This window comes from Roseovarius sp. Pro17, assembly GCF_035599575.1.
Classification (GTDB): Bacteria; Pseudomonadota; Alphaproteobacteria; order Rhodobacterales; family Rhodobacteraceae; genus Roseovarius.
The window spans coordinates 3,385,001-3,441,876 of the sequence record NZ_CP141179.1 but is presented as its reverse complement, the minus strand read 5'-3'; the positions used below and the strand labels follow the sequence as shown (position 1 = coordinate 3,441,876).

General features: G+C 61.6%; 53 protein-coding genes and 1 tRNA gene (1 of these 54 cut by a window edge). 28 read left to right on the top strand and 26 right to left on the bottom strand.

Going from position 1 to position 56,876, the window contains the following annotated elements; translation table 11 throughout:
- Positions 1-3,309, bottom strand: partial view of an alpha-2-macroglobulin family protein gene (locus U3654_RS16610; RefSeq protein ID WP_324752638.1) — the 5' portion only. It extends 2,100 nt beyond the left edge of the window; 3,309 of the gene's 5,409 nt are visible here — the first part of the coding sequence; its start codon is at positions 3,307-3,309; the stop codon falls past the left edge of the window.
- 143 nt (positions 3,310-3,452) lie between these two features.
- Between U3654_RS16610 and U3654_RS16605 the strand changes: the two genes are divergently transcribed.
- Positions 3,453-5,645 (top strand): response regulator, encoded by a 2,193-nt coding sequence (locus U3654_RS16605; protein WP_324752637.1) that lies wholly within the window; start codon positions 3,453-3,455, stop codon positions 5,643-5,645.
- 7 nt (positions 5,646-5,652) lie between these two features.
- Here the strand turns inward: U3654_RS16605 and yaaA are convergent, their stop codons facing one another.
- The 3 genes from yaaA to U3654_RS16590 all read right to left on the bottom strand — a co-directional run bounded on the left by yaaA (position 5,653) and on the right by U3654_RS16590 (position 8,855).
- Positions 5,653-6,408, bottom strand: coding sequence for a peroxide stress protein YaaA (yaaA, locus tag U3654_RS16600; protein WP_324752636.1), 756 nt, complete (start codon positions 6,406-6,408; stop codon positions 5,653-5,655).
- Between the two features lie 28 nt (positions 6,409-6,436).
- A complete protein-coding gene (gene recQ, locus U3654_RS16595) occupies positions 6,437-8,476 on the bottom strand; it encodes a DNA helicase RecQ (protein ID WP_324752635.1) in 2,040 nt (679 codons plus the stop codon).
- A 91-nt stretch (positions 8,477-8,567) separates the two neighbouring features.
- Entirely contained in the window at positions 8,568-8,855 is a 288-nt protein-coding gene (locus U3654_RS16590) for a YggT family protein (RefSeq protein WP_324752634.1), read from the bottom strand.
- 152 nt (positions 8,856-9,007) lie between these two features.
- Between U3654_RS16590 and U3654_RS16585 the strand changes: the two genes are divergently transcribed.
- The 9 genes from U3654_RS16585 to U3654_RS16545 all read left to right on the top strand — a co-directional run bounded on the left by U3654_RS16585 (position 9,008) and on the right by U3654_RS16545 (position 15,880).
- Positions 9,008-10,345, top strand: coding sequence for an MFS transporter (locus U3654_RS16585; protein ID WP_324752633.1), 1,338 nt, complete (start codon positions 9,008-9,010; stop codon positions 10,343-10,345).
- A gap of 41 nt (positions 10,346-10,386) precedes the next feature.
- Complete coding sequence (gene mepA / locus U3654_RS16580; protein WP_324755315.1) at positions 10,387-11,238, top strand: penicillin-insensitive murein endopeptidase; 852 nt, start codon at positions 10,387-10,389, stop codon at positions 11,236-11,238.
- 303 nt (positions 11,239-11,541) lie between these two features.
- The gene (gene arfB, locus U3654_RS16575; protein WP_324752632.1) at positions 11,542-11,964 is read left to right on the top strand and encodes an alternative ribosome rescue aminoacyl-tRNA hydrolase ArfB; all 423 of its coding nucleotides are present in this window, start codon (positions 11,542-11,544) and stop codon (positions 11,962-11,964) included.
- Positions 11,965-12,074: 110 nt separating this feature from the next.
- Positions 12,075-12,686 (top strand): ribonuclease D, encoded by a 612-nt coding sequence (locus tag U3654_RS16570; RefSeq protein ID WP_324752631.1) that lies wholly within the window; start codon positions 12,075-12,077, stop codon positions 12,684-12,686.
- Positions 12,683-13,300 (top strand): LPS export ABC transporter periplasmic protein LptC, encoded by a 618-nt coding sequence (gene lptC, locus U3654_RS16565; protein ID WP_324752630.1) that lies wholly within the window; start codon positions 12,683-12,685, stop codon positions 13,298-13,300. The genes U3654_RS16570 and lptC overlap by 4 nt, the downstream gene beginning before the upstream one ends.
- Before the next feature lie 44 nt (positions 13,301-13,344).
- Positions 13,345-13,800 (top strand): LptA/OstA family protein, encoded by a 456-nt coding sequence (locus U3654_RS16560; RefSeq protein WP_324755314.1) that lies wholly within the window; start codon positions 13,345-13,347, stop codon positions 13,798-13,800.
- Entirely contained in the window at positions 13,797-14,582 is a 786-nt protein-coding gene (gene lptB / locus U3654_RS16555; protein WP_416384530.1) for an LPS export ABC transporter ATP-binding protein, read from the top strand. Before U3654_RS16560 ends, lptB begins: the two co-directional genes overlap by 4 nt.
- 225 nt (positions 14,583-14,807) lie before the next feature.
- Positions 14,808-15,371, top strand: a complete 564-nt coding sequence (hpf, locus tag U3654_RS16550; RefSeq protein ID WP_324752629.1) for a ribosome hibernation-promoting factor, HPF/YfiA family — start codon at positions 14,808-14,810, stop codon at positions 15,369-15,371.
- A 44-nt stretch (positions 15,372-15,415) separates the two neighbouring features.
- Positions 15,416-15,880, top strand: coding sequence for a PTS sugar transporter subunit IIA (locus U3654_RS16545; RefSeq protein WP_324752628.1), 465 nt, complete (start codon positions 15,416-15,418; stop codon positions 15,878-15,880).
- An 83-nt stretch (positions 15,881-15,963) separates the two neighbouring features.
- Here the strand turns inward: U3654_RS16545 and U3654_RS16540 are convergent, their stop codons facing one another.
- From U3654_RS16540 to cysQ, 7 genes are all read right to left on the bottom strand, one after another.
- Positions 15,964-17,388, bottom strand: coding sequence for a sulfotransferase family 2 domain-containing protein (locus U3654_RS16540; protein ID WP_324752627.1), 1,425 nt, complete (start codon positions 17,386-17,388; stop codon positions 15,964-15,966).
- Positions 17,389-17,391: 3 nt separating this feature from the next.
- Positions 17,392-19,089: a beta-1,6-N-acetylglucosaminyltransferase gene (locus U3654_RS16535; protein WP_324752626.1), complete on the bottom strand. Its 1,698-nt coding sequence runs from the start codon at positions 19,087-19,089 to the stop codon at positions 17,392-17,394.
- Between the two features lie 19 nt (positions 19,090-19,108).
- Complete coding sequence (locus tag U3654_RS16530) at positions 19,109-20,095, bottom strand: glycosyltransferase family 2 protein (protein WP_324755312.1); 987 nt, start codon at positions 20,093-20,095, stop codon at positions 19,109-19,111.
- Positions 20,096-20,261: 166 nt separating this feature from the next.
- Positions 20,262-21,305 carry a glycosyltransferase family 2 protein gene (locus U3654_RS16525; protein WP_324752625.1) on the bottom strand — a complete coding sequence of 348 codons (1,044 nt, stop codon included), beginning with the start codon at positions 21,303-21,305 and terminating at the stop codon, positions 20,262-20,264.
- A 38-nt stretch (positions 21,306-21,343) separates the two neighbouring features.
- A complete protein-coding gene (galE, locus tag U3654_RS16520; protein ID WP_324752624.1) occupies positions 21,344-22,327 on the bottom strand; it encodes a UDP-glucose 4-epimerase GalE in 984 nt (327 codons plus the stop codon).
- 22 nt (positions 22,328-22,349) lie between these two features.
- On the bottom strand, positions 22,350-23,243 hold the full coding sequence (gene galU / locus U3654_RS16515; RefSeq protein WP_324752623.1) for a UTP--glucose-1-phosphate uridylyltransferase GalU: 894 nt from the start codon (positions 23,241-23,243) through the stop codon (positions 22,350-22,352).
- Between the two features lie 196 nt (positions 23,244-23,439).
- Complete coding sequence (gene cysQ / locus U3654_RS16510; protein WP_416384529.1) at positions 23,440-24,237, bottom strand: 3'(2'),5'-bisphosphate nucleotidase CysQ; 798 nt, start codon at positions 24,235-24,237, stop codon at positions 23,440-23,442.
- Between the two features lie 131 nt (positions 24,238-24,368).
- Between cysQ and U3654_RS16505 the strand changes: the two genes are divergently transcribed.
- Positions 24,369-25,190, top strand: a complete 822-nt coding sequence (locus U3654_RS16505; RefSeq protein ID WP_324752622.1) for an ABC transporter permease — start codon at positions 24,369-24,371, stop codon at positions 25,188-25,190.
- Between the two features lie 56 nt (positions 25,191-25,246).
- On the opposite strand, the gene glmM is transcribed toward U3654_RS16505, so the two are convergent.
- Positions 25,247-26,590, bottom strand: coding sequence for a phosphoglucosamine mutase (gene glmM, locus U3654_RS16500; RefSeq protein ID WP_324752621.1), 1,344 nt, complete (start codon positions 26,588-26,590; stop codon positions 25,247-25,249).
- Between the two features lie 56 nt (positions 26,591-26,646).
- On the opposite strand from glmM, the gene U3654_RS16495 reads away from it, so the two are divergent.
- Positions 26,647-27,102 (top strand): VanZ family protein, encoded by a 456-nt coding sequence (locus U3654_RS16495; RefSeq protein ID WP_324752620.1) that lies wholly within the window; start codon positions 26,647-26,649, stop codon positions 27,100-27,102.
- Positions 27,103-27,104: 2 nt separating this feature from the next.
- Here U3654_RS16495 and pncA read toward each other — a convergent pair whose 3' ends face one another.
- Positions 27,105-27,701: a bifunctional nicotinamidase/pyrazinamidase gene (gene pncA, locus U3654_RS16490; protein WP_324752619.1), complete on the bottom strand. Its 597-nt coding sequence runs from the start codon at positions 27,699-27,701 to the stop codon at positions 27,105-27,107.
- A gap of 101 nt (positions 27,702-27,802) precedes the next feature.
- Here pncA and U3654_RS16485 point away from each other — a divergent pair, with 101 nt between their 5' ends.
- A complete protein-coding gene (locus U3654_RS16485) occupies positions 27,803-28,717 on the top strand; it encodes a rhodanese-related sulfurtransferase (protein WP_324752618.1) in 915 nt (304 codons plus the stop codon).
- A gap of 252 nt (positions 28,718-28,969) precedes the next feature.
- Here the strand turns inward: U3654_RS16485 and U3654_RS16480 are convergent, their stop codons facing one another.
- A complete protein-coding gene (locus U3654_RS16480; RefSeq protein WP_324752617.1) occupies positions 28,970-29,197 on the bottom strand; it encodes a DUF1127 domain-containing protein in 228 nt (75 codons plus the stop codon).
- A 257-nt stretch (positions 29,198-29,454) separates the two neighbouring features.
- On the opposite strand from U3654_RS16480, the gene U3654_RS16475 reads away from it, so the two are divergent.
- Both U3654_RS16475 and U3654_RS16470 read left to right on the top strand, forming a co-directional pair.
- A complete protein-coding gene (locus tag U3654_RS16475; RefSeq protein ID WP_324752616.1) occupies positions 29,455-30,543 on the top strand; it encodes an Mrp/NBP35 family ATP-binding protein in 1,089 nt (362 codons plus the stop codon).
- A 58-nt stretch (positions 30,544-30,601) separates the two neighbouring features.
- On the top strand, positions 30,602-31,003 hold the full coding sequence (locus U3654_RS16470; protein WP_324752615.1) for a DUF2177 family protein: 402 nt from the start codon (positions 30,602-30,604) through the stop codon (positions 31,001-31,003).
- Positions 31,004-31,026: 23 nt separating this feature from the next.
- Here the strand turns inward: U3654_RS16470 and U3654_RS16465 are convergent, their stop codons facing one another.
- A complete protein-coding gene (locus U3654_RS16465) occupies positions 31,027-31,545 on the bottom strand; it encodes a peptidoglycan-binding domain-containing protein (protein ID WP_324752614.1) in 519 nt (172 codons plus the stop codon).
- Between the two features lie 288 nt (positions 31,546-31,833).
- On the opposite strand from U3654_RS16465, the gene U3654_RS16460 reads away from it, so the two are divergent.
- Both U3654_RS16460 and U3654_RS16455 read left to right on the top strand, forming a co-directional pair.
- Positions 31,834-32,157, top strand: coding sequence for a 2Fe-2S iron-sulfur cluster-binding protein (locus tag U3654_RS16460; protein ID WP_324752613.1), 324 nt, complete (start codon positions 31,834-31,836; stop codon positions 32,155-32,157).
- A 2-nt stretch (positions 32,158-32,159) separates the two neighbouring features.
- Positions 32,160-32,948, top strand: a complete 789-nt coding sequence (locus U3654_RS16455) for a VCBS repeat-containing protein (RefSeq protein ID WP_324752612.1) — start codon at positions 32,160-32,162, stop codon at positions 32,946-32,948.
- Between the two features lie 58 nt (positions 32,949-33,006).
- On the opposite strand, the gene U3654_RS16450 is transcribed toward U3654_RS16455, so the two are convergent.
- Positions 33,007-33,147 (bottom strand): bestrophin family ion channel, encoded by a 141-nt coding sequence (locus U3654_RS16450; RefSeq protein WP_324752611.1) that lies wholly within the window; start codon positions 33,145-33,147, stop codon positions 33,007-33,009.
- 42 nt (positions 33,148-33,189) lie between these two features.
- Positions 33,190-34,452 carry a phosphoribosylamine--glycine ligase gene (gene purD, locus U3654_RS16445; RefSeq protein ID WP_324752610.1) on the bottom strand — a complete coding sequence of 421 codons (1,263 nt, stop codon included), beginning with the start codon at positions 34,450-34,452 and terminating at the stop codon, positions 33,190-33,192.
- Positions 34,453-34,600: 148 nt separating this feature from the next.
- Here purD and U3654_RS16440 point away from each other — a divergent pair, with 148 nt between their 5' ends.
- Complete coding sequence (locus tag U3654_RS16440; protein ID WP_324752609.1) at positions 34,601-34,750, top strand: hypothetical protein; 150 nt, start codon at positions 34,601-34,603, stop codon at positions 34,748-34,750.
- A 71-nt stretch (positions 34,751-34,821) separates the two neighbouring features.
- Here U3654_RS16440 and U3654_RS16435 read toward each other — a convergent pair whose 3' ends face one another.
- Positions 34,822-34,965 carry a hypothetical protein gene (locus tag U3654_RS16435; protein WP_324752608.1) on the bottom strand — a complete coding sequence of 48 codons (144 nt, stop codon included), beginning with the start codon at positions 34,963-34,965 and terminating at the stop codon, positions 34,822-34,824.
- Positions 34,966-34,974: 9 nt separating this feature from the next.
- Here U3654_RS16435 and xseA point away from each other — a divergent pair, with 9 nt between their 5' ends.
- From xseA to U3654_RS16420, 3 genes are all read left to right on the top strand, one after another.
- Positions 34,975-36,540: an exodeoxyribonuclease VII large subunit gene (gene xseA, locus U3654_RS16430; protein WP_324752607.1), complete on the top strand. Its 1,566-nt coding sequence runs from the start codon at positions 34,975-34,977 to the stop codon at positions 36,538-36,540.
- 274 nt (positions 36,541-36,814) lie between these two features.
- Entirely contained in the window at positions 36,815-37,720 is a 906-nt protein-coding gene (locus U3654_RS16425) for a LysR family transcriptional regulator (protein ID WP_324752606.1), read from the top strand.
- Positions 37,721-37,883: 163 nt separating this feature from the next.
- Positions 37,884-38,420 (top strand): NADPH-dependent FMN reductase, encoded by a 537-nt coding sequence (locus tag U3654_RS16420; RefSeq protein ID WP_324752605.1) that lies wholly within the window; start codon positions 37,884-37,886, stop codon positions 38,418-38,420.
- Between the two features lie 47 nt (positions 38,421-38,467).
- On the opposite strand, the gene U3654_RS16415 is transcribed toward U3654_RS16420, so the two are convergent.
- The 3 genes from U3654_RS16415 to U3654_RS16405 all read right to left on the bottom strand — a co-directional run bounded on the left by U3654_RS16415 (position 38,468) and on the right by U3654_RS16405 (position 40,121).
- Complete coding sequence (locus U3654_RS16415) at positions 38,468-39,706, bottom strand: NAD(P)/FAD-dependent oxidoreductase (protein WP_324752604.1); 1,239 nt, start codon at positions 39,704-39,706, stop codon at positions 38,468-38,470.
- Positions 39,707-39,844: 138 nt separating this feature from the next.
- Complete coding sequence (gene ykgO / locus U3654_RS16410; protein WP_005850168.1) at positions 39,845-39,970, bottom strand: type B 50S ribosomal protein L36; 126 nt, start codon at positions 39,968-39,970, stop codon at positions 39,845-39,847.
- Between the two features lie 76 nt (positions 39,971-40,046).
- Positions 40,047-40,121, bottom strand: a tRNA-Val gene (locus U3654_RS16405).
- A gap of 155 nt (positions 40,122-40,276) precedes the next feature.
- Here U3654_RS16405 and U3654_RS16400 point away from each other — a divergent pair.
- Positions 40,277-41,140 carry an N-formylglutamate amidohydrolase gene (locus U3654_RS16400; protein ID WP_324752602.1) on the top strand — a complete coding sequence of 288 codons (864 nt, stop codon included), beginning with the start codon at positions 40,277-40,279 and terminating at the stop codon, positions 41,138-41,140.
- Positions 41,141-41,143: 3 nt separating this feature from the next.
- On the opposite strand, the gene U3654_RS16395 is transcribed toward U3654_RS16400, so the two are convergent.
- The 3 genes from U3654_RS16395 to U3654_RS16385 form a co-directional block, all read right to left on the bottom strand.
- Entirely contained in the window at positions 41,144-42,400 is a 1,257-nt protein-coding gene (locus U3654_RS16395; RefSeq protein WP_324752601.1) for a DNA polymerase IV, read from the bottom strand.
- 106 nt (positions 42,401-42,506) lie between these two features.
- Positions 42,507-43,205, bottom strand: coding sequence for an orotidine-5'-phosphate decarboxylase (pyrF, locus tag U3654_RS16390; protein ID WP_324752600.1), 699 nt, complete (start codon positions 43,203-43,205; stop codon positions 42,507-42,509).
- A gap of 78 nt (positions 43,206-43,283) precedes the next feature.
- On the bottom strand, positions 43,284-43,583 hold the full coding sequence (locus U3654_RS16385) for a hypothetical protein (protein WP_324752599.1): 300 nt from the start codon (positions 43,581-43,583) through the stop codon (positions 43,284-43,286).
- A 254-nt stretch (positions 43,584-43,837) separates the two neighbouring features.
- Between U3654_RS16385 and clpB the strand changes: the two genes are divergently transcribed.
- Both clpB and U3654_RS16375 read left to right on the top strand, forming a co-directional pair.
- Complete coding sequence (gene clpB, locus U3654_RS16380) at positions 43,838-46,456, top strand: ATP-dependent chaperone ClpB (protein WP_324752598.1); 2,619 nt, start codon at positions 43,838-43,840, stop codon at positions 46,454-46,456.
- 184 nt (positions 46,457-46,640) lie between these two features.
- On the top strand, positions 46,641-48,194 hold the full coding sequence (locus U3654_RS16375) for an MATE family efflux transporter (protein ID WP_324752597.1): 1,554 nt from the start codon (positions 46,641-46,643) through the stop codon (positions 48,192-48,194).
- Here U3654_RS16375 and U3654_RS16370 read toward each other — a convergent pair.
- Positions 48,187-49,836: an FMN-binding glutamate synthase family protein gene (locus tag U3654_RS16370; RefSeq protein WP_324752596.1), complete on the bottom strand. Its 1,650-nt coding sequence runs from the start codon at positions 49,834-49,836 to the stop codon at positions 48,187-48,189. The genes U3654_RS16375 and U3654_RS16370 overlap by 8 nt on opposite strands.
- Before the next feature lie 247 nt (positions 49,837-50,083).
- Between U3654_RS16370 and U3654_RS16365 the strand changes: the two genes are divergently transcribed.
- Together U3654_RS16365 and U3654_RS16360 are read left to right on the top strand one after the other, a co-directional pair.
- The gene (locus U3654_RS16365) at positions 50,084-52,156 is read left to right on the top strand and encodes a glycosyltransferase family 2 protein (protein WP_324752595.1); all 2,073 of its coding nucleotides are present in this window, start codon (positions 50,084-50,086) and stop codon (positions 52,154-52,156) included.
- A gap of 4 nt (positions 52,157-52,160) precedes the next feature.
- Positions 52,161-53,093, top strand: coding sequence for a hypothetical protein (locus U3654_RS16360; RefSeq protein WP_324752594.1), 933 nt, complete (start codon positions 52,161-52,163; stop codon positions 53,091-53,093).
- Here U3654_RS16360 and U3654_RS16355 read toward each other — a convergent pair.
- A complete protein-coding gene (locus U3654_RS16355; RefSeq protein ID WP_324752593.1) occupies positions 53,090-54,229 on the bottom strand; it encodes a hypothetical protein in 1,140 nt (379 codons plus the stop codon). The two genes, U3654_RS16360 and U3654_RS16355, sit on opposite strands and share 4 nt — an antisense overlap.
- A 220-nt stretch (positions 54,230-54,449) precedes the next feature.
- On the opposite strand from U3654_RS16355, the gene U3654_RS16350 reads away from it, so the two are divergent.
- Together U3654_RS16350 and U3654_RS16345 are read left to right on the top strand one after the other, a co-directional pair.
- Entirely contained in the window at positions 54,450-55,307 is an 858-nt protein-coding gene (locus U3654_RS16350; RefSeq protein ID WP_324752592.1) for a hypothetical protein, read from the top strand.
- Between the two features lie 10 nt (positions 55,308-55,317).
- Positions 55,318-56,022, top strand: coding sequence for a hypothetical protein (locus tag U3654_RS16345; protein WP_324752591.1), 705 nt, complete (start codon positions 55,318-55,320; stop codon positions 56,020-56,022).
- Positions 56,023-56,876: the final 854 nt, after the last annotated feature.

Below are 56,876 nucleotides of genomic sequence, written 5' to 3'. Positions count from 1 at the left end.
CTGGCCAAAGTAATGGTCGGATGGATCGGGGCTGTCGAACCCGGTCAGGTTCAGAATGCCCACATCGACGGCGGCCAGCGTGACATAGCCCGTCTCGCCCTCCAGCCCGTCGACCTTGACGGTGGCACTCAGCGGGCCGCGCGGGTCCGAAGTGTCGGGCGCGTCAATGGTGACGGCCAGCTGCCGTTCGCCCGGATCGATTTTCGCATAGGCCAGCCCCAGCGACCGCGCGGGGTTCTGCCCGGCGGAGACGTCCATCGGGCGGATCACCTGTGCGGTGACATAGGCACCTGCGCCCCAATCCTCGGTGATTTCGACGGGGATGACGTTTTCGCCCTCCGTCACTTCGACGGCTTGGCGCGAGATCACCCGGTTCGACATGACGGTGACCAGCGCTGTGCCAGAGTAACGCGGCACGATGCGCAGCCGCGCAGTGTCGCCGGGCGCATAGGTCTCAGAATCCAGCGATAACTCCAGCGTGTCGGGTGTCTGCCTGGCGTCGGCGGGGGCATACCAGCCTGCGTAGAACTGCGTCGAAGAAGCGACATAGGGGCCATCCGTGCGCTCGACCAGCAGCTCATACTGGCCCCAGTCCACCGGGGCGGAAACGGCGAGAGGCGCATCGCCCAGCATCCCATCGCCCGTGGCGATGCGGGTGCGGGTCGTGATCGGTTCCCAGTCCCAATTGCCGTATTGGCGATACCATTGATAGCGCGTCTTGACTCGGTTCAGGGTCCATTTCACCGGCATGTCGGTGCGGGTCAGGTCAGGCGCAACGGCGATCACGTCAAAGCGCGCCTCGCTGCCCTCCTGCACGACATCGTCAAAGGCGGGTTTGATGCCGATGATTGGCGCGTTGGGCGCGACCGTGCGGGTGATCTGCCGCTCGACCGGGCGACCCGATCCCTCGCGCAGGCGCACGACTGCGGTGGCAGTGTAGGGGCGATCGTCGCCTAGACCTTCGGGCATTTCCAATGGCAGGCTCAGCGTGCCGTCCGCCGCGGTGGTTTGTGTGTCCAAGACCGATACTTGCGGCCCGTCCGCGCTATCGTATCGGCCAAAGATGTAGCCGGGGAACCCATCGAGGTCGCGGGCAGGCCTCAGCACCAGCTCGCCCTCGGATTTCAGACCGCCACCGGGCGCACCAAAGAGGTATTTCGCCTCGATTTGCACCCGGGGCGGTGCATCGGCGCTGATCGTGCCGTCGGGCAGGGACAGGGTGAAATCAATGCGCTCAGGCAGGAAATCCTCGACCAGAAGCTGGGTCGACGCCAGCGCAGGCGCGTCCAGATCGGCCTTGATATCCAGCGTCCAGGTGCCGCGCGGAGCCGTTTCGCCCACTGGCAGGTTGAACACGTGGCCGCCCGCTGTGCCATCCGCCGATAGATTGCGGGTATATTCCACGCCGTCCGGGCGCGTCAGGATCGCTGTAAGCGGCAGGCCGGTTATCGCCTCGGCCCGGTCGTCGCGCGCCAGTGCGGTGGCATGGATCACTTCGCCTGCGCGATAGGCACCGCGATCGGTGGCAAGGAACACGTCGACAGGCGGTGCGGGCGCACGGCCCTCGACGCCGCGATCCGACAGATCAAAGGCGGGGTCGGTCAGCGACAGAAATGCCGCATCCTCATCGCCCTTCTTGGCGATGACCAACGCAGGCGCCGCCCCACCGGTGCCGCGCGTCAGGCCCGCGTCAAAGCGTACATGCCCGTCACTATCGGTCGCCGCCGTTCCCAGCACCGCATTGGCGCGCGACAGCAGCGTTACCTCGATCCCGTCCAGCGCATCCGCGCTGGCAAGGCTGCGCGCAAAGACGTTTAGCCCGTCGTTGCCCATCATTGTCGTCAGGCCCAGATCGGTCAGCACAAACCACTGGGTCGCGCCTGCATCATCGTAGGTTTCGACCCCTTTTATGCTGGCTGAAAGGGTGTAGATGCCCGGCGGCTGGTCCTTTAGCACGTCGCCCAGGGGCAGGCGGGTGGTCATGGTGCGGTTCAGTTCATTTTGAACCTCGCCCGTGCCGGTCCAAATGTCCTGCGCGATGTTTTCGGAAAACGAGTCTAGCGTATAGCCGTCCAGCGGGCGGCCAAAATAGCCGTCCTGAATGGCGCGCAAAAGGTTGCGATCGCTCACGCGGCGCAGGCTAAGCTGGACGGAATCGAGGTTCACCGTCTCGACCGGCAGGGCCGCGTCGGCGGCGCGGGGCAGCACGTAGGCGCGGCCCGGAAAGGCGACGTTAGGCTCGCGGTCGCGCACATATGTGGTGATCTCGATATCCTTGACCAGTGCCTGGCCATCGGCAGCGGGCAGCCCCTTGCGGAAGGTGATGCTATAGCGCTCGCCGTGCTGGACGCCGTCGATGCAGATCTGCCGCTTCTCAGGCTGCACGACCATGCCCGGATCAGGCACACGGACGAAGGGGGCGTAATCGGTCCCGGCCTCGATCAGATCCTCGGAAAACTCGGCACAGATACGCGGGGTCGCGGTATCGCTGTCAATGCTATTGTCGGTGATGCGGAAACCGTATTTCGCGACGGCAGCGTCCAGTTGCGACGTGACATCGGCACGCGGTTGCACTTCATAGGCGAGGCGCAGGGCCTGCACCATATCTCGGCCCCGATCGCCCCGCTCTAGCGCGTCAGCCATCACTAACAAGGCATTAATGCGCGCGCCGTCCGAAAGGGCGCGCAAATAGGCATTGGTACTGGCGGATATGGCCTGGCGGGTATGCTTGCTCTTGTCCTTGCCGATCCGGAGGGACAGGCGGGCGTAGTCGGTCCAATGTTCGCTCAGATCGCTGGTGGCGACGGCGGCCCCTGTCCAGCGCATGGCGTTCAGCATGTCACCGCCTGATTCGCGGTTCTGCGCGGCGGCGATCATCGCCTCGATCGTCCAAGCGCCGCCGGAATGAAGCCGCCCGATCTTGTCTGCCTGTTCGCGTGCTTGGCTCAGCGTGCCTGTGCCCAGAAAGCTCAGATCGTTCGCGCGTCCGTCGGACATTGCCAGCACCTGAGAGTCAGTCTCGACAACGCGCCCGGAATAGGCACCCTCGAACAGCTGCTGGTCGCTGACGGCGCTTTTGGGAAAGCAGGCGTTCGATTTGGTGTTGTAGGTAAAGGCGTGGCATTGGGGATCGCTGAGGCAGGCGTTCTGGCAGGCATCATAGGTGGTGTCAAACAGCGCGGTCAGGTCCGCGCCGTAGAAATCCACATCGGCTGTGATGACGGCGCGGCGCTCGGGGATTGCGGTCTGCGCTGTCAGGCCAGCCGCGAATAGCATGAAAAACATCGGCAAAATTATGTTGCGCAGCATCAAAGCCTCCTGACAGCCGTTGTCATATCGTGCCATGCGTCCGGGGGCGGGGCAATGATTCAACCCGCTCTCGTTAAAGAGATGTTCACTTTGCTGGCCCAATATCGCTTGCATCTTATGGATTGGCACGGCGGGGAATCGGCATGACGCTTGCCAACAAGCTGGCACAGGAGCGGCGCGCGCGCCTCGCGGCCGAGCGTCTGCTGGAGCAAAAGCAGGCCGAACTGCATGCGGCCAACCGCAAACTGGGCAAGCATGCGCGCGCCCTCTCGGATGAGATCGTCGTCACCCGTGCCAAGGTGCAGACGGTCGAGGATGAAAACGAGCGGGTGAAATCCGATCTGCATGTCGCCAACGAAAAGGTGCAGGTGGCCGAGCGGCGGCTGTGGCATTCAATCGAGACGATTCAGGACGGTTTCGCCTTTTTCAACGACAGCGGGCGCATGATCGCGGCCAATCCGGCCTATATGTCGGTATTCGATGGGCTGGAGGCGATCGAGCCGGGCATCAGCTATGTCGAGATCTTGCAACTGGCCACCGAGGAGGGGATCGTCGATATCGGCGACGATGCCCCCGCCGCGTGGCGCGAGACGATGCTTGACCGCTGGCAAAGCACCGACCCCGAGCCGACCGTGATCCGCCTGTGGAGCGGCGAATACATCAAGCTGATCGACCAGCGCGGCCATGACGGCGATGTGGTCAGTCTGGCGCTGAACATTACCTCAACGATCCGCTACGAGGAACGTCTGAAAGATGCCCGCGCCAAGGCCGAGGCGGCGAGCCGTGCGAAGTCGTCCTTTCTCGCCAATATGAGTCACGAAATCCGCACGCCCATGAACGGCGTCGTCGGCATGGCCGACCTGCTCAAGGATACCACGCTGACCGAAGAGCAGCGGCTATATGCGGACACGATCAAGAATTCGGGCGAGGCGCTGTTGGTCATCATCAACGACGTGTTGGATTATTCGAAAATCGAAGCCGAAAAGCTGGTGCTCAAGCCTGAGCCATTTGATCTGGAGCGCTGCATTCACGAGTTGATCATGCTGATGCAGCCCAAGGCGCGCGAGCAAGGGCTGGAAATTCTGCTGGATTACGATCTATTTCTGCCGACGCAGTTCATCGGCGATCCGGGCCGGTTGCGGCAGGTTCTGACGAACCTCATGGGCAACGCCGTCAAGTTCACCGAAAAGGGCCATGTGCTGATCCACGTGACGGGCGTCGCCGGGGACGACGGCACAGCGCGGGTGCATATCGCGGTCGAAGATACAGGCATCGGCATCCCTGCGGACAAGGTCGATCACGTTTTTGGCGAATTCAATCAGGTCGATGACGACCGTAATCGCCGGTTTGAGGGCACCGGGCTGGGCCTTGCCATCTCGCAGCAGTTGGTGCGGATGATGGGTGGGCGCATCTGGGTCGAAAGTGAGCTGGGCGTTGGGTCCACCTTTGGCCTTCAGATCACCTTGCCGTTGGTGGATGGCGCCGAAGAGCCGGGACCGATCGGGGGTTGCGGTGTGAGGCGCGCGCTGATCGTGGACGGGCGTGACGCGAACCGCCTGATCCTGGAAAAGCGGCTGAACCTATTGGGAATTGAAACGCAATGCTGCGCGGACGGCGCCGAGGCACTGGAGTGCATGGATGCGGGTGTCGATCTGGTCCTGACCGATCATCATCTCCCCGGCATTGACGGGCTGGAGCTGGCCGAGGCGCTGCGCGCGGCAGGCCATGACGCGCCCATCATCCTGCTGAGCGACAATACCGGCAATGCCGCGCAAGACCCGGCGCGCGTGCATCTTCATGCGGTGCTGCAAAAGCCGGTGTCGCGCCGCGATCTGTGCGCGGCGCTGCAATCGCTCACCGCGCCGGATGCCGCACAAATTTCGGAGGTCGAGGCCGAAGAGGCACCGCCTGAAACTTCCCTGCGCGCGCTGCGCGTGCTGGCGGCAGAAGATAACAAGACGAATCGGTTGGTTTTTTCCAAGATGGTCGGCACTCTGGATATTGAGCTGACCTTTGCCGAGAACGGCGTCGAGGCGGTTGAGCTATATCAGAGCTTTCAGCCCGATATCGTCTTTATGGATATCTCGATGCCCCTGATGGACGGCAAGGAAGCGACCGGGCATATCCGCGATCTGGAAAAGGAAAGCGGCGTGCATGTACCGGTAGTGGCGATGACGGCACACGCGATGGACGGCGACGATACCGACATCTTGGCGGCGGGCCTAGATCACTACCTGACCAAGCCGCTGCGCAAGGGCGCCATCCACGAGCGCATCATGGATGCCTGCCCGCCCGATGTGCGCCCGCCGAGCGCGCCCGTGGCTGAGGCGGGATAGCGCCTGTTCAGTCCGCTGCGCGCAGGAACGCAGGCTTGTCCTTTTCCGAGAGGTTTGGGCTGTGCTTGTAGCCGCCGGTGTCGAAATCCAGCAAGGCGTCGGCGTCTGTCAGCCGATTCTGGATGATGAACCGCGCCATCGCACCGCGCGCCTTCTTGGCGTAAAAGCTGACGATTTTCGGCGTGCCGCCTTTGTCTTCGAGGAACACAGGGGTGATGACCCGCAGTTTCAGCGCATCTCGGTCCACCGCGCCAAAATACTCCTGACTGGCGCAATTGACCAAAACGTCGCCTTTGACGTCGGCGGCGTGGCGGTTCAGCGCCTCGGCGATCCGGTCGCCCCAATACTCATAGAGCGATTTGCCCTTTGGCGTCTTTAACTTGCTGCCCATTTCCAGCCGGTAGGGCTGGATCGCGTCCAGCGGACGCAGCAGGCCATAAAGCCCGGACAGGATGCGCAGATGATCCTGCGCCCATGCCATTTCGTCCGCGTCTAGGCTGCCCGCCTCAAGTCCTTGATAGGTGTCTCCGGCAAAGGCCAGCGCGGCGGGCTTGCTGTCCATGTCGCCGAATTCGGCGAACCGCTCGACGTTGAGCTTGGCCAGATCGGCGCTGATATCCATCAGGTCTTGCAGGTCGGACTGGCTGAGTTTGCCGGCGACCTTTGCCAGTGCGTTGGCATCCTTGGTAAATCCGGGCACCGTGGCGCTTGCATCCGTGGGCGACATATCCAGTTTCTTGGCGGGCGAGATGACGACGAGCATGGGAAATTCCTTTCGGGTTGCCCCTGATCTAGTCCGCCTCTTGCAGAACGTCCAGAAAGGCCGGGCCGAAACGCTCGGCGCGTTTGTCGCCGAGGATTCGGGCCATCTGCGCGGCGTCGCGGGGGCGTGTTTCGGCAATGCGGGTGATCAATGAGGTTGAGCAACTGAGCGGTTTGTCCAGACCCTCGGTACCTCGGGCCAGCTGCTGTTGCGCCTCGTTTAGTCGATCAAAGATACTGCCCGCCGCGCGCCCGGCCAGCTTGCGCCGGGACGGATGCATTTGCGCCGCCTCGCCATTGATGACTTCGAGAAAAGCATTGCCGTATTGCTCAAGCTTTTTCGCACCGACACCCCCGATGCGGGCCATCTGGTCTAGCGTGGCGGGGCGGACCTCGGCCATCTCAATCAGCGTGCGGTCGTTAAAGACTATATAGGCGGGCACGCTTTGCGCCTCGGCAAAGGCGCGACGCTTCGCCTTGAGCGCGGATAGCAATGGCGCGTCCTCGTCCGACACCAGCGCCTTGACCGCCGGGCGGCGCGCATTGCTTTGCATTGTATCCTGCCGCAGGGTGATAGTGCCTTCGCCCTTGAGGATCGGCACGGCGGGGTCCGTCATGCGCAGCGCGCCGTGGCGCTCGGGATCGGGGCGGACCAAATCGTGGCCCATCATCTGTCGGAAAATCGCCTGCCAGCTTTGCTTGGACATATCCTTGCCGACGCCGAAAGTGGGCAGATCATCATGGCCGCGCTGGCGGACCTTTTCTGTGACCTTGCCGGTCAGAATGTCGATCAGATGGCCCGCGCCGAAATATTCGCCGGTGCGCAGGATGGCCGACAGTGCCTTGCGGACCGCCTCGGTCCCGTCGAAGGTCGCGGGGGGTGTGTCGCAAAGATCGCAGTTCTTGCATGGCTCAGTGGTCTCACCGAAATAGCCCAGCAGTTTGACGCGGCGACACTCCAGCGCCTCAGCGAGGCCAAGTAGCGCGTTCAGCCGGGCGTGATCGGCCATGCGGCGTTCAGGTGGTGCTAACCCTTCGTCGATCTGGGATCGGCGCAGGCGGATATCGTCAGGACCATATAGGGTCAGCGTTTCGGCTGGGGCACCGTCGCGGCCCGAGCGGCCGATTTCCTGATAGTAGGATTCGATGGATTTGGGCAGGTCTGCATGGGCGACCCAGCGGATATCGGGCTTGTCCACGCCCATGCCGAAGGCGACGGTGGCCACGACGATCAGCCCATCCTCGGTGTTGAATCGCGCCTCGACTTCGCGGCGCAGACCCGCCTCCATGCCGCCATTGTAGGCGACGGCGTTGTGACCCGCATCGCGCAGCGCCTGCGCCAGCGTTTCGGTGCGCGCACGCGTGCCACAATAGACGATGCCGCACTGACCCTTGCGCGCGGCGGCGAACTCCATGATTTGGCGTCGTGGGGTGTCCTTGGCGGCAAAGGCGAGGTGGATGTTGGGCCGATCAAACCCGTGCAGGAACCGCTCGGGCGCGGCGCCATCGAATAGCTTTTCGATGATCTCGTCCTGCGTCTCGGCATCTGCCGTGGCGGTGAACGCGGCCAGCGGCACATCCAACGCCCGGCGCAATTCACCGATGCGCAGATAATCGGGGCGGAAATCATGACCCCATTGGCTGACGCAATGCGCCTCATCTACCGCGATCAGGCTGACATTGATGCGCCGCAGCATTCCCATAGCGGACCCGGCGGCGAGGCGTTCGGGCGCGATGTAGAGCAGTTTCAACCGACCGGCGTCGAGCGCGTCCCAGACGGCTGCGGTTTCCTCTTCGGTATTGCCGGAGGTCAGCGCACCCGCCTCAACGCCCGCCGCGCGCAGGGCGCGGACCTGATCGCGCATGAGGGCAATGAGGGGGGATATGACGACTGTGACACCCTCGCGCATCAGCGCAGGCAGTTGAAAACACAGGGATTTGCCGCCGCCCGTTGGCATGATGGCCAGCACGTTGCGGCCCCCTGACACGGCGGTGACGATATCCTCCTGCCCGGGGCGGAAGGCGTCGAATCCGAAAATGTCCCTCAGAAGGGTGGCGGCGGGGGGCATGAGATGTCCTGCAAGTTGCTTGGCTGCTCTTACAAGAGTATTTTCACACTAAGATTCGGGGAACAAGTCCCTAGGCGCGCAAACCCTGAGATCATGCAAAGCCAAAGATCACGGGCAGCACATACGCCCGCAGCGATATGACGACGATCAGCGCGACCAGCGGCGCCAGGTCCAGCGGGCGCGTGTCCGGCAGAATGCGGCGAATGGGCTGATAGATCGGCTCAAGCAGGCGGTTGAGGCCGGTCCATATCTGGGCGACCAGCGGCTGGCGCAGGTTCAGCACCTGAAAGTTGATCAGCCAGCTCATGATGATGTGCACGATCATCACGAAATAGATGATGCTGAGGATCAGTTGCAAAGGTCCGTAGATTGCCAGCATGAAAAGTCATCCCTCGAATAAAGCCTGCTCCGAGGTAGGCCGCAGCGGCGCAAAGCGCAAGGGTGGCGAGGAATGGCTTGCCCCATTGGCGCGGGCGCTGTCATATCGGGCGCATCGCCAATTTCAGCCGGTAAACGGATTTCGAGGGCCATATGAGAGGCATCAGCTATCGCCGCCGCATCTGGGGCTGGTTCTTTTTCGACTGGGCCAGTCAGCCGTATAACACGCTGCTGATTACCTTTATTTTTGCGCCCTACATCAGTGAGCTGATCGGCGACGGCGCGCAGGCTCAGACGGTTTGGGCCTTTGGCATCGCCATCGGGGGCGTGATCATCGCGCTGGGCGCGCCGATCCTCGGGGCCATGGCCGACAATTCGGGGGCGCGGATGCAGTGGATACAGGTGTTTTCCGCCATGTATGTCATCGGCGCCTTCGGCATTTGGTGGGCGACGCCGGTGGATCTGAACCTGATCGTCGTGCTCGGGTTTTTCGTGCTGGGCATGGTCGGGATGGAGTTTGCGACGATATTCACCAATTCGATGCTGCCGGATTTAGGGTCCAACGACGAAATTGGGCGCATTTCCGGCACTGGCTGGGCTTTTGGCTATCTGGGTGGGCTGGTGGCGCTGGTCATCATGCTGCTGTTCTTTGCCGAAGGGGCCGGGACGGGCAAAACGCTGATCGGACTCGATCCGGCCTTTGGATTTGACGCGACGCAGCGCGAAGGCACGCGATTCGTCGGACCGCTGACGGGGTTCTGGTACATCATTTTCATGGTGCCGTTTTTCATGTGGGTAAAGGACCCAAGGCCAATAGGCGGCGGTGCCCATGCGGTGCGCAAGGCGCTGTGGACGGTGATCGACACCATTCGACACTTGCCGAAGACGCCCTCGATGTTCTCGTATCTGAGCGCTTCGATGTTCTATCGCGATGCGCTGAACGGGATGTATTTCTTTGGCGGAATCTATGCGGCGGGCGTGCTGGGGTGGAGCGTGGTGGATGTGGGTATCTTTGGCATCCTTGCGCTGATCGCGGGGGCACTGTTCGCGTGGCTGGGTGGGTTTGCCGACGACCGTTTCGGGCCAAAACCTGTGATCGTAACGGCCATTCTAGTACTGCTTTTCGTCGCCATTTCCATCGTCACGATCTCGCGCGGCGCAGTCTATGGCGTCCCGCTGGCGCCGGGATCACTTATGCCTGATGTGATCTTCTACGGATTTGGCATGCTGATCGGCGCGGCGGGGGGCGTGGTGCAATCGGCCAGCCGTTCGATGATGGTGCGCCAGGCGCGGGCGGGGCATATGGCCGAGTCCTTTGGCCTTTATGGGTTGGCGGGCAAAGCGACCGCATTCATCGCGCCCGCATTGATCGGCGTGGCGACATCGGCGTCGGGCAGCCAGCAAATTGGCGTCAGCCCGCTAATCGGGCTTTTCGCGCTGGGCCTCGTGCTGTTAATCTGGGTGAAACCGGAAGGAGACCCATCCGAATGAAAACCTATCTCAAAGCGCTTTTTGCAGCGCTCGCCCTAGTCATGGCACTGCCTGCCACTGCCGACGTTCCCCGCAGTATGCAGGGAAAACAGGCCAAACAGCTGTTCGGGGCCGAGCGTGTCGGTTCGCGTCAGGGCCCGGCACCCTTTGGTGCCTATTCAAAGGGCTGCATGGCGGGCGGCATGCAATTGCCCCAAACCGGGCCGACGTGGCAGGCTATGCGCCTGTCGCGCAACCGTAACTGGGGTCATCCGCAGTTGATCGATTTTGTCGCTGGCCTGTCGGCCAAGGCCGCGCGCCTGCCCGGATGGCAGGGCCTATACGTTGGCGACCTGAGCCAGCCGCGCGGCGGCCCGATGCTGAGCGGGCACCGCTCGCACCAACTGGGCTTGGATGCGGATATCTGGCTGATGCCGCCCAGTCGTCTGACACTTAGCATCCGGGATCGCGAAAACCTGTCGGCGGTTTCCATGCGCCGCGCCAATGGCGCATATGTCAATTCCCGCTGGACCCGCGCCCAACACGAGCTGCTCAAGGCCGCCGCCAGCGATCCCCGCGTCGCGCGTATATTCATCTTTCCGGGTGCCAAGGTGCAGATGTGCAAGGATGAGACCGGCAACCGCGACTGGCTGCGCAAGATCCGGCCATGGTGGGGGCATCACTATCATTTCCACGTGCGCCTTGCCTGTCCTTCGGGGGCCAGTGGCTGTGTCAATCAGGATCCGCCGCCCGCTGGCGACGGCTGCGCCGATGCGCAGAGATGGGTGAACGATATCCTCAATCCGCCAAAGGCAAAGCCGCGCGACCCCAACGCCCCTAAGCCCAAGCCAAGGCGTGAGCTAAGCATGAACGATCTGCCGGGCCAATGCGTCGGTGTGCTGCAATCGCAATAGGCGAACTACTGCATGACGTGGCAAAAATTTCCCGCGCCACTGCATTTTGTTTTGACATACACGAAATTTGTGGCAGGCTACCCCTAGATTTCAACAACTGAAAGGAGGTGGCCCAGTGTCTACAGAGGTATTGGAGCGAGGTGTCGGAACAGTTGGGGAGGAGCGTATCTGAGGCAGCCCTCGGATATTTGAGCCAACCTGATTGGTGCGCCTAACCGGCCCACCTCCTTAAAACTTCTAGAGGGCCGTCCCATATTGGGGCGGCCCTTTCGATTTGCCGCGACGGGCGCTAAGCTGGCGCGCATGTTGCGCATCACAGATAATATCTCCATCGAGGATTGGGAGCTGACGGAGCAGTTCGTGCGTGCCAGTGGCCCCGGCGGGCAGAACGTCAACAAGGTGGCCAGCGCGGTCGAGCTGCGCTTTGAGGCCGAACGCTCGCCCAATTTGCCCGATCCGGTCAAGCGGCGGCTGAAACGGCTGGCCGGGCGGCGTTGGACGACGGACGGAACCCTCATCATCCAGTGCGACGAGACGCGCCACCAGGCCCGTAACCGCGACATCGCCCGCGACCGTCTGATCGAGCTGATCCGTAAGGCCAGCGAAAAGCCCAAGCGCCGCATCCCAACGCGCCCCACCCTTGGCAGCAAGAAACGCCGCCTCAAGGCCAAGAAAGTGCGCGGCGAGGTCAAGGCCATGCGCGGCAGGGTCGAAGGCGAAGGGTAGCGGAATACCGCGTTGATTTTCGGTATTATGCAGCGCGGGATTGCCAGATATTGGTGGCCCGCCTCGGCGATCATATATATCCCATGCACAAATGATGCGAAGGGACCGACATGACCAACACACTCTATCAGGGTGATCTGCCGGACGGGCTGGACCTGGGGCCCGTCGTGGCCATTGATTGCGAGACGATGGGGCTGCACCCGCATCGAGACCGCCTGTGCGTCGTCCAGATGTCGGGCGGCGACGGCAATGCGCATCTGGTGCAGATCGCCAAGGGGCAGACCGAGGCGCCAAACCTGACCGCCATGTTGGTAAACCCCGACGTGCTGAAGCTGTTTCATTTTGGCCGTTTCGACATCGCAGCGATGCAGAATGCCTTTGGCGCCGTAACTGCGCCCGTCTATTGCACCAAGATCGCGAGCAAGCTGATCCGCACCTATACGGACCGGCACGGCCTGAAATATCTGTTGCAAGAGCTGCTGGGTGTGGATGTCAGCAAGCAACAACAAAGCTCGGATTGGGGTGCGCCGGAACTGAGCGTTGCGCAGTTGGAATACGCCGCTTCGGACGTCCTCTATCTGCATCGCCTGCGTGAGACGCTGAACAAGCGGCTGGAGCGTGAAGGACGTATGGAGCTGGCGCAAGCCTGCTTTGATTTCCTGCCAACACGGGCTGCGCTGGATCTGGAGGGTTGGCCTGAACAGGACATATTTTCGCATTGATCCGCCGCGGCGACAACTTTCACACGCGGCTCGTCAACTGGGCCAAGATCATCCTGCCGCTGGTGGCGCTGGGCTTGCTCTCGACCTTGTTTTTACTATCGAAAAAGGTTGATCTGAGCACCGCGATTCCGTTTTCGGACGTTGATCTGGCACAGCGTGCACATGATCAGGGCGCAACCAACCCCAGTTTCGCCGGGGTCGCGTCAGGCGGCGAGGAGGTGTCGTTTCGTGCGGCCACCGTGCGACCCGACCCGGATGATCGCGAGCGTCTGCTGGCCGAGATCGTCAGTGCAACGCTGCTATTGAATGGCGGCGCCGTCATCGACATCGCGGCAGAACGCGGCGCGGCCAGCCAATCGCGCATGATGGCAAGGCTGGAGGGCGACGTGCAGATCACCACGACCACCGGCTACGATATCCGCACCGATGCGATCGACGCGCGCTTTGACACGCTCTTTGCCGAGACGCCGGGGCCTGTGACTGGCTTCGGGCCGCCCGGCACATTGAACGCGGGCCGCATGATTTTAACCTCTGACCCCAAGACGGGTAACGCACATTTGCAGTTCACGGATGGGGTCAAGCTGGTGTACAAGCCCGCAAAGTCGAAGGATTGATCTAGGTGCTCCGTTTCATTCAAGCTACGCTTTTCCTGTCCCTGATGGCCCTTGGTGGCATGGCACAGGCGCAGGGGATGCAGGTCGCCTTTGGCAGCACCGCGCAGGACAGCGGCCTGCCGGTCGAAGTGACCGCAGCCAATCTGGACGTCGATCAGAATGACGGCACGGCAATATTCACTGGCGACGTGCTGGTCGGGCAGGGCGAAATGCGCCTGTCCGCGCCCCGTGTGCAGGTGGTCTATCTGGCTGATCGCAGCGGCATCGCGCGCCTTCAGGCGACGGGCGGCGTCACGCTGGTCAGCGGCGAAGATGCGGCCGAAGCCAAGCAAGCTGACTACGACGTGCAGTCGGGTATGATTGAGATGACCGGCGACGTGCTGCTGGTGCAGGGGCCTGCCGCACTGACTGCCGACAAGATGAGCGTCGACACCGTCGCCGGAACCGCGCACATGAATGGTCGGGTCAAAACAGTCCTCCAGCCCGAGAAACAGCAGTGACCAAACCCGATTTGCACATAGCCGAGGAAGCGGCCCTGCCCGATCTGGGCGATCCCAACGCCGGGCTGGTCGTGCGCAACTTGCGAAAAAGCTACAAGAAGCGGGTCGTGATCCGCGATGTGTCGCTGCAATTGCGGCAGGGCGAGGTCGCGGCGCTACTGGGGCCGAACGGGTCGGGCAAGACGACGATGTTCTACGCCATCGCTGGCCTCATCTATCCCGAAGGCGGACGGGTAAGCATTGATGGGCGTGACGTGACCAACCTACCGATGTATCGCCGCGCCAAGATGGGCGTTGGATACCTACCGCAGGAAATGTCGATCTTTCGCGGTCTGTGTGTCGAAGACAACATTATGGCGATCCTCGATATCTCGTGCAAGAATATCCACAAACGCCGCGAGCGGCTGGAAGAGCTGCTGTCGGAATTCTCGATCGAACATCTGCGGCGCGCGCCCGCTTTGGCCCTGTCGGGTGGTGAGCGGCGACGCGTCGAGATCGCGCGCTGCCTCGCCGCTGATCCCAAATATCTGCTGCTGGACGAACCGTTCGCGGGGGTCGATCCCATCAGCGTGGGTGATATTCGCCATCTGGTCGCGGACCTGAAAAAGCGCGGCATCGGTGTGTTGATTACCGATCACAACGTGCGCGAGACGTTGGAAATTATCGACCGTGCCTATATCCTGCATGATGGTCAGGTTCTGATGTCAGGCACGCCCGAAGAGGTCGTCGCCAACGACAATGTTCGCCGCGTCTATCTAGGCGAAAACTTTCGCATTTCTTGAAAATCACCAGCAGAATTCAGCGCCGTCACACTGATCATCATTGACAAGTGCGTCTGAAAGGGCCTCAATTGATCCATGATGCTTCTTAGGTTTCACATGCTTGAACTATCTGACCAAGCCTTGAAATCGTTAATGAAATGTTAATTCCCAGCAGCCCATTCCGACAACCCGAAGGGCGCTCTTGCGCTTTGGGCCGGACGTGGTGCGTCATCTGAAGGAGAGAAAATGCGCTATCAAATCACTGGCAAGCAGATCGATATTGGCGAGGCCCTGCAAACACATGTGAGGAGCGAACTGAGCGAGGCGGTGGCAAAATATGCCGAACGCCCGACTGATGCGGGTGTCGTCTTTTCCAAAAGCGCCAGTGAGTTCGTCTGTGAAATCGTCGTGCATCTGTCGACGGGCCTGACAGCACAGGCGCGCGGCAAATCGCATGAAATCTACGCCGCCTTCGACGCCGCGCGCGAAAAAATGGAGAAGCAGCTGCGCCGTTACAAGCGCCGGTTGAAGGACCACCACAAGGATCGTGCGCAGCCGGTTGAACTCTTCGGTGGGGCCTCGTATATCCTCGCTTCAGAAGTCGAAGGAGGGGAATCAGAACCCGATAGCCTTCAGCCCATCATTGTCGCCGAAATGGAGGCAAAAATCCCGTCCCTCTCCGTCGGAGAGGCCGTGATGCAGATGGAGCTGGCAGGGGCCCCCGTCCTGGTGTTTCGCAATGAGGCGAAAAGCGGAGTTAATGTGGTCTACCGCCGCGACGACGGCAATATAGGGTGGATCGATCCGTAAAATTGGTCAGGCGCGCAGAGCGGCCTTGGCCGTCGGAGCAGTGAATGGACATAGTCATGATCCTGAAACCCGGGGCCGTGCGCGTTCTTGGCGCGACATCCAGCAAAAAACGGCTGATGCATGAATTGGGCGATATCGCCCATGCGGTTTATGGCGTGAACGCCCAAGCCGCCGTCGACGCGTTGCAAGAGCGCGAGTCGCTGGGGCCGACGGGTGTCGGCAACGGCGTCGCCCTGCCGCATGCGCGGCTGGATGATATCGACCGTGTGGTCGGGGCGTTGATCCTATTGGAAAACCCGATCAACTTTGACGCGGTCGACCGTCAGCCCGTCGATCTGGCCTTTGCCCTCTTTGCGCCCAAGGAGGCGGGTGTCGAGCATCTAAAGGCGCTGGCGCTGGTGTCGCGCACGCTGCGCGATGCGCAGCTCTGCGCCAAGTTGCGGGCCAATCCCGACGCTGCGACGCTCTACACCATCGTCACCGAAGCGCAGTCTATGCTGGCTGCCTGAGTCCGGGTTGAAATCCGGGCCGAGGCGGTATCGCCTCAAAGCGTTTTGCGAAAAAGCTGAGACACAGATTGGATTGAAACGCTTTAGCGCCAGCGATCCCATCCGAACATGATGTAATCACGCTGATAGATATCTGCGACGAGCGCCTCGATATCGTCGTCGTAGATATCGTCCAGCGCGTAGGGTTGATCGGGCGGCGCGGCTGCGATGGGCGCTGCGCTGGGCCGTCCGACCTGCTTGGCCAGCGCGTCCATCTGCATTTGCATTTCATCCTCGCGAATGATGACGTCCGGCAGGCAGAACTGCGCCATCCCTTGCAAACTGGCGGACTGCGTCGCCCAATTGGCATCGACGCGTACGCCGGTCTGGCCACGCAGGTTGGCGCGCAGGAACTCTAGAAACGCAATAAAGGCCAGGTAGTGCGCGCGCCTGTCATAGGTCTCATCCGGGCCGGGACCGGGGATCGGCAGCTTGTGAAAGTTGCGCAGCACGCGCCTGATCTCACCCAGACAGGTGGGACCGGGATAGAGGATGCGCTGGCAAAAGGCCGCATGGGCGCGCGCTGCCGGGTGGCGCAGCACGGTAAAGCTGCGATGTCCCTTGGTGGCCCGCATCCATTGGCGCAGAGCCTTTTGGTTCATCTTGGTCTGTAAGGCATCAGGCGCGACATCATCAAGGGTGGCCATCCACGCCTCGACCTCTGCCTCGGGGCCCGATTTAATCGGCATATAGATCAGCGGCGCGCTGTGCGCGATCACATGCGACGGAACGGCGGGGCCGCGGCGCGGCTCAAACTCAGGCGTGCGCGTCAGATTATAGCGATCCAACCCCGACAGAGCCTGCGTCATGTCGTCGAAATTGGCCACCTTGGCCGATAGCGGCTGGGGATTTTGGATCTTTAGCGTGCTGTCGAGCGCCTCCAGCACCTCATCGTTACCCAGATAGCGGGCGAGGCCGTTGATGACGTCCAGGTCGTTCAGATCCTCGTATGAAATGTAAAAGGCCGTCTGCCCGGACTTTTGCAGGATATTCTGCACCTGCAGCTGGAACGTTTGAAGGCTGGTGATGTGCCGCTCGAATTCTTCGGCGTCAAAGGTTGCCTTGGCATCCCTGCGCCGTTTGACGTTAGTCAGCTTCCATTGGCCGGTCTCCTGCGCAATTTTCCAGCTGACATAGCTCTCGGCTGGATTGCGCGTGAGGATGATTTTGGCGCAGCGCGGATCGTTCAGGCAAATGTCGATCGCGCGTGCGTCATGGTTGTGAAACAGGCGAAAGCCGCCCATGCCGGTCGATCCGTCGCGGATCGTCTCTATCAGGCGGGCGGGGTCGCCCTCGCGCATGGCCTGCGTGACGCCGAGGATTTCGGTTAGGTTGGGATAGCCGATAAAGGCGGGGTTGAACGCCTCGCCGTGACATTCAAAGCCTTGAAACGCATTGATGTTGGACTCGAGCAGGTTTGAGCCGGTGCGCATTTCCGCCAGCACAACGAAATAGTCGAATTCAGGCATAAATCATCGCACCAGATACGGTTTGCGCGCGCCGGTGGTCGCCTCTGGCTGATCGTGCCCAACGGGGAAATTGCCCATCAGATAGGGGTGCATCCCTTGGTTCTTGAGGTTCTGCAAGAATTGGCCAAACCCGTTTAGATCGACCATTTGCGGCACCTCGGACAGGCCACGTTGCTGCTGAGGGCCGATTTCATCGATTATGGTTTGCAATGGCTCCATCGGTGCCTCGATGAATTCGGCCATGCTCCAGATGCGCACGCGCGCCTTGACCCAGGTGGATCGCAGGATCTCCAGATGTTTGCTTTCGATCTGTTGCAGCAGAGCGGCCTCTTGTCGGATATCCGCGAAATTGGCGTTCGACTGGAACAGCGGCACCGCCCATGCGCCCAAGATGACCGAGATCTGCGCATTGGGGTCCTTGGAGATGGCCCAGTTGATATCCTGATTGTCCCGCGGGCCGAATTGAAAACACTGCCGCTCGCCGCGTGTGTTCCAGATCAGACTGGTGAGGAAGGCGCGCGGGTTGTAGTCGCGCAAGGCAGCGCTGTCGCAGAGCGCACCATTGACCACGCTCGCGCCTTCGGCGAAATCGGCGCGGTCGGGCGCAAATAGATGGCCATGCACCCGGGCGCCTGTGACACGGGCCAGCCACGGCTCAAAATTGTCGAACAGGTCGGAAAAACCCTGAAAGACCGAATATTTCGCAGATGTCAGGCCGTTTCCGCGCGTCTCCACAGGAAAGCGGCTCTGCATATAGAGGCCGGGGCGGCCGCGCGTGCGCCGCTCGACCGCCTTGGAAAAGATGCGGTCGATCTTGGCCGGATTCGGCTCGGCGCGTTTCATCGCGCTGGCCTCGTCGGTGAGAAACGCATCGTAGAGGCGGTTCGCCTGTGGCCAGATCTTGCGCGCGACAAAGCAGTCCGAACGGCGGAGCAACTGGAGGTGATCGTCGTAAAAGATATGCGGTTTACCCTGATAGTCGAATTTGCTCAGCGTCAGGGACCGGCTTTCTATCTGGCGGGAATATTGCCGCGCGAGGGTTTGAAAATAACTCTCGTCCGGGATCCACACCTTGGAAAAGTAGCGGTCATGCGCGGCGCGTTTGGGGTCCGTCAGGATCGCCGAGAGGGTCTGGCGCGTCAGGCACCACCATTGACTGCCCATATGCGGAACGAGGCCACCGGGAATGCGCCGCTTCATCCCTATCTTGCGCTGAAACGCGACGTAGCGGTCAAAGAGATAGCGCCGCTTGCGCCAGGAAAACGGGAAACGCAGTGTGAAACGCTCGGCGTCGAGGCCGCCGATGGTCCAGGGCACGTCTGCGGTCGTCGCGCTTTCAATGAAATCCGTCTGTGGGCGCGCAGCCAGATAGTCGATCAGTTCCTGCACTGGGCGCAGCGGCAGGCACGAACCTGACGCGAGGTAGACATGCCGCACCTCGGGAAATTCGTCCAGCATCAACTCAGCAGAGCGCTGCGAGGCGGCCACGATACCCCAAGTGCCCCATTCGCAGCGATACCGCTTGGAAAAGTGGACATCGGGCAGATCAGACAGCGATTTCTGGAAGGTCTTGAATGCTGTGGGGGGCACTGAAGCGTCTGCATGGATGACCAGCGGACAGCCCGCAGCAGACCAATGACGCGCGACCTGCTCGGCGCGGCCGAGTGCATTGTGGACCAGCATGACGACTCCGACGCTCATACTGCGATTGTCCCTACTGTCATGCCCAGTTGCCCTTGGACATGAGGCCTAAAATCTCTAACTGTCTCCAGTTTATATATTTTTCGGACCATTTGCACCAGAGTTCTGGCTGGCCTGCCATATTTTCCATGTAGGCCTTGTACTCCAGCGAGGCGCGGTAGTGCTGTTTGCGCCGCATTTCTTCCTCGGCTTTTTGGGCGAAGGTATTCAGAAACTTGGCATGAAGCAGCACGCCGCTGGCCGACTCGCCGCCCCATTCGTCATAAACCAGGTTCAGACCGCGCGGCAGCAGCGTATGGGTCGAGCTGATATAGGCATAGCGCCGGTTCCATTTGACCAGCGGGATCTTGTTGAGGGCGGGTGCCTTTTTCGGTGTGTCCTTGAAAAAGACGCGGGCGCGCGGGCCGCCTTGTATCCAGAGATTGCCGAATCTCTTGTTTTTTCTGATCATGTAGTTGCCGGGGTCGAACCACGACGCAATCTCGATCGGGTCCTGTCCGCACCGGTACGGCACGGCGTCTAGCGGTCCCTTGGGATACATGTCCAGCAACATCGCGCCAAAGCTGCGCACGTTCGATCCGTCCAGCCAGTCGGTCAACGCCTTGATCGGGCGCGTGTCGCAGAATGGGTAGATGAACAGTTCGTCCGGGTCGACGACGAGGGTCCAGTGATCATGGCCATATTTGGACTGAAGCCCGTTCAGCCAATCAACGCCAAAGCGCGCGCCCCTGTAGCTGCCGGTGGTGTGCCACAGCGACACGTCGGGCTGGTCGGCCAGGTAGTTGCCACTGCCGTCGCTGCTGTCATTGTCCACAATTAGGAAATGACTGACGCCCATGCTGCGGTAGTAGTCGAGGAAATAGGGCAGGCGCACATGTTCATCGCGCAGAGTCGAAAACAGCAGAATGTCTCCCGGCGCGATCTGGCTCGTGCGATCGACCACCGGACGCAGGGACAAGCCCTTGCGAAGCGAGCGCGCCTTGGCATGCTTGCGGCGCAGCCGCATCCGGTATGATTGCACGACACTCACGATGAGCTTCCTCTGAGCCTTGCCTCACGCGCAGCATAGACGCCGGGGATTAAGGTTCTATTGCCTCTGGTTCCAGCGGCGCGACACGCGGTGCGTGTATGATAAGGCCTTGGGTCGCTTGGGTAAACTGTTATTGCGCCGCTCACAGCCATGTCCCGCGTGACATAAGGCCCATCGCCTCTAGCTGACGCCAGCCCAGATACCGGGTGGAACCGTCGCACCACAGGTCCGGGTCGCCCCTCAGGCTGTCGTAATACCCGACGTAGAGGCCGGAACTGGCAAAGTGTTCCTGCCGCTCTTTCTCTTCGGCAGATCTTTGGATGATCATATGCAGGAACTTGGTGTGCAGCAGGACGCCGCTGGTCCATTCGCCGCCCGCCTCGTCATAGACATGGTTCAGCCCGCGCGGCAGGGCCGAGTGGGTCGAACTGACATAGGCATAGCCGCGACGCCATTTAACCAGCGGCACCTTGCCCATCGTGGGGGCGCGGCGCGGCTCATTGGCAAAGAAGGCGCGCGCGCGGGGCCCGCCCTGTATCCACAGGTTTTCAAGGCGGTTCTGCTTTTGGATCATGTAGTTGCCGCCGTCGAACCACGGCAGCGCAATGCGCGGATCGTCCCCGGCGCCGTAGGGCGCCGCGCTGACTGGCCCCTTTGGATACATGTCCAGCATCAGCGCACCAAAAGAGCGGATCTGCTTGCGGTCCAGCCATTCGGTCAGCGCGGGAAGGGGGCGGGTGTCGTGGAAGGGATAGATCAGGATTTCGTCCGCATCCAGCGTCAGGCACCAATGATCATGCCCGTGGCGCATTTGCAGCCATGTCAGCCAATCGACGCCGAAACGCGACAGGCGGTAGCTGGCCGGAGTGCGCCAGAGCGACACGTCAGGCTGATCGCTGAGGTATTCACGCGTGCCATCGTCGCTGTCATTGTCCACGATCAGGAAATGATCGACGCCGAGTGCGCGGTGATGGTCCAGCCAAAAGGGCAGGCGCACCGCCTCGTTGCGCATGGTCGAAAAGCACAAGATCGCGCCGGGCGTGATCTGGCGGGTGCGGTCCGTCACGACGCTTAGCTGGCGGCGCTTGCGAAAGCTGCGCCACAGCAGCCGTCGACGCTTCCAGCGCAGGCTATAGGCCATGGCCAGCGCTGCCGCAGTCGCCTTTGGTTGCGCGCTGTCGCTCATCCAATCTCCGCCCAGTTTCGCGAACGTCAGACTCGCGCCTATTTTTCGTAATGTCCAGATTGATGCCAGCGCCATGCGTCGGCGATCATGGTGTCCATCGTGCTGCGCGCCGCGTTCCAGCCCAGTTCGGCCTCGGCGCGGGTCGAGCCCGAGACGAGTTTCGTGCAATCGCCGGGTCTGCGCGGCCCCTCGATCACCGGCACGTCGCGGTTCGTCACGGCGCCCGCGTGGCCGATCACATCGCGCACGGAAAATCCTGATCCTGTCCCGAGGTTGAACACGCGGCTGTCCTTGCCATCCTCCAGCCATTTCAGGCCCAGCACATGCGCGTCAACCAGATCGCAAACATGCACGTAGTCGCGGATGCAGGTGCCGTCGGGGGTGTCGTAGTCGGTGCCAAATATGGTCAGCGCGTCGCGCTTACCTTGAATCGCGTCCAGCAGTAGCGGCACCAGATGCGTTTCCGGTTGGTGGAATTCACCCACGTCGGCGTCCGGGTCGGCGCCAGCAACGTTGAAATAGCGGAATATGACGTGGCGCAAATTATGGGCGATCTCGAAATCGCGCAGCATGTCCTCGATCGCGCGTTTCGACGCGCCGTAGGCGTTGATGGGGTGCTGTGCGCAGTCCTCGTCCAGCACCACGTTGTCCTGATCGCCATAGGTTGCGCAGGTCGAGCTAAAGACAAAGTCGAGGCAGCGCGCGTGGACGGCCGCCTGCATCAGCGTTAGCGATCCGGCGACATTGTTGTGCCAGTATAGCTCCGGGATGCGCATGGACTCGCCGACCTGTGACAGGGCGGCGAAATGCATGACGGCGGCGGGGCTATAGGTGGCAAAGACCTGATCCAGCCGCTCGCGATCCGTCAGTTCGCCCTGTTCGAACGGGCCGAACTGGACCGCGTCGGCCCAGCCGGTGCTGAGATTGTCGTAGGTCACGGGGGTGTAGCCAGCCACCTTGAGCGCCTTGCAAGCATGGCTTCCGATGTATCCGGCGCCGCCCGTTACCAAGATGTTCGTCACGAGCCGTCCCTTCGATGTTGCCTCAGCGGGCGGCTTTGTCCGCCTCGACAACCGCGTAGAGGAAGTCGCGCAGATCGTCACGCAGATCGTCGCGTGCCAGCGCGAAGGCAACCGTGGCCTGAAGGAACCCAGCCTTGGAGCCGCAATCGTAGCGATGCCCCTTAAAGCGGAAGCCATAGACCTCTTCGCCTGTGCTGCGCGCCCCGTCGATTGCATCGGTCAGTTGGATCTCGCCACCAGCGCCGACCTGCTTCTTGTTCAGCATTTCAAGGACGGTGGGCGTCAGGATGTAGCGGCCAATGACGGCCAGATTCGAGGGCGCTGTGCCAGGTGCCGGTTTTTCGACCATCCCCTTGGTCGAGACCAGATCCCCCATGTCGTCCTTGATGTCGAGGATGCCGTAGGACGACGCCTTGTCGTCGGGCACCTCCATTGCGGCGACGATGTTGCCGGGGTTTTCGTTGAACGCTTCTACCATCTGCTGAAGGCAGGGCGTTTCTGCCGCGATCACGTCGTCGGGCAGTATGACGGCAAAGGGTTCGTTTCCGATCAGGCGGCGGGCGCACCAGACGGCGTGGCCCAGGCCCAGCGGCTTGTGCTGACGCATATACGCGATCTCGCCCGAATCCATGTTGGTGGATTTAAGGATATCCAATAGCTCTGTCTTGCCCTTCTCACGCAGGGTCTGCTCTAGCTGCGGGGCGTTGTCGAAATAGTCCTCCAGCGCGCCCTTGCCGCGTGAGGTGACAAAGATGAATTCCTTGATCCCGGCGGCGCGCGCTTCGTCGATGGCGTATTGCACCAGCGGGCGGTCGACCAGCGTCATGATCTCTTTCGGCACAGATTTCGTCGCCGGAAGAAAGCGCGTCCCCATGCCCGCCACCGGAAAGATGGCCTTGGTAACCTTGCGGTGCATTGGTGGTCCCTTTTTTTGTTCAGCTTAAGGTCGGCAGAAAAACGATTGCCGCATTCCCGTTTAGCCCTGAAACTAGGCGCGTTTACGACGTTCTTGCACCGAAGTGGAGAGGTTTTGCACCATTTTTTCTATAGTTAGGCGATATCGCGCCATAGGGCGGGATCACGCTCGCCCGCGTCGGGCATTCTTTCCGTTGTCACGCATCCTTGAGAGTGACTTTGGGCGAATAGGCGATAAAGAACGGGTTCGCATAGCCTTCTTTGCCATAGATAAGCGGTGTGTGATCGTCAAAGCGTACAACGCGTCCACCCGCCCCGGCGAGCACGGCGTGACCGGCGGCGGTGTCCCATTCCATGGTCCGCCCGACGCGCGGATAGATGTCAGCCTCGCCCGTCGCGACGAGGCAGAATTTCAGCGAACTGCCGGCGCTTTTGCTGTCCTTGACGGCGTATTTTCCGATGTAGTCGTCGGTCGCCTGATCGCGGTGCGATTTCGAGGCGACGACCATCAATGCGCTGTTGTCCGGGCTAGAAACGTGGATTTGCGTTTGCGGCCCCACCTCGGTCTTGTCCAACGGGCCGGTTTCCTCGACCGCCGTGCCATCGGCGAGTGTGTAAAACATGCGGCCCTTGGCGGGCGCATAGACGACGCCGCGCGTGGGTGTGCCATGTTCGACATAGGCGATGTTCACGGTGAAATCGCCGCGCCGGTGGATGAATTCCTTGGTCCCGTCCAGCGGGTCGACGATCAGGAACGTGTCGGCTTGTTTTTCATGCGAGGCTGCCTGCTCTTCTGTGACCAGCAGCACGTCGGGGAATTCGGCGCGCAGCCCGGCCGAGATCAGCGCATCGGCGGCCTCGTCGGCGGCGGTGACAGGGCTGTCGTCGGATTTTGATTTCACGTCGAAATCATCCTGGCCATAGATCTGCATGATCGCATCTCCGGCCTCGAGGGCAAGGCGGCGCATCTGGGTCGTTAGTCGTGCGTAGTCCAAGGTATGTCTCCTGCATCGGGGCCGGCAACGCGGTGTTGCGGGAAATGGTCCGGCCCCTTATGGTGCGATGCTAACGGAACGGCAAGAATTCCGTGATAAGAGGGCAGGGGCAACGGCGCAGGGTCGACGCAATGTTTCAAAAAATCCATCACAAGTCGAAGCTGCACACTGCGGTCTCGATACTCGAGCTGATGTATCACGCGACGGTGCGCGACGTGCGCAAGGCGCATGGTAACGCGTTCGTGGCAATCGGGCTGAATATCCTTCAGGCACTGGTTTTTCTGGCGGCGTTCTACGTCATGTTCTCGGTTCTGGGGTTGCGCGGTGCGGCGTTGCGCGGGGATTTCCTGCTCTATATCATGTCGGGGATTTTTCTGTTCCTGACGCATGTAAAAACGCTGGGCGCGGTCGTCGGGGCCGAAGGGCCGTCATCACCGATGATGAAGCACGCGCCAATGACCACGGCCATTTCGATCACTTCGGCGGCGCTGGGCGCACTCTATGTGCAGGTCTTTACCATGGTCCTGATCCTCTTTGTCTACCACGTCGCAGTGACTCCGTTCGAGATCGAGCGACCATACCCGGCTTTTGGAATGCTGCTGTTGGCGTGGTTTACCGGCGCGTCGATCGGACTGGTCCTGCTGGCGATCAAGCCGTGGTTTCCCACGTTCGTTGCGACCTTCGCCACCGTCTATCAGCGGGCGAACATGATCGCGTCGGGCAAGATGTTCGTGGCCAACATGTTGCCGACCTATATGCTGCGGATGTTCGACTGGAATCCGCTGTTTCACACGATCGATCAGGCGCGGGGGTTCGTGTTCGTCAATTACTCGCCGCATAATTCGAATGTGACCTATCCCATCGTCGTGGCGATCACGTTGACGATGATCGGCCTGATGGGCGAATTTTATACGCGCCGCCATGCGTCCTCCAGTTGGGACGCGCGGCGCTAAAGCGTTTCGCGAAAAACCTGAATCACAGATTTTCGCGAAACGCTTTACGTTCGGCCTCAGCTCGCCTTGCGCACTGCGTCTGCGATGATGGCGACGACATCGCGCAGCATGTCCTCGTCCTCGCATTCGGCCATCACACGGATCAGCGGTTCGGTCCCGGAGGGGCGGATCAGCAGCCGGCCTTTGCCCTTTAGCCGCTGTTCCTGCGCGGCGATCACGTCCTGAACGGCGGAATTGTCCAGCGGCGTGGTTCCGTTGGCCAGCTTGACGTTTTCCAACAGCTGCGGCACCGGATCGAAGCTGTGCAGCAGCGCGCTGGCTGGCTGGCCGCTGGTGACCATCGCGGCGACGAATTGCAAACCGGCCACCAGCCCGTCGCCGGTGGTGGCGTAATCGCTCATCACGATATGGCCCGACTGCTCACCGCCGAGGTTGAAGCCGCCTGCGCGCATCCGCTCGACCACGTGGCGGTCGCCAACTTTTGTGCGCTCCAGCGCGATGCCGATGCCTTGCAGATACCGCTCCAGCCCCAGATTGGACATGACGGTCGAGACCAAGACGTCGCCCGCCAGCGTGCCTGCTTCGGACCACAGTCGCGCAAAAAGCGCCATGATCTGATCACCGTCGACAATGCGCCCCATTTCGTCAATCAGCACGATGCGGTCAGCGTCCCCATCAAGGCATATGCCCAGGTCGGCGCCGTGACTGCGCACCGCATCTGCCGCTGCCTGCGGCGATGTCGAGCCACAGCCAAGGTTTATGTTGAATCCATCGGGTGACGTGCCCAGCGGGATCACATCGGCGCCCAGCTCCCACAGGACTTCGGGCGCGGCCTTGTAGGCGGCACCATTGGCGCAATCGACGACAATCTTGAGGCCGGTCAGCCGAGTGGTGCGCGGAACCGTCGTTTTGGCATATTCGACATAGCGGCCCTGTCCTTCCTCAATCCGCTTGGCGCGGCCGATATTGACGGGCTTAGCGAGTTGAATCTCGTCCGCGATGATCCGCTCGATTTCAGCCTCAGAGGCGTCGTCCAGCTTGAATCCATCGGGGCCAAAGAACTTGATCCCGTTGTCGTGATGCGGATTGTGGCTGGCCGATATCATGATGCCCAGATCGGCCCGCATTGAACGCGTGAGGAATGCGACCGCTGGCGTCGGCACTGGCCCCAGCAGCAGCACGTTCATGCCGGTCGAGGTCAGCCCGGCGGTCAGCGCGTTTTCGATCATATAACCCGAACGGCGCGTATCCTTGCCGATCACCACGCGGTGGCCGTTCAGCCCGTCCTGACGAAAATGCCGTCCTGCCGCAGCGCCGACGCGCAGTGCCATCTCGGCAGTCATGGGATAGGTGTTGGCGGTGCCGCGAATGCCGTCGGTGCCGAAAATATTGCGCGTCATGAGAGTGCCTTTTGTCATTACGTACCGGATCAAGGGGGCGGCGCGGGGCCGTCCGATTGCCTGCCGCTATAACGGCCCTGCGTCGCCTTGGCGAGAGCGCGCGTGTTGCCATTGGCGCGCGGGGCAGGCAGAACCGCGCCATCGTTCTGACACCCGGAGTCGCCATCATGCCCCCATTTTCGATCCCGCGAGCGCACAGATGGGCGTGGTACGCGACGGCACTTATCGCGGCGGCGCTTTGTGTTTCGACGCTCAGCCCCGTAATGCCTGCTATCGGCCCACCGAGCAGCGACAAGATCCAGCATTTCATCGGCTTCGCTGCGCTGGCGTCGCCGCTTGGATTTGCCTACCCGCGCCGGACATTGGCCATTGTCGCTGCTGCCACGCTGTTCGGCGCAGGGATCGAACTGGTGCAGCCCTTCGTTGGACGCAGTGCGGAGCTGGCCGATCTGGTCGCCGACGCGCTTGGCGCCACCACCGGCGCGCTGGCCATGCGCGCGCTGCGTCGATAGCGTCAGATCAGCGCCACGCCCGCTGCGCGCATCCCCGCCAACGCTGCGTCCATCGAGCCATTGACGTCGATTCCGCGACTGAGCGACGTCTCGACCCGCACGTCGTAGCCCAGTCTGGCGGCGTCCACGGCCGAGAAGTTGACGCAGAAATCCAGCGCCAACCCCACCATTGTCAGCGCCGTGATGCCGCGTGTTTGCAGATACCCATGCAAGCCAGTAGGCGTTTCGCGATCATTCTCGAAAAAGGCCGAGTAGCTGTCGATCGACGGGTTATAGCCCTTGCGAATGATCATGTCGGCGCGATCCGTGTCCAGTTGGTCGTGAAAACGCGCGCCCGCGCTGCCCTGAACGCAATGATCGGGCCACAGCACTTGCGGGCCATAAGGCATGTCGGTCACGTCCATCGGCTTTGCGCCCGGATGGCTAGACGCAAAGGAGGAATGTCCCGCCGGATGCCAGTCCTGCGTCAGGATCATTGCGCCGAATGCGCTCATGCGCGCGTTGATGTCGTCGACGATGACATCGCCACCAGTCACGCCCAGCGCGCCGCCGGGGCAAAAATCGTTCTGCATGTCGATCACGATCAGGGCGTCGGTCATGGTAGTCTCCTCATTGGCCTGCTCATCGGTAGGCACCGCCACGCCCGGCGTCAACATCGTCCCTCTTGCCGTGCGCATCCCTTGGGCCTAAACCCGCGCGCATGTTCACCATCGCCGCACTTTATCACTTTTGCCGTCTGAATGACCCCGCCGCGCTGCAAGGGCCGCTGCTGGAGCTTTGCCGGGCCGAGGGGATAACCGGCTCGCTCATCCTCGCGCATGAGGGGATAAACGGAACCATCGCCGGGCCGCGCAACGGCATCGAGGCGGTTCTGGCGCATCTGCGCGCCTGGCCCGATTGCGCGGCGCTGGAGCACAAGGAGAGCACCAGCAGACAGCAACCTTTCGGACGCCTCAAGGTGCGGATGAAACGCGAGATCGTCACGATGGGTCAGCCCGACGTCGATCCGCGCGCGCGGGCGGGACATTATGTCCGCCCCGCCGACTGGAACGCGCTGATCGCAGAGCCGGACGTCGCCGTAATCGACACCCGCAACGACTACGAAGTCGCCATCGGTACGTTCCAAGGTGCAATCGATCCCGAAACGGCCAGCTTTCGCGACTTTCCCGCATGGTGGGAGGCGAACAAGCACCGCTTTCATAACAAGCGTATCGCCATGTTCTGCACCGGTGGCATCCGCTGCGAGAAATCGACGAACTACCTCTTGGGCCAGGGCGTCGAGGACGTCTATCACCTCAAGGGTGGTATCCTGAAATACCTCGAAGAGGTCCCGCAGGAGCAGAGCAAATGGCAGGGCGAATGCTTTGTCTTTGATGGGCGTGTGTCGGTGGGCCACGGCCTAACTGAAGGGCCCCACCACCTGTGCCATGCCTGCCGCCGCCCTATCTTGCCCGCCGATATGCAGCGCACCGAATACGAACAGGGCGTTGCCTGTCATCACTGCACCGATGAGACCAGCGAGGCGGACAAGGACCGATTTCGCGAAAGGCAAAAGCAGATCGCATTGGCAGAGGCCAGAGGCGAGCGGCACATGCAGAACATTCCCGGCGATTGATCCGTCGCGCGCCGCGCTCTTTCATTGTTCCACAAATACTAAATTCCGGACGACCGAAAACCGGCGCCGCGCCTTGATAGGTGCGTGCCGGTTCAAATCAGCCATGTCGTGCATACCCTCCGCCCCTCGCAGCGAGGGGAATTTGGCAGCGGCCCCCCAGGGAGGAGGAAAGGGCCGCCGCCATGCCCGGATGCCTTCGGGAGGAGTTGAGGCATCCGGATATCGTGCACCCGCCGCGCGGCGGGCGAAATTTTAGCCTTGGTGGCGCGTGCCGTAAACGGCGTGCCACGCGTCGGCGTGAATGGAACCGCGGCTCAGGCCCAGATCGGTCAGCTCATGGTCCGACAGATGCGACAACGCATTGACGGTCTGGCGATAGGACCGGCGCTGAACGAACTTGTGCTTCATGTTACCCAGCATTGCTGACAGGGTCTGGATGGCTGAGGGGCGAACTGCATGTGAGTTTGATGCGTAGCTCATGATATTTCCTTCGTCTTGCATGTGGCGGTGTGGCCCGGATCGGCGCTTCCGCTATTGTTTGTGTCTGGCCTCTACATAGACCTTCGCTGCAGTTGCACAATAGCGCGGGCTAACAATGCTGCTATGCAGCAATTGCATACGTAGTGTTGACCTAAGGTCATGCAAAAGTTGGCGTTTCCACCGGGCTTCCTCGGATCGCCCTTGCCCCTGCGCCAAAAGCTGCCACCTATGAGGCAACGCATTTCAGGAGGTAAGTCATGGCCGTCACGCGCACTGACATCGAAGCACAGCTAGCCCAGATCGAGCTGCCGGATGGTGGCAATCTGATATCGCGCGACTGGGTGCGCGCGCTCAGCGTCGAGGGCGGCGAGGTGCGCTTTGTGATTGAGGCGCCCAGCCCCGAGATCGCCCGCCAGATCGAGCCGCTTAGCGCCGCGGCCGAACGCGCGGTCGCAGCCCTGCCCGGCGTCACGCGCGTTTCGGCGGCGCTGACCGCGCATGGCCCAGCGGCCAAGGCACCCCCGGCGGCGCAGCAACAGCCCCCCAGCCTCAAGATCGGCGGCCATCCCAAACCGCAGGAGGGCTCGATGAAGCCGGCCAGCGTCAAGTCGATCATCGCCATCGGCTCGGGCAAGGGCGGCGTGGGCAAATCCACGGTATCATCCAACCTTGCCGTCGCTCTGGCGCGTGCAGGCAAGAAGGTCGGCTTGCTGGACGCCGATATTTATGGTCCCAGCCAGCCGCGCATGATGGGTGTTTCCAAACGCCCTGCCAGCCCCGACGGCAAAATCATTGAGCCGCTGCACGCGCATGGCGTCACGCTGATGTCCATCGGCCTCATGCTGGACCCTGCCAAGGCGGTGATCTGGCGCGGTCCGATGCTGATGGGTGCATTGCAACAGATGATTTCACAGGTGAACTGGGGCGAACTGGACGTGCTGATCGTCGATCTGCCCCCCGGCACCGGTGATGTGCAGCTGACCTTGTGCCAAAAGGCCGAGCCGTCGGGTGCCATCATCGTCTCGACGCCGCAGGACGTTGCCCTTCTGGACGCGCGCAAGGCCATCGACATGTTCTCTACGCTGAAAACCCCGATCCTTGGCATGATCGAAAACATGTCGACCTATGTCTGCCCCGAATGCGGACATGAGGCGCAGATATTTGGCCATGGTGGGGTCGAGGCCGAGGCGCGAAAGCTGGGCCTGCCCTTTCTCGGCGCGCTGCCCATCGACCTCGAAACGCGGCTGGCCGGCGACGCAGGCACGCCGATTGCAGTGGGCGACGGTCCGACCGCTGCTGCCTACGGCGCGCTGGCGCAGAGGCTGATCGACGGCGGCATCGTTTGAGCGCCGAACCAATGTGCTACGTCCAGCGTTGGCCCAGCATACGCAACCGGAGCCTTTCATGACCCTTGCCGTTCTCTACATCGTGACCTTCGCGGTTTTTCTGGGGATCGACTATCTCGGCCTCAGCTACCTCATCAAACCCACGTTTGAGCGTGACATCGGCGCGCTTTTGGCAGACAGCCCGCGCATCGGACCTGCGGCGATATTCTACGCCTTTTATGTCGGTGTGCTGCTGTGGTTTGTCAGCTGGCCCGCAGTGCAGGACGGCAAATCGCTATTCTGGGTCTTGGGGTCGGGCGTGCTGATCGGGGCTATGGCCTATGGCACCTACGAATTTACCAACCTTGCGACGCTCAAGGATTGGACGTGGCGCATGGTGGCTACTGATTTCATCTGGGGCAGCCTGCTGACAGGCGTTTCTGCAACAGCTGGTGTCGCAGTAGTGCGGGCTACCCTCTAGACGATTGCCGCACGGCGGGCGCGCTAGGTCCCGTCCAGCTCAACCGCAACCAGCCCCAGCGTGCGGGCGGCGGCGAGCGACAGGATCCCGCTGTTGAGTCCCTCGGGTTGTTGAAACTTGCGCACAGCGGCGCGGGTGCGCGTGTCCATCTGGCCGCTGATTGCCCCATGATAGAGCGTCCGTGCCTTCAATGCGCGTTGCAATGAGGCAACGAAATCTGGGGTCAGGTCAGTAGGGCAGGGCGTTTCGAACCATGTCACATCGCGCTCTTGCACGATGGCCTGGCGCGTGTCGGTCTTGTAGATTGCGGGCGTGGCGACGCTGCCATTCGCCTGTCTCTCGGACGACTGAACGAGGATCTGATTTGTGACAGTCTCGATCACGGCGGGCGTCACCAACTTGCCCCAGCAGGTGCCGGGCGCGGCACCGGCGGGTGCATTGGCGAGGGTCTGCAGGAGACCCGGCCCCCCCGTGCCGGTCACGGATGTGTCGCAGGCGACCAGCATCAGAATAGCCAGCAAGGGTAGGGTGCGGGATGTCAATGCGCGTGCCTCTGAGTGCGGTCTTTGCCGGGTTCCAGCCACGTTAGACCGTTTTGGAGGTGCGGGGAAGGCGGCGAAGCGGTTGCCAAGGGAGCTGAGTGCGCGCTTTCTCGCCCCGCGAACACGGCGCGCCATCACGCCGCGCTGGAGAAAGACGATTCTGCGTGGCGGAAACGGACAATTTGTCATTTCCCGCAACTCTTTCCAGACCGATGACGCGATTCTTCTGGCCTGACCATGGCGCGCCGGTTAGTTAGTCGGAAACGCCAGAAACGGGAGTCTGCTAGCATGGCCAAGATCACCTATGTCGAGCATAATGGGACCAAGCATGTGGTCGACGTCGCCAATGGCCTGACGGTCATGGAAGGCGCGCGCGACAATAATATTCCGGGAATCGAGGCTGATTGTGGCGGCGCCTGCGCCTGCTCGACCTGTCATGTCTATGTCGATCCTGCCTGGGTCGAAAAGATGCCTGCCAAGGACGACATGGAAGAGGACATGCTGGATTTCGCGTATGAGCCCGATCCGGTTCGCTCGCGCCTGACCTGCCAGATCAAGGTGACTGACGCTCTGGACGGTCTTGTCGTCCAAATGCCCGAAAAGCAGATCTGAGAATGGGTAGGGCGCGGCGTCTTCGCCTGCGCCTTTTGCTAGGTCCCACTCGCCGCACTTGGCTGGCGGCGTGCCTGTTGCTGACGCTGCCCGGTTTTGCGGACAGTGCGCCCGGTTCCTGCATCGCAGCTTGGGACAGCATCGGCGAGGTCTGCTTGGTCCACGTGCCCGGCAGCCCAGCCTACGGGCACGATGCATTGGGGGGCACGCCTGAGTGGAACAGGCTGAGCGTGCAGTCCGGTGATCCGCTGCACCCGCCATTTGGCCTGAGACAGCCCGCACATATCTTCGAGGATATCGCGCCGCGTCTGCAGGACGTCAATGGCGACGGTTTCCCAGAAATTATCGTGGTTCAATCCAGCTTTGAGCGTGGCGCGCGACTGGCGATTTTTGCCGTCAAAAAACGCACGCTGACGCTGCTGGCCGCGACGCCCTATATCGGCCAGCGCAATCGCTGGCTTGCGCCGATCGCCGTGGGCGATCTGGGCGGTGATGGCGCGGTCGAGTTGGCCTATATCGACCGCCCGCATCTTACCAAGCGGCTGCGCGTCTGGCGTTATGCTGGTGGCACGCTGAGCCATGTGGCAGATTTGGACGGCCTGACCAATCATCGCATCGGGTGGAATTTTATCGCAGGCGGCTGGCGGCCCTGCACGAGTGAGATGATCCTTGCCAGCGGTGATTGGCGGCGCGTGATGGCCGTGCGGCTGGCTGGCGGGGCGCTGTCTGCGCGCGATCTGGGCGCCTACGAGGGGCCGGATAGCCTGCGCGCGGCACAGCTCTGTCCGTGACGGGAAAACCTGCTTCGCAGTCTGCACACCGTCCAGCGGCAGGTCATTCACCGTCTCGCTAAAGCGGTGCGCCCCTCCACCATTGGTCATCCGCGGATTTGTTGCGAAAGCCGAGGAATGGTGACCACGCGATGCCGAAGACGGCGAAGGGCGTGGCGCTGGTTTGGGGCAGGGTGTTGGGCAGAACCGAGCCGCGCATTGAAAAGGCCGTTGCAGCAGCCTTTGCGGGTTTTGTGGATAATTACAACGCACGCCAGCCAATGTCGCGACGGCAGAAGCCTTGGGGCCAGTCGATGCTGTCAACCATCCGATAGGCGCGGTCTGCCGCCTCGCGCAGGGTCGCGCCGCGCGCTGTGACGTTCAGGACGCGCCCGCCGGATGCGGTAATCTGACCGTTCTTCGCGGTCGTCCCAGCATGAAACACCATGTTGAAGCTGTCCGCCGGGCATTTATCCAGCCCGCCAATGACGCTGCCTTTGGTGTAGTCACCCGGATAACCGTCTGCCGCCATGACGACGCACAGCGCATGATCGTCAGCCCAGTTAACCTGCGCGCGGTCCAGCCGCCCCTCGGCGGCGGCGTGCATCAGGTCCATCGCCTGCGCGCCAAGGCGCATCATCAGCACCTGTGCCTCAGGATCGCCAAAGCGCACGTTATATTCCACGAGGCGCGGTTGGCCATTCTCGATCATCAGGCCGACATAGAGGACGCCTTGAAATGGCATCCCCCGCTTGGTCATCTCATCCATGGTGGGCCGGACGATCCGGTCCATCGTCAACGCCTCAATTTCGGGGGTAAGGACAGGGGCGGGTGAATAGGCGCCCATGCCGCCGGTATTGGGGCCGGTATCGCCCTCGCCCACGCGCTTGTGATCCTGCGCGCTGCCGATGGGCAGGATGTTCTGCCCGTCACAAAGAACAAAGAGCGATGCCTCTTCGCCCGTCATGAATTCCTCTATTACCACTTCGGCGCCTGCATTGCCGAAGGCGCCGCCGAACATGTCGTCGATGGCGGCGTGCGCCTGCTCTACCGTCTCGGCGATGATGACGCCTTTGCCTGCTGCCAGCCCGTCGGCCTTGACCACGATGGGCGCGCCTTGGGTGGTGACATATTCGCGCGCAGCCTTGGCATCGGTAAAGTGCCCATAGGCGGCGGTTGGCGCATTCGCGGCGTCGCAGATTTCCTTGGTGAAACTCTTGGACGCCTCCAGTTGCGCCGCTGCTTTCAATGGCCCGAAAGTCAGCACGCCCGCCTCTCGCAGACGATCGGCAACACCGGCGGCAAGCGGTGCCTCGGGGCCGATGATGACAAAATCTATCGCCTCTTCCTCGGCGAAGGTGACGACGGCGCCGGGGTCCATGATGTCGAGCGACGCGCATTCGGCGATGGCGGCGATGCCTGCATTGCCGGGCGCCACGATCAGGCGGTCGCATTTGGGATTCTGCAGCACGGCCCACGCAAGGCTGTGTTCACGTCCGCCGCCGCCGAGGATCAAGATATTCATGCCGCTCTCCCATATCTGCGCCGGCTGTCTGCGCTTGCGGGCCCTCATTAGGCGCAAGGCGCCGTGCAGGCAAGCGGGCGGCGATAGACCGCGGGCGCGCGCCGCACGTTGGATGGACACAAAGCACTTGGATATGAAAGGAAAGACAATGGCTGATATTTCAGATGGCAAAGTTGAAATTCTGTCTACAGGTGGCTTAGATAAATCCGAGCTGAATGAGCCGCTGAGCGCGCTTAAATATGCAGGTGTTACCGTTCATGTCATCGCGCCTGAGGGCAGCAAAATCCACAGACTATGATGCGCTGGTGCTGCCCGGCTGCCAATGAATCCTAACGCTCTGCGCGCGAACCCCGAAGTCGTCGCATTCGTTCAGGCATTCCGGGATGCCAGAAAGCCCATTGGCGTGATCTGCCCGCCGTCTGCGCCAAGCTGATCGAAGAGATCGGCGAGGGCCAGCATAAGTCGCGCGCTGCGTAACTGCGCGACCTTTTCAAGCACGCCGGGATGGGGCATTGATGAGGCATGTCTGACCTTATCGATGATCCCGATCCCGGCGAAAATGCGCCTGAATTCTCTGTCTCGGACCTATCAGGCGCGATCAAGCGCCTGATTGAGGGCGAGTTTTCTCACGTTCGCGTCAAGGGCGAGATCGGGCGCGTGTCCCGGCCCAAATCAGGGCACATCTATCTGGATCTGAAGGACGACCGTGCAGTCATCAACGGCATCATCTGGAAGGGCGTCGCAGGCCGCCTGCCCATCCAGCCCGAAGAAGGGATGGAGGTGGTTGCAACGGGTCGCCTGACCACGTTCCCCGGCCAATCACGCTACCAGATCGTCATCGAGGACATAAAACCGGCCGGCGCGGGCGCGTTGATGGCGATGCTGGAGAAGCGCAAGGCGGCGCTGGCGGCCGAAGGACTGTTCGCGGCCGAGCGCAAGCGGCCTTTGCCTTACCTGCCTGAAATCATCGGTGTCGTTACCTCGCCCTCTGGTGCGGTGATTCGCGATATACTGCATCGCTTGCGTGATCGTTTCCCGCGCAAGGTGCTGATCTGGCCTGTCGCCGTTCAGGGCGAACGCTGCGCTGGCGAAGTGACGCGCGCCATCCAAGGCTTTAACGCAATGACGCCCGGCGGCGCGCTGCCCCGGCCCGATCTGATCATCATCGCGCGGGGCGGTGGCTCGATCGAAGACCTTTGGGGATTCAACGAGGAATCAGTGGTGCGCGCGGCGGCGGCCAGTGACATTCCGCTGATTTCTGCTGTCGGCCACGAAACCGACACGACGTTGATCGACTTTGCGTCCGATAAGCGCGCGCCGACGCCTACCGCTGCCGCCGAACTGGCCGTGCCGGTGCGGCTGGAACTGCTGGCGTGGCTGGACGGGCAAGAGGGCCGGCTGATCAACGCGCTCAGCGGTGGCGTGACGCAGCGCCGCCAGCGGCTGCGTGATCTGGCGCGTGCGTTGCCTCGGATTGAGGTGCTGCTGGACAGCCCTCGCCAGCGGTTGGATGTTTGGGGCGACCGCCTGCCCGCCGCGCTGATCCGAGGCGTTCAGATGCGCCGCGTCGCGCTGTCGGAGGCGGGCGGTGCGCTGCGCCCCGGTGTTCTGCGCCGGATGATCGACAGCGATGCGCGCCGACTAAGCGCAGCAGGCGACCGCTTGGGCGGCGCGCTGGGCCGGCGCACGCGTGATGATCGGCGGCGGATGGACGCGCTATCTGCACGGTTCGAATCACGGGTGCCGAGTGAGGGGATCGTGTCCAAACGGGCCGAGTTCGACCGCATCGCACAGCGCATGTCTGCCGCGGGCGCGCGGCAAATCACCGTCTGGACCACGCGCATCGCCGCGCTGGACCGTCTGCGGGAAACGCTGGGATATAAGGCGACGCTGGAGCGCGGCTATGCGGTAGTGCGCGCTGACGGAAATCTGGTGACGACGCGCAAGGCGGCAAAAAAGGCAGGCGCGCTGGAGATCGAGTTTGCCGATGGCAGGTTGGCGCTGGACGGTGTGCAGGCCGCACCAAAACCAAAGGCAAAGCCCAAGCAGGCAAAGCCGGACGCGCCGGATCAGGGCAACCTGTTCTAGAGCGTTGGGGATCATGCCTGAGATGGGGACGGCCTGAAATGTGGCGCAGCGATAAAGGGCGCGCGCGTTTCGCAAAAAATCTGCGTCTCAGGTTTTTCGCGGAACGTTTTTAGCGACCGCGCCGGATGCCGGGTGCCCGCAGACGGGTGTGCTGATGTTTCCATCCAGCGAACGATCCACGACAAAACCCCGATATTGTCCGGCGCTCGCCGCGTTTGCGCCCGAATTCACCGCCATATCTGACGTCGAAATATAAGACGTGAGGATGCGCGAAATGGATCGCCTGACCGAAATGGAAGCCTTCGCCACCGTAGTGGACCAGGGGGGGTTTACCGATGCTGCCCGCAAGATGGGGATTTCAAAATCCGCCGTCTCGAAACATGTCTCGTCCCTTGAGGCGCGGCTGGGCGCGCGGCTGCTGAACCGCACGACACGCCGCGTCAGCCCGACAGAAATCGGCCTTGCCTATTACGACCGGGCCTTGCGCGTTTTGAACGATGCGGGCGAGGCGGACGCGCTGGTCAGCTCGATGCAGAGCGATCCTTCGGGCCTGCTCAGGATTAGCGTGGCAACGGATTTTGGCGTCAATCACCTCAGTCCGGTGCTGGGCAAGTTCCTCGATGAATTCTCTGAGATTACTGTCAACATGGTACTGGACAACCGTTATGTTGAGCTGATCTCGGAGGGTTTCGACATGGCCGTCCGCATCGGCGAACTGGAGGACAGTACCCTGCGCGCGCGCAAGCTGACCGACACGACCAAGCGGATGATTGCGGCGCCTGGCTACATCGAGAAATATGGCCGCCCGCAAAAGATCGACGATCTGAACGAGCACAAGTTGCTGCATTATTCCAGCCAGGCGGGTGGGTCGGTGTGGAAGCTGACCGCGCCCTCGGGCGAAAAGCGGCAGGTGCGCACTGCCGGGGGCCTGTCGGTCAATGATGGCCAATCGCTGCTGAACGCGGCGATTTCGGGTCTTGGCATCGCTTATCTGCCCAGCTTTCTATATGCGGGCGCGATGGAAAAGGGGCTGGTCGAGGATGTCATTCCCGATCTGCCGGTCGAGACCCAAGGTATCTACGCCGTCTATCCGCCGGGCCGGTTCACCCAGCCCAAGGTGCGCGCCTTCATCGACTTTCTGGTTCATGCCTTTGCGGACAAGGGCCCGACCGAGTGGTGACAGCCCTACGAATTTGATATTCTCCCTGCCGGCAACGGCCACCTGCCCCGGGCGCACTACGCGTCGGGGCTTTTTTGTCTGGCCCCGCGCGTGGGTTGTGCTACTTGCCTTTTTCCCCTGTTGCCGCAGATAGGGGCGCATATGAAACAAAAAGGATCGTCCCATGAGTAAACCCGTTCTGCTGACCATGTCCGGATCGTTACGCAAAGGATCTTATAACCGGATGCTTATCGCCGAGGCCGTGCGCGCCTTTGGTGAGGCAGAGGTGATTGAGGGCGATCTGAAGCTGCCGCTCTATGATGGTGACGTGGAGGCTGAGGGCATGCCGGCGTCCGTTCAGACCCTGATTGACCAGGTTCGACGCGCCGACGCGCTGGTGATCGGTGCGCCTGAGTATAACAAGGGCATTTCCGGCGTTCTAAAGAACGCGATCGACTGGATCAGCCGCGTTAATCCGCCCGCACTAAAGGACAAGATCGCCGTGATCATGTCCGCTGCTGGCGGGCGCACCGGGGGCGAGACAGGGCATTTCATGACCCATTCCATCCTGACGCAGCTACAGGTGAACGTGGTGCATGGCCCGTTGATCTTGGTGGCCGCAGCGCAGAACGAGTTCGGCGAAGATGGCAGGCTGAACAACGATTTCCTAATGGGGCAGGTCGCGGACCGGATGGAGCGGTTGCGCGGGATGATCACTTGAAGGGATAGGGCGACCGCCACCGCATTTGGCCCGGCTCGCACCCAGCCTCACCCGAATCTGTTTGCGTCGAAGGCCGCCAGCTGGGCATTGCTTTGCCCCGCGATCATGTCCGCGACCCAGCGCCCTGTTTTAGGACCGCCGGTTAGCCCAATATGCTGGTGGCCAAAGGCGGCAAAGACACCGCTGGCCCGCATTTGGCCGATCATCGGCAGGCTGTCGGGGGTTGAGGGGCGGTACCCCATCCACTCATCGACGCTGTCATATTCAAGGTCCGGAAACATCCGCGCCACGTTGCGCCGCAGCAGTTCCAAGGGCCCGCGTGATAGCTTGGGCGAGGTGCCGCCCAGCTCAACCATACCAGCGCAGCGTAGGCCCTGTGCCATTGGATTCACCGCGAACTTGCCGCCGGTCATCATCAGCGGTGTGCGCGGGGCCTGCGAGGGGTTCTTGAACTCCAGATGAAATCCGCGCTCGGCGACCAGTGGCACCTTGATGCCCAGCTTGCGCGCCAGCGGCTCGGACCAGATGCCGGCGGCCAGCACGGCGACGTCGCAGAGCAGAGGCCCCTGATCGGTGATAATCTCGGCGATGCGCCCATCGCGCATTGTCACATCGCGCATTTCGGCGCGCCGATAGGTTCCGCCCTCATCCCGCAGCACCTTGGCCAGATCGGCCATGTAGGCGCCGGGATTGACGATGTGGCCGCTTCCTTTGAGTTGCACGAGGCATTTCGTGGCCGGGCCCAGCATCGGCTCAACTTCCTGCACGGCGGGTCCGTCGATGACCTCGGGCACATACCCGGCGTTGCGACGCAGTTGCCATGTGTAAGCGTCGTTTTCAAATGCGGTGCGATCAGCGTAGGCCCAGCCGAAATCGCTGGAGGCGATCCACTTGTCGGCCAGCGTGCCGCGCGTCAGGGCGCGGTGCTGATCGACGCTGTCATGCAGCAGATGCGACAGCGCGGCTGAGATTTCGCGCGTGCGTGCGTCGGTGGAATTGCGCAGGAACTGCGCCAGCCAGGGCGCGAGGCGTGGCAACTGGCCCCACTGGATTGACAGAGGCGCGTCGCGCGACGCTAGGTATTTCAGGCCCGTCCATGCGATGCCCGGCCCGCTTATCGGCACGATCCCCCATTCGGCCAGCAGGCCCGCATTGCCGTAGGACGCGCCCGCACCCGGTGCGTCCTTGTCGATCAGGGTCACGTCGTGGCCCGCGCGGCGCAGCCAGATCGCGCTGGATAACCCGCAGATGCCTGCGCCGACGACAACGATTTTCTGAGCGGTCATGGGTGGCCCCTTTTTTGCCTGTCGAGTCAGCTAAAGCGTTTTGACCCGCGCGGGCAAGAGGATGATGCACCACGAAAAAACCCCGCCTCGGATATGAGACGGGGTTCAATTTCTTAACCGCATTGCGGCAGTGCCTGCTTAGCCCTGACGGGCCTTAAAGCGGCGCTGGGTTTTGTTGATCACGTAAACGCGGCCTTTGCGGCGCACGACGCGGCAATCCCGGTGCCGGTTCTTAAGCGAGCGGAGCGAGTTGCGAACTTTCATCGTTCATCTCCTGTCTGTGCGGCGCGGGCCAGCGCCTGAGGTTGCGGGCGGCCCCCGAAAGGAGCCAGTGAATTCATGGTGGGCGATACAAGGTTCGAACTTGTGACCCCTTCGATGTCAACGAAGTGCTCTACCACTGAGCTAATCACCCATGAATACCGTCGCTTACTCCACGCCCCACACAAGATAGGGGCGCGAAAGTCCGCGCCAGTCCGCCGGTCTATAAAAGGAGTCGGTCAAAGGATCAAGGGGCTTTTGATCGTATGAAAGTTCTGTCTATCATGGCCTATCATGCCCGGAGCCGCCATGCCCAACGCCGCCTATCATCTACGCGCCCCCATACGGCGCGAAACCAGCGTCGTCTTTGCGTCGCCCCATAGCGCGTGCGATTATCCTGCGTGGTTCCTTGCGCAGGCACTGCCGGATGCGCTGGCGATGCGCAGTTCCGAGGACGCGTTCATCGATCAGCTCTTTGGCACTGCGCCGCAGCATGGTGCGCCGCTGCTGCTGGCTGGGATGCCGCGCGCGTTCGTCGATCTTAATCGTAGCGCGGATGAGCTGGATCCGGCCCTGATCCACGGTGTGCGCCATGCGGGCCACAACCCCCGCGTCGCATCGGGTCTGGGTGTCATACCCCGCGTCGTTGCGGGCGGGCGCGCGATATATGACGGCAAGATGAGTCTGCCCGAGGCGCGCAGGCGGATCGACCTCTATTGGCGGCCCTACCATGCCGCATTGATCGGCGAAATGGACCGCGCGCATAAGGACTTTGGCCGTGCGATCCTGATCGACTGCCATTCAATGCCGCATGAGGCGCTGGATGGCACCGTGCGCCCCGGTGCGCGTCGACCTGACGTGGTGCTGGGCGACCGTTTTGGGGCGTCCGCCAGTCGCGACGTTACGGAGCGGATCGAGGCCGCATTTACCCGCGCGGGCCTCTGCGTGGTGCGCAACACCCCCTTTGCAGGTGCATATATTACGCAAACCTACGGGCGGCCACCGCGCGGTCGTCATGCCGTGCAGGTCGAAATTGACCGCGCGCTTTACATGAATGAAAAGAAGATCCAGCCCAGCGCGGATTTCGCTGCGTTTCAGGCGCTGATGACCGGTGTAATCGCTGAGCTGGCCGATATAGGTCGCCCGGCGCGGATGCCACTCGCCGCCGAGTAGCGCCTAGCGCAGCGCGCGCCCCTTCAGGATGGCGCTGTCGCCAAACTTGCGCCGGATCTCGTCGCGCGCGCGCTCGGCCTCGCTACGTCGAACGGCACCGGGATCCAGCAGGTCGCCCGACAAATCTGCGCCGCTCTCGTCCACCAAATCCGACAGACCCACACCGATCAGCCGAAAGGGCGCCTCGCCTGCTGCGCCATCCATCAGCGCGCGCGCTGTGCGATAGATCGTGTCAGCCATCTGGCTGGCATCGCGCAGTGATTGGCGGCGTGTCAGGCTGCTGTGATTGGATCGCTTCAGCTTCAGCGTCACCACGCGTCCGGCCAATTGCCGTGCCTTGGCCCGGTCCGACACCTTTTCGGCAAGCCGCCAGATATGGCCGTCGAGAATGTCCAGATTACCGGTATCGTCGTGAAAGGTCGTCTCGTTCGAGATCGACTTGACCGGCGCGCGCGCATCCACGCGTCGGTGATCCTGCCCGCGTGCAAGGTGCCAGAGCCGATCGCCCATCGCGCCAAAGCGGGCGTGCAAATCCGTGCGCTCCCACCGCAAAAGGTCAGAGAACGTGCGGATGCCCGCCGCCTCCAGTGATGCCTGGGCCGCCTGACCGACGCCCCATATCAGGCGCACGGGCTGGCCCTCAAGGAATGCGGCTGTCTCGGCCTCTCCGATCACGGAAAAGCCGCGCGGCTTGTCCAGGTCTGACGCGATCTTGGCCAGAAACTTGTTATGGCTGAGCCCGATCGAGCCTGTCACGCCCAGCTCAGCGCGCATCCGTTGCACCAGTCGCGCCAGCATCACGGCGGGCGGCGCACCGTGCAGTCGGGCAGTGCCGCGCAGGTCCAGAAACGCCTCGTCCAGCGATAGAGGCTCGATAGCGGGCGTCAGATCCTCCATCATGGCGCGGATCTGGCGCGAGACGGCGGCATAGACTTCCATCCGTGGTTTTATCACGACAGCATCGGGGCAAAGTTTGAGCGCCTGAAACATCGGCATCGCCGAACGCACTCCGCGTATCCGCGCCACATAGCAGGCCGTCGACACAACGCCGCGTCGCCCGCCACCGATGACGACCGGCTTGCCCTCAAGGCTGGGATCGTCGCGCTTTTCCACGCTGGCATAAAAGGCGTCACAATCCATGTGGGCAATGCCCAGATCATATAGTTCGGGATGCGCCACGACGCGCGGTCGACCGCAGGCGACGCAGCGGCGCTGTGCGGGGTCGTTTTCGGTTAGGCAGTCGCGGCAGAATGCTGGCATGGCCCTTTACCGCATATCACAAGACAGGGGATTTTACCGCCGCATCTTGTGGCTAAAAATATCCCAGCCGAAGGCAGGAAGTCTATTCCGGCGCGGCCTTGGCCCATCAAGGCAGGCTTGCCAGAATATCTGCTGCTGCCGCCGCTGGATCGTCGGCGGCCCAGATTGGCCGGCCCACGACGATATGATCGGCACCGTCCGCTATGGCCTGCGCCGGTGTTGCCACCCTTTTTTGATCACCAAGGGGGCTACCATCAGGGCGCACGCCGGGTGTGACGATCAAGCGGCCCTCGGCCTCGGGCAGGGTGCGGATCAGCGCGGCCTCCTGCGGCGAGGCGATGACGCCATCTGCGCCCGCCTCAAAGGCGCGCGCGGCGCGGATGCAGACCAAATCGGGAATATCGCCGGGTTCGATCAGGCCAGCATCCAGATCGGCGCGGTCCAGCGATGTCAGGATCGTGACGGCGAGGATTTTCGTGAGCTGGCCAGACGCGCCTTCGGCGGCGGCGCGCACGACATGTGGATCGCCGTGCACTGTCAAAAAATCCAGATCAAACTGCGCCAGTCCACGCACCGCCGCCTCGACTGTGGCGCCGATATCAAACAGCTTTAGGTCCATAAAAATGCGCTTGCCGTGCTCGGTCTTTAATTCGTTGGCAAGGGCAAGGCCGCCACCGGTCAACATGCCAAGCCCGATCTTGTAAAACCCGACTTGGGGGCCGATCCGCTCGGCCAGTGCAAGGCCCGACAGGGCGTCGGGCACGTCGAGGGCGACGATCAGGCGGTTGTCGGGGAATGGTTGCATTGGCGCGGCTCCGGTCCGGGGTGTCGCGCCCTTCATACGGTGCGACACCCTCGCGTCAACCGCGCTACGTCGTGCATTTTAGGCCGCTGCACTGCCCAGCAGACGGTTCAGCAAGTTTTTCTGACTGGCATCGGCAACAACCGACTTGCTCGGTGTGGCGTGATGCAGGCGTGTCTTGCCGGATGCGTTTTTATGCGCATTGCGGGCTGCCTGCGAGAGGCCGCGCGCGATGATGCTGTATTCCGCGTGCAATGGTGCCTTCACCTGCGCGGGATATGAGAATGTCTGCCCGTGATCGTGGATTTTCACCAAGGTCTCGAACGCGCCGATTTCAGGGTTGTAACGCACGCTGTCGAACTGAACTTTCTCGATCTTCATTGGACTGCTCCTTCGTTGCACCGGCTCTTTTTGGCCGATGAGGGGCTGTGGATAACTTGCCTCTCATAGCTTAACTTAGGAAGGCGTGTTACGGTTTCATCACAGGTTACGAAAAGTTTACCAAAGGTGCTTTTTCGTCCTTGGATACCTTGAAGCGCGCCGCGCTGTTGCCCAAATACAACCCAAGGTTCCCACCGGTGCATGCCTCCATGAGGGTGCGCCACCGGGATTTCGCTGTGACAAGGAGAATACCCATGGACTTGAACAAGTTCACAGAACGCTCGCGTGGCTTTATTCAGGCGGCCCAGACGATCGCGATGCGCGAAAGCCACCAGCGCCTGACGCCCGAACATCTGCTGAAGGCATTGATGGACGATGGCGAGGGCCTGGCCGCCAATCTGATACGCCGCTCGGGCGGTGATCCGGCGCGTGTGGTGCAGGCTCTTGAGGCCGCGGTGGCCAAGATTCCGCAGGTACAGGGCGACGCGGGCCAGACCTATATGGACCAACAGACCGGCAAGGTTCTGGCCGAGGCTGAAAAGCTGGCGACCAAGGCAAAGGACAGTTTTGTCCCGGTTGAGCGGCTGTTGCAGGCACTTGCAATGGTGAAATCCCCCGCCAAGGAGGCGCTGGAGGCGGGCGACGTGTCAGCCCAAACGCTGAACGAGGCGATCAACGACATTCGCAAGGGCCGCACTGCCGACTCGGCGAGTGCCGAGGATACCTATGAGGCGCTGGAAAAATACGCGACTGACCTGACCGCCGCCGCTGAAGAGGGCAAGATTGACCCCATTATCGGCCGCGACGATGAAATTCGCCGCGCCATGCAGGTGCTGTCGCGCCGCACCAAGAACAACCCCGTTCTGATCGGAGAACCGGGCGTGGGTAAAACCGCGATTGCCGAGGGCCTCGCCCTGCGTATCGTCAACGGTGACGTGCCCGAAAGCCTTGCAAACAAGCGCTTGCTTAGCCTCGACATGGGCGCGCTGATTGCCGGTGCAAAATACCGTGGCGAGTTCGAAGAACGTCTGAAATCCGTTCTGAACGAAGTGACCTCGGCTGCGGGCGAAATCATCCTCTTTATCGACGAAATGCACACGCTGATTGGTGCGGGCAAGGGCGATGGCGCAATGGACGCCGCCAACCTGATCAAGCCTGCACTGGCGCGGGGCGAGTTGCATTGTATCGGCGCCACGACGCTGGACGAATATCGCAAGCATGTGGAAAAAGACGCGGCCCTTGCCCGCCGGTTCCAGCCGATCGTGATCGCCGAACCGACGGTCGAGGACACGATCAGCATCCTGCGCGGGATCAAGGAAAAGTATGAGCTTCATCATGGTGTGCGGATCTCGGACAGCGCCCTTGTGACTGCTGCGACGCTATCCAATCGCTATATCACTGATCGTTTCTTGCCCGACAAGGCCATCGACCTCATGGATGAGGCTGCCAGCCGTTTGCGCATGGAGGTGGATTCAAAGCCGGAGGAACTGGACGCGCTGGACCGCGAGATCCTGCAAAAGCAGATCGAGGCCGAGGCGCTGAAGAAAGAGGACGATACGGCGTCCAAGGACCGGCTGGACAAGCTGGAGAAAGAGCTGGCCGACCTACAGGAGCGCTCTGCCGAGATGACCGCAAAATGGCAGGCCGAACGTGACAAACTGGCCGGCGCGCGCGACATCAAGGAGCTGCTGGACCGTGCGCGGATCGATCTGGACCACGCCAAGCGTGCGGGCGATCTGGCCAAGGCGGGTGAGCTGTCTTACGGCGTCATTCCGGGGCTGGAGAAGCAACTGGCCGAGGCCGAGCAATCCGAATCCGACGGCGTCATGGTCGAAGAGGCCGTGCGCCCCGAGCAGATCGCACAGGTTGTCGAGCGTTGGACGGGCATCCCCGTCGCCAAGATGCTGGAAGGCGAGCGCGAAAAACTGCTGAGCATGGAGGCCGGGCTGCATAAGCGTGTGATCGGTCAAGATACCGCCGTGCGGGCCGTCGCCAACGCCGTTCGTCGGGCGCGTGCGGGCCTGCACGACGAAAACCGCCCGCTGGGCAGTTTCCTCTTCCTCGGCCCGACCGGGGTGGGCAAGACCGAGCTGACCAAGGCGGTGGCCGAGTTCCTGTTCGACGACGACAACGCGATGGTGCGTATCGACATGTCGGAGTTCATGGAAAAGCACTCGGTTTCGCGTCTGATCGGTGCCCCTCCGGGCTATGTCGGATATGACGAGGGCGGCGTCCTGACCGAGGCCGTGCGTCGGCGCCCCTATCAGGTGGTGCTGTTCGACGAGGTCGAAAAGGCGCATCCGGATGTGTTCAACGTGCTGCTGCAAGTGCTGGATGATGGCGTTCTGACCGATGGCCAGGGGCATCGCGTCGACTTTAAGCAGACGCTGATCATCCTGACGTCTAACCTTGGATCGCAGGCCCTCAGCCAGCTTCCCGACGGGGCGGATGCCGCTGAGGCCAAGCGCAGCGTAGACGAGGCTGTGCGCGCCCATTTCCGGCCCGAGTTTCTAAACCGGCTGGACGAGATTGTTATCTTTGACCGGCTCAGCCGCGACAACATGACGGGCATCGTCGATGTTCAGCTTGAGCGCCTTAAGAAGCGTCTGGCAGGTCGCAAGATCACGCTGGATCTGAGCGAGGATGCCAAGAAGTGGCTGGCCGACGAAGGCTATGATCCGGTGTTCGGCGCGCGCCCGCTCAAGCGGGTGTTGCAGCGGGCCATTCAGGATCCGCTGGCCGAAATGTTGCTGGCCGGGGATGTGCTGGACGGTGCTGTTGTGCCGGTGACGGTCGGCTCGGATGGGCTGATTATCGGTGACCGCGTCGGCAGTACCAAGCGGCAACCGCCAGAGGACGCCGTCGTTCATTAATCTTAAATCTTAGAATAAGGGCCGCGCATGTTACTCGCGCGGCCCTTATTCATTTTGGCGGCTGTTCCCAAAGGCGATGCGCGATGGCGCGTCGCCCTTGCCTTGCCGGGCGATGCGATGCTGCTAGGTTCCGCCCGTGGCCCCGCGCCGCTTACAATCTCTAATCCGGCGAGGCCAGTTCCCCATGAGCAGCACAAATATGGTTGAGAATGGCGCCAAGACTGGCGCCAAAAACGGTGGGCTGGACCTGACCGGCGGGGCGATCGGGACCACAATGATCCTTTTCGCGCTGCCAACGCTGGCATCGTCGATACTGCAATCACTGAACGGGTCGATCAACGCAGTGTGGGTCGGCCGATTCCTGGGTGAGGAGGCACTGGCGGCGACGACCAACGGCAATCTGGTGATGTTCCTGCTGGTGTCGTTCGTCTTTGGTTTTGGCATGGCGGCGACGATCCTGATTGGTCAGGCGATGGGCCGCCGCGCCCCCAATGACGCGCGGCGCGCGGTCGGCACCGCGCTGGGCGCGATTATTCCGCTGAGCGCGGTGATCGCGGTGCTGGGGTTTGTCTTTGCGCCGCAATTGCTGGATCTGCTGGGCACACCCGGCGCGGCGGCGCCGCTGGCGCTCAGTTATCTGCGGGTGATTTTTGTCGCGATGCCGACGGCGCTGACTTTTACCCTGTTGATGATGGCGCTCCGCGGCACCGGCGATTCCATGACGCCCTTATGGTTCATGTGTGTGTCCGTGGGGCTGGATATCGTGCTGAACCCGCTTTTGATCTTGGGGCTGGGGCCGTTTCCCGAGCTGGGTATCGCGGGATCGGCACTGGCAACGGTGATCGGCAACACTGCCGCGCTGATCGGGCTGGTGGTGACGATCTATGTGCGGCGCTCGCCACTGGCGCTGCGCGGGACTGACCTGCGGCTCTTGATCCCTGACCCTGCCGTCCTGCGGCTGATGATGGTCAAGGGATTGCCCATCGGGTTGCAGATGATCGTCATATCTTCGGCCGCAATCACGATGTTATCGCTGATCAACCGCGAGGGCGTGGCGACTGCCGCCGCTTATGGCGTGACCCAGCAACTCTGGACATATGTGCAGATGCCCGCGATGGCGCTGAGCGCTGCGGTCAGCGCAATGGCTGCGCAGAATATCGGCGCGGGGCAGTGGGGCCGCGTGTCGGCAATTACCAAATGGGGGCTCATCTTTAACATCGGTTTGACAGGGGCGCTGATCGGAGTGCTGACGCTGTTCGACCGGGCTGCGCTGGCGTTGTTTGTGGGCGCAGACAGCGAAGCGTTGCCTATCGGGCAGCATATCCAGCTGGTGGCGACATGGGGGTATCTGTTCTTTGGGGTGGCGCAGGTGCTTTTTGGAACCATGCGTGCCAATGGGTATGTCATTGGCCCGTTGATCGTGATGATCGTGTCGATGTATCCAGTGCGGCTGGGCTTTGCGTTTGGCCTCTATCCGGTACTGGCAGCCGATGCGTTGTGGCTATCCTTCCCGGCGGGGATGGTCGCGACGGCGCTGATGGCCGCAGCGCTCTATCTGCGCGGTGGCTGGCGAGAGGGCAAAATGACCCCCGCGCGCGAGGCGGCGCAGGGCAGTTGCACCTACCGCGATGCCACAGGATCCTGCACCCCCAGCGCCGAGATCGTCGGCGATACGCGGCGGATTACGCCGGGGCGGCAAAACGCGGGGCAGGAGGGCGGCGCATCATACGTTAGCTGAGCGCGACGTCCTGGTTCGCTTTGGCACGGCGCTTGACCAGATCAGTCGCGGATCTGAAGCTCTCGGCCTGCGCGGCCGCCCACCAATCGGCGTAAAGCGTATCTTCTGGTGCCTCGTTCAGGATGTTTTCGGGCAGGAAGGAATGGATCAGGTCCATCGGCAGGGCCGATTCCGGGCCGACCCTGTGCATCAGGTGATGGGGTTGCAATTCACTGGGATGCTTAAGGCCAGCGGCGGCGACCATGTCGACCAGCGCCTCGATTGTTTTGCAGTGAAAGCGCGCGGCGCGCTCGCCCTGCACCTCGGGGATGAGGCCGCGCTGGCGGGCCGCGTTCTGAGTGGTGACGCCGGTGGGGCAGGTGTCGAGGTGGCAGCGCTGTGACTGGATGCAGCCGACCGATAGCATGAAGGCACGCGCGGCATTGCACCAATCGGCCCCCAGCGCGATGTTGTGAGCAAGGCCCATACCGGAATAGACCTTGCCGCTGGCGACCAGCTTGATGTCGTTCTTGAGGCCACAACCGACCAGTGCGTTGCGCATCAGGATCAGACCTTCGGTCAGGGGCATCCCGACCCAATCCGACAGCTCTAGCGGGGCTGCGCCGGTGCCGCCCTCGCCGCCATCCACGACGATGAATTCCGGCTTGATGCCGGTTTTCATGATGGCCTTCATAATCGCAAAGACCTCGTAGGGCTGGCCGATGCACAGTTTGAGCCCGACGGGTTTGCCGCCTGAGAGCTCGCGCATCTGCGCCGCGAATTCGAGCATCTCGATCGGCGTCGAGAACGCCTTGTGGCCGCGCGGCGACAGGCAGTCCTTGCCCTGCTCGATCCCGCGTATGCGGGCGATTTCGGCGGTGACCTTGGCGCCGGGCAGCATACCGCCATGGCCAGGCTTAGCGCCTTGGCTCAGCTTGATTTCCGTCATTTTGACCTGATCGCGGGTGGCAGTGTCGCGGAACATTTCGGGGTCGAATTTACCGTCCTTGGTGCGCGCGCCAAAATAGCCCGAGCCCAGTTCCCAGACCAGATCGCCGCCGTGTTTGGAGTGGTGATCGCTGACGCCGCCCTCGCCGGTGTCGTGGTAATAGCCGCCCTGTTTGGCGCCGATGTTCAGTGCCTGAATGGCGTTGGCGGACAGCGAGCCAAAGCTCATCGCAGACACGTTCAGGATCGAAGCCGAATAGGGTTTCGTTGTCTGATCGTTGCCGACATGCACGCGCGGGGCGGGGTCGGGGTCGTCCTCGGGGGCGATGGAATGCATCAGCCAGTGGTAATCGACATGGCTTGTGTCACGTTCGGTTCCGAAGGGCTGCGTGTCCGTTTCGCCCCGCGCGCGCGCGTGGATAAGATTGCGCGCGTCGAAGGAATAGGGTGTCCCCGACAGGTCGTCCTCGACGATATAGGAACGCAAGTAAGGCCGCAGCTTGTAAAAAACCCAGCGGATGCGGCCTGCGACAGGGTAGTTGCGCGTGATCGTCCACGTTTTCTGGTGACGGTCATAGACGCCGAGCAGCACGACCGGGACGGTCAGGATCAGTGCCAGCAGCCAGCGCGCGTCGAAAGTGGCGAGGCCGATCGCCAGAATCGTCAACGCCAGCGCCGTGACGGGGATGATCGCGCGTTTGATAGTGTCCAGCATGGCTGTCCCTTGGATGATGTTACACAATTCGAGGCCCCTCTTAAATCGCACGGCCCGGCGGGGCAAATCACGGCTTTGATCGGGGCATCTGGCAGTTCCCTATATGTGGCGCGCGGGTTTCGCTTTGCGAACCAATAACGCTAAAACCATAGATATGTTGCCTGTTTTCTGTGCAGTGGGTTATGATGCGCCCAAAGCGACGGGGTGGCCGAGGCAGGCCGATACACTCACGCCGCGATAGAGCAGCATGACGCAGCACAAAGTTGGATACATGGCAGAGCAGGCAGCAGGCGACAGTCCGGAAACCCCCCTTTGGCTGGACGATCTTCGTCCCGGCGCCGAGGGCGAGGGATTCTTTGAAAAGAACCTCAGGCACTCATTGATGTTCGTCAAACGGCCTAGCGATCGGCTGCTGGTGACGTTCGACAACCTCTCCAACGTTAACGACGACAGCGTAATGCGCGAGCCGTGGGCGTTCAAATTCGCCTCCGACAGCGGTTATTGCCATCTGGGCGTCATGGCGCATGTCAGCGATTGGTATCGTGACGCCGCTCTGATCCGCCGGTTTGAGGGGCTGGTGGCCCAAGGGTTTTTCGAGGGCTACGAGCGCGTCGTGTTCGCGGGCGTGTCGATGGGCGGTTACGCATCGCTGGCGTTCTCGTCGCTGGTGCCGGGCGCGCATGTGGTCGCGATCAATCCGCAAAGCACGCTGGACCCCGATCTGGTCCCGTGGGAGACGCGCTATGAAAACGGGCAGCGGCAGGACTGGACACTGCCCTTGGCTGATGGTGCGGCTCTGACGGCGGGGGCGGGGCGCGTGAACGTGTTCTACGATCCGCATTTCGAGCTGGACCAAAAGCATGTCGACCGCTTTCACGGCGATAACGTACGGATCTTTAAATGCTGGTTTTCGTCGCACAAGACGGCTGTGTTCCTGCGCAAGATCGGCGCGCTCAAGGCGGTGATGACGCATTGCATCATGGATGAGTTGACCGAGCCGGAATTTTACCGCCTCTATCGCGACCGTCGCAACCTGCCGTGGTATCGCGGCGCCCTGTCCGACTATTTCCGCCAAAAGGGACGTGTTGAGGTCGCCGATGCGTTCGACAAGGCGTTCCGCCGCCGTTTGCGCAAGCGCAAGCGCCAGCTGGAAGAGGAGACGGCTGAGGTCGCTCCTGCACCAGAGGTCGCGCCCGCGGCGCCTGCCCCTGAGGCACTGGCCGATATCGCCAAGCAGCCAAAGATAAAGGGCGTGAAGGTGCCTGAGGACGGATCCAAGGCGCGCATTGTGGCGCCATCCAATCCGGGGCAGAAAGCGCCGGCCAAACAACCCGATCAAAGCCGCGTCATCGTCACTACGATGAAAAACGAAGGCCCCTTTATGCTGGAATGGGTGGCGTATAACCGCCTGATCGGATTCACTGATTTTCTGATCTACACCAACGATTGCGATGACGGGACCGATTTGATTGCCAAACGGCTGAACGAGTTGGGGCTGGCGCAGCATCGCCAGAACCAGTTCAAACCCGGCGGCAGCCCCCAGCGCAGCGCGTTGAGAGACGCAAAAAAGCAAGAGATCGTGCAGAACGCCGATTGGCTGATCTGCGCGGATTGCGATGAATTCCTGAACGTGCGCGTGGGTGAGGGACGGCTGGACGATTTGTTCGCCGCCGTGGGCGATGCTGACGCGATTTCCGTCTGCTGGAAGCTGATGGGCAATAGCGGGCGGGTCGATTACTGCGAGGATTTCGTGATCGAGCAGTTTGATCACGGCTGCGGTGAGCTGGAATTTCCCAACTACCGTGCGCTGGGCATGAAAACCCTTGTGCGCAACAATGACCGCTTCAACAAGCTGCGCATTCACCGCCCATCCTTTCACCTTGATCGCGGCGATGTCGCATGGGTCGACGGCGGAGGGCAGCCGATGCCGGATCTGTATCTTGAGCAAGGGTGGAAGGCCTATGACGGCTTTGCCCATGATTATGCGCGGCTGCATCATTATGCCGTGCGTTCTGTCGATAGCTTTCTGGTGAAACGCGACCGGGGCCGGACCAATCATGTTGGCGACGATCAGGGCATCACCTATTGGTCGAACATGAATTATAATTCCGAGGCAGATACGTCGATCCATGCGCGCCTGCCGGGCTTGCGCAAGGAAATGGCCAAGCTGCTCAAGGACCCCGAATTGGCGCGCCTGCACAAGGGTGCAATCGAGTGGCATCGCGCCAAGATCGAAGAGCTGCGCAAGCGCGATGGCTGGGATGCGTTTCGGGGTCAGATCAAGGTGATCAACGCTGCGCCGGAGTTGCAAGAGGGCTAGGGCAATGGGCAAGGGCACACCCGAAGTGGTGGTGCATGGCGGCGTTCACAAGACGGCGACCAGCCACATCCAGTCGATCCTGCAACGCAACGCCGGGCGGCTGCGCAAAAGCGGCGTGCATTACGTGCATCACCGCGACACGCGCAAGGAATACACCTTTCCGACGCAGCTGAACGGCTATGAAAAGCTGGGACTGAATTACAAGACCAAGATGCCGGACGACATGCTGAGCCGTAAGGCGACTGCCTTTTTCAAGGGCATCGGCGCGGGGCCGGGTGAGCGTATCGTCATCTCGGACGAAAACATGCCGGGCCATAGTGGGCATTGCGTGCGCTCGGGCCATCTCTACAGCCGGCGCGAGGTGCTGCTGCCGATCTTTGCGCAGTATATCCCTTATCCGGTGAGCGAGGTGCATCTGGGACTGCGCAACTATGCGGATTTCTTTGCCTCGGTGTTTGTCGAATTCCTACGGTCGGCCACGGGCGACAACGTCATACCCGAGGCGCAGATGAAGCGCGCGGTTCTGTCGAACCTGCCTAGCTGGACGGGGTTCATCGACGAGGTGTTGTCATGCTTTCCGGATGCGCAACTGACCATCTGGCGGCACGAGGATTTTGGCGCACTGTCGCAAAGGGTCATCGGCAATCTGTGCGGGCCGGGTTTCGACGTGGGCACATTGGTAATGCCCAAGCGTTCGCGTGGGCGACCGTCGGCGAGCCACCGCGCGGTGCAGGAGTTGCTGATCGAGATTGAGCGCAACGGCGGCGATGCCGCGCTGGCACGCCGGGTGGAAATTCAGGACGCCTATCCGCGTGGACCGGAGTTCCCTGGCTATGACCCGTGGACTGCGTCAGAGCGCGCGCATCTCACGCGGCTCTATGATAGCGACGTTGCCCAGATTGACGCGCGCCCGCGGGTCACGTTGCTTTCGCCCTAGCTTTGTTGGTGTCCTTGGCCGGCGACTTGAGGCGTGTCAACGGCAGGTGTGAGCAGTTTTTCCGCCAAGGGATCTAGTTCCAGCGCCAGTTGGGTGTATTCCGAGCGATCGTAGTGCCAGCTTTCGGAGATCATCCGGCAGTGGAAGAATCCAAACTCGTGCTGGGGCTGATTGGTCAAACCCTTGATCCCATGGGTGCGCCAGCTTTTGCCCTGTTGTGGGCCGCCCGGCACAAGACACCATTTGGGATACATCGGCTCATCCTCGTCTGCGCGGCGCCAGATATGCGCGCTATGCAGCAGTGGCGCACCTGGTTGTGGATAGCGCCAGCTGCCGGGGAGGGTGAGAAAGCCCGCGTCGCTGCCGGCTGCTGCGTCGAACACGGTCGTTCCTGCGGGGCCATGGGCCAACTCGTCGATATCCATGTTCAGGACGCCAGCCGCCTTTTGCAAGAAGCGTAGGCGCGTGATCTCGAACAGGCCGAATTGCAGGAAACGTGCGCTGGTGCGCTCGCGGTCCAACCCGGCGGGGCCATATTGAAATGGGGCGGGGATAACGTCGAACGTCTTGAGCCCATTGATGCCGCTGAGTACGTCGGTCAGCGCGTCGGCGCCGTAGATGTCCGAGGCGTTGTCATAGAGGACGATGGCCTCGACGCCTTGGGTTTCGACGTGATGACGCGCCCAGTCGCGCACCCAGTCCAAAGTATTATTGCGGCTGAGCGTAAAGAGGGTGTTCAGCCCCTCGTAGCGGTCCAAATGCGGCGGGCCGACCGCGACGCTGAACGACATCTGGGGATGGATAATTGACAGGGTCGAGGGGTTTTGGGCCTCGGTCGTGATCTCGATGATGGAGGCGCGACGCGATTGGCTGATCTCGCGCATGGTGGCGGGCGCGCCATCAAGGCTGAGTTGCGCGGTTTTGAGAAACCCGCGAAAGCGACGTTTCAACGGTGGGCCGACGGCGTAGATGATGCCGGGCGTGCCAGACTGGAACACGTCGTAGAACAGCGTATTGTGGTCGAATGCTGCCTTGGCGCTGTCGTCCCACGCCTCGTAGCCGAAAGGCAGATCCCGGCGCAAAAAGCGTGACGGCACAACGCAAAACGATAACGGCGTTATTTGTTTGCTGATCATGCCTGTCCCATCTGATTGCGGGTTTTTGCGAGTTGCTAATCGTATTTATGACACACGTGGATTGCGATTGTGGCGAAAGTTGAGGCTGCGGCGGAATTGCCACGGGCGTGCCAGTGCTGCGCGATTGCGCGGATTTGCGCGCTGGGGTAACGTTATTCTTAGCAAAGACCTGAAAACGGGCGCGCGAGAGGCAAATGAGGCATGAGGGCACAAGTGATCCATGAGTAAATTACACCATATTGCCATGCTGTGGGTCGAAGGCCCGCTGAGCTATGTCGAACAACTGTGCATTCAATCATTTCTGGACGCGGGTCACGACGTCACCCTCTATCATTATGGCCCGGTCGAGAATGTGCCGGATGGCGCCGCCGTGGTGCATGGCGATGCGATCCTCAAGCGTGATGAGTTCATCCAGCACGGGCGCACGGGCAGTTTGGCCCTGTTCTCGGACGTGTTCCGCTATCACCTGCTGAGCAAATCCGAGCGCACGATCTGGGCCGATACGGATGCATATTGCATGAAGCCCTTCGAGACCGAGACCGGACATTATTATGGCTGGGAAAGCGAAAGCCATATCAATGGCGGCGTACTGGGTCTGCCGCAGGATAGCCCGGCGCTGGCTGGTCTGCTGGAGATGAGCCATGACGAATATGGCATCCCCGAATGGTATAGCGACGGCGCCAAGGCAAAATTGCAGACTCTGAAGGATGCGGGCAACCCCGTTCATGTCAGCGAACTGCCTTGGGGTGTTTGGGGCCCGCAGGCGGTGACGCATTATGTTCACAAGACTGGCGAGGACAAATACGCCTTTGCGCGCGAGGTGCTCTATCCGGTTCCGTTCGAAAAGCGGCGACGCATGGTCAAGGCCGCGCGCCTCGACTCGGCCGAGTCATATCTGACGGAGCGGACCACCTCGATCCACCTCTATGGGCGGCGCATCCGTGAATTTCTGGCGTCGCGCCCGGACGGGTTACCGGATGAGGGCGGGCTGATCGATCAGCTGCTGAAGAAGCACGGAATTGATCCGGCGGCCGCGCCGGTGATGACCAAGAAATCATTGGCCGAAGTGGCAGAGTAAGGAGATGGGGATGCTGGACGCGACCGAGACCAAGAAGAAGGGCCCGATCAACCTGACCGATCTGGCCGACAGGTTCGGCTCGGACAAGGGATCGACAAAGCATCGCTATACTGAACTCTATCACATGCTGTTTCACCCTTACCGGGGTCGCAAGATCAACTTTCTGGAAATGGGCCTCCTGATCGGCGGGCCCGAGCATGGTAACGATGCGGATCGCAAGACGACGGACGTCCCATCGATTCGTATGTGGCTGGAGTATTTTCCCAAGGCGCATATCCACGGTCTCGACGTGTCGGACTTTTCATGGTTCGATCATGATCGATTTACCTTTCATCGTTGCGACATGGATGATCGCGGCGCGATCGCGCAGGCGGCGGCAGATATGCCCACGCCCGATATCGTCATCGACGACGCGAGCCACGCGAGCCATCATCAGCAGAACGCCTTTCTTGAGATATTTCCCAAGCTGGCATCCGGCGGTCTCTATGTGATCGAGGATCTGCGCTGGCAGCCGGAAACGTATGAGGTCGCGGGCATCACCAAGACGGCGGCGCTGCTGCGCTCTTATATAGACACGCGCGAGTTTCAGCATTCCGACCCCGAGACGGCCGAGGCCTTCAACGCGCTCATACCCGAGATTTCGGCGTGCATCGTTCATCCCGTGAAATACCAGAAGAAACGTCGCGATCAGGTCGCGGTGATCCACAAGCGATAGGGCGCAAAAGCGCACTCTTATATAGAGGCCCAAATTTGGGGCGGAATCGTGGTGGCGGTTCCGCCCTTTTTCATGGCTGACCGCCGTTCTGCGCCGCTCTCTATATAGGGGGGTATGTGGAGAGGTTTTTTGCGGGCCGGGTGGCTGGCACGATTGCGTCGGTTCCAACCATCAGAATCGCCGGGCATCCCCGTCCGAAATTTGACCGAGGACGCCGACTCGGGGTGGGCCGGGACGAATCCTGAGCAGCTGGCGGCGGATCGCGCTGCAAGGAGGCATGAGTCGGGTGCGATCCTGGCCAGCGGGTCGGAAAATTGCGAGTCGAACTGATTATTTATGCGGGGAATCTTTGATTCATCCGGCGCGCGGCAGCGAGTCTGAGCGCGAGTCAGTTGAACGAGGGGGGAATCGCCCTCTTTTGCCCCGAGTCGCGACGATGAATCGGCCGCCTTGGGTGGCGATTCCGCAAATCTGGGGTGCTTGCCGGGGTCCAAAGCAGCGATTCCGCATTTTGATCCTAGGGAAGCGCTGTAACAAAGTTGCGCTAGACGGCCGAGTTTGGAAATAAAGAGCACTTAACCCCCTAATTTCATACGAAAATCAGGAAAGTTAAGAAAAAGACGGCCTTTGCTGTAAAAAGGGGTTGCGGGTCTGCGCATCAAACCGTAAACCCCACCTCACCGGCGGCGCTGAGGCGCACAACGGGACGCCAGACGGGACAACGGAGCGACGCTCCAGAGGCCTTGACGGCAACGGAATACAGAGTTAGATGAAGCGGACCGCGCTAACGATTTAGCGCAGTCGGTTGATTTTGTCTCTGGGGTCTAGGCCCCGACGCTCTTTGAAATTGATAG

Bases quoted from the DNA above. Each gene is read 5' to 3' on its own strand.
- U3654_RS16605 (WP_324752637.1), top strand. From the start codon at position 3,453: ATGACGCTTGCCAACAAGCTGGCACAGGAGCGGCGCGCGCGCCTCGCG.
- yaaA (WP_324752636.1), bottom strand. From the start codon at position 6,408: ATGCTCGTCGTCATCTCGCCCGCCAAGAAACTGGATATGTCGCCCACG.
- recQ (WP_324752635.1), bottom strand. From the start codon at position 8,476: ATGCCCCCCGCCGCCACCCTTCTGAGGGACATTTTCGGATTCGACGCC.
- U3654_RS16590 (WP_324752634.1), bottom strand. From the start codon at position 8,855: ATGCTGGCAATCTACGGACCTTTGCAACTGATCCTCAGCATCATCTAT.
- U3654_RS16585 (WP_324752633.1), top strand. From the start codon at position 9,008: ATGAGAGGCATCAGCTATCGCCGCCGCATCTGGGGCTGGTTCTTTTTC.
- mepA (WP_324755315.1), top strand. From the start codon at position 10,387: ATGGCACTGCCTGCCACTGCCGACGTTCCCCGCAGTATGCAGGGAAAA.
- arfB (WP_324752632.1), top strand. From the start codon at position 11,542: ATGTTGCGCATCACAGATAATATCTCCATCGAGGATTGGGAGCTGACG.
- U3654_RS16570 (WP_324752631.1), top strand. From the start codon at position 12,075: ATGACCAACACACTCTATCAGGGTGATCTGCCGGACGGGCTGGACCTG.
- U3654_RS16560 (WP_324755314.1), top strand. From the start codon at position 13,345: ATGGCCCTTGGTGGCATGGCACAGGCGCAGGGGATGCAGGTCGCCTTT.
- hpf (WP_324752629.1), top strand. From the start codon at position 14,808: ATGCGCTATCAAATCACTGGCAAGCAGATCGATATTGGCGAGGCCCTG.
- U3654_RS16545 (WP_324752628.1), top strand. From the start codon at position 15,416: ATGGACATAGTCATGATCCTGAAACCCGGGGCCGTGCGCGTTCTTGGC.
- U3654_RS16540 (WP_324752627.1), bottom strand. From the start codon at position 17,388: ATGCCTGAATTCGACTATTTCGTTGTGCTGGCGGAAATGCGCACCGGC.
- U3654_RS16535 (WP_324752626.1), bottom strand. From the start codon at position 19,089: ATGAGCGTCGGAGTCGTCATGCTGGTCCACAATGCACTCGGCCGCGCC.
- U3654_RS16530 (WP_324755312.1), bottom strand. From the start codon at position 20,095: ATGCGGCTGCGCCGCAAGCATGCCAAGGCGCGCTCGCTTCGCAAGGGC.
- U3654_RS16525 (WP_324752625.1), bottom strand. From the start codon at position 21,305: ATGAGCGACAGCGCGCAACCAAAGGCGACTGCGGCAGCGCTGGCCATG.
- galU (WP_324752623.1), bottom strand. From the start codon at position 23,243: ATGCACCGCAAGGTTACCAAGGCCATCTTTCCGGTGGCGGGCATGGGG.
- U3654_RS16505 (WP_324752622.1), top strand. From the start codon at position 24,369: ATGTTTCAAAAAATCCATCACAAGTCGAAGCTGCACACTGCGGTCTCG.
- glmM (WP_324752621.1), bottom strand. From the start codon at position 26,590: ATGACGCGCAATATTTTCGGCACCGACGGCATTCGCGGCACCGCCAAC.
- pncA (WP_324752619.1), bottom strand. From the start codon at position 27,701: ATGACCGACGCCCTGATCGTGATCGACATGCAGAACGATTTTTGCCCC.
- U3654_RS16485 (WP_324752618.1), top strand. From the start codon at position 27,803: ATGTTCACCATCGCCGCACTTTATCACTTTTGCCGTCTGAATGACCCC.
- U3654_RS16480 (WP_324752617.1), bottom strand. From the start codon at position 29,197: ATGAGCTACGCATCAAACTCACATGCAGTTCGCCCCTCAGCCATCCAG.
- U3654_RS16475 (WP_324752616.1), top strand. From the start codon at position 29,455: ATGGCCGTCACGCGCACTGACATCGAAGCACAGCTAGCCCAGATCGAG.
- U3654_RS16470 (WP_324752615.1), top strand. From the start codon at position 30,602: ATGACCCTTGCCGTTCTCTACATCGTGACCTTCGCGGTTTTTCTGGGG.
- U3654_RS16460 (WP_324752613.1), top strand. From the start codon at position 31,834: ATGGCCAAGATCACCTATGTCGAGCATAATGGGACCAAGCATGTGGTC.
- U3654_RS16455 (WP_324752612.1), top strand. From the start codon at position 32,160: ATGGGTAGGGCGCGGCGTCTTCGCCTGCGCCTTTTGCTAGGTCCCACT.
- U3654_RS16450 (WP_324752611.1), bottom strand. From the start codon at position 33,147: ATGCGCGGCTCGGTTCTGCCCAACACCCTGCCCCAAACCAGCGCCACG.
- purD (WP_324752610.1), bottom strand. From the start codon at position 34,452: ATGAATATCTTGATCCTCGGCGGCGGCGGACGTGAACACAGCCTTGCG.
- U3654_RS16440 (WP_324752609.1), top strand. From the start codon at position 34,601: ATGGCTGATATTTCAGATGGCAAAGTTGAAATTCTGTCTACAGGTGGC.
- U3654_RS16435 (WP_324752608.1), bottom strand. From the start codon at position 34,965: ATGCCCCATCCCGGCGTGCTTGAAAAGGTCGCGCAGTTACGCAGCGCG.
- xseA (WP_324752607.1), top strand. From the start codon at position 34,975: ATGTCTGACCTTATCGATGATCCCGATCCCGGCGAAAATGCGCCTGAA.
- U3654_RS16425 (WP_324752606.1), top strand. From the start codon at position 36,815: ATGGATCGCCTGACCGAAATGGAAGCCTTCGCCACCGTAGTGGACCAG.
- U3654_RS16420 (WP_324752605.1), top strand. From the start codon at position 37,884: ATGAGTAAACCCGTTCTGCTGACCATGTCCGGATCGTTACGCAAAGGA.
- U3654_RS16415 (WP_324752604.1), bottom strand. From the start codon at position 39,706: ATGACCGCTCAGAAAATCGTTGTCGTCGGCGCAGGCATCTGCGGGTTA.
- ykgO (WP_005850168.1), bottom strand. From the start codon at position 39,970: ATGAAAGTTCGCAACTCGCTCCGCTCGCTTAAGAACCGGCACCGGGAT.
- U3654_RS16400 (WP_324752602.1), top strand. From the start codon at position 40,277: ATGCCCAACGCCGCCTATCATCTACGCGCCCCCATACGGCGCGAAACC.
- U3654_RS16395 (WP_324752601.1), bottom strand. From the start codon at position 42,400: ATGCCAGCATTCTGCCGCGACTGCCTAACCGAAAACGACCCCGCACAG.
- pyrF (WP_324752600.1), bottom strand. From the start codon at position 43,205: ATGCAACCATTCCCCGACAACCGCCTGATCGTCGCCCTCGACGTGCCC.
- U3654_RS16385 (WP_324752599.1), bottom strand. From the start codon at position 43,583: ATGAAGATCGAGAAAGTTCAGTTCGACAGCGTGCGTTACAACCCTGAA.
- clpB (WP_324752598.1), top strand. From the start codon at position 43,838: ATGGACTTGAACAAGTTCACAGAACGCTCGCGTGGCTTTATTCAGGCG.
- U3654_RS16375 (WP_324752597.1), top strand. From the start codon at position 46,641: ATGAGCAGCACAAATATGGTTGAGAATGGCGCCAAGACTGGCGCCAAA.
- U3654_RS16370 (WP_324752596.1), bottom strand. From the start codon at position 49,836: ATGCTGGACACTATCAAACGCGCGATCATCCCCGTCACGGCGCTGGCG.
- U3654_RS16365 (WP_324752595.1), top strand. From the start codon at position 50,084: ATGACGCAGCACAAAGTTGGATACATGGCAGAGCAGGCAGCAGGCGAC.
- U3654_RS16360 (WP_324752594.1), top strand. From the start codon at position 52,161: ATGGGCAAGGGCACACCCGAAGTGGTGGTGCATGGCGGCGTTCACAAG.
- U3654_RS16355 (WP_324752593.1), bottom strand. From the start codon at position 54,229: ATGATCAGCAAACAAATAACGCCGTTATCGTTTTGCGTTGTGCCGTCA.
- U3654_RS16350 (WP_324752592.1), top strand. From the start codon at position 54,450: ATGAGTAAATTACACCATATTGCCATGCTGTGGGTCGAAGGCCCGCTG.
- U3654_RS16345 (WP_324752591.1), top strand. From the start codon at position 55,318: ATGCTGGACGCGACCGAGACCAAGAAGAAGGGCCCGATCAACCTGACC.